Below are 42,777 nucleotides of genomic sequence, written 5' to 3'. Positions count from 1 at the left end.
GATAGAGTGGAAATCCAGCCAGATCAAGTTTTTGGATGATGGGTGCGACAGCCTCAACATCAATCTGTAGGTTGATGCCCCTTCCAAACGGCTTAATCAACGGCGCAGCAAGCCATTGTCCCGCGTCCGAATCAATCTGCTCAAGCATCACTTGAGCACCATTCAAATCAAGGTATGCAAATCCGTCTTCCGGGCGTTGATAAGCTATTTTAAACCCTAAGCAAGAAACCCAAAAAGCTAGGCTGCTATCCAGGTTGGTGACCATTAACTCCGGAACCAGTTTGTTACGCTCGAACATGAGATGACTTCCATTTCAAAATGCTAATTCGTGCAGGCGGCAGGTTCTGCACTTATGGCTTCGATGCCGCGACGTGATTGTGGCGAGCCCGATGATGCATGTTCGGGTTGGAATTATCGAGTCGCGTTGAGTGGCAGCTTTTGGCCGGTTAGCGACCGTCGCTCTGATTAGCCATCCTTGTCTTTCCACACGTGGATAACCTTCCAGGCGGTCAGTCGGCTTCTGATTTCGAGAAAGGGTTGGTTAGCTTGCCTCCTGGGGAGCGAGTGGCGACTGTAAAGACCACGGCCAAGGAAGTTGCTGATTCGCTTGGGTGGAAGAAAGATAGCCGTCTCAGTAGGATGAATTCGAGAGACGTTTTTTATTTACTCGGTTGATACCCAGCGTGGTAGATTCGAGCAGTTAAATGGTAGGAGCGGAGCGCATATGGGAGATGTTAAGTTTGATCTTAGTCCTGTAGATAACTAAAAAGACTCTTCTGGTGGTTATGAACTGAGGGTTAAGTAATGGCATGTGTGAAGCTGGTTGAGTATGCAGGTGAGCTGATTTCGCGCGGCTATATATTTAGACTGCCAGCAAGTTGGCCGTATGAAAGTGTTGTGGATTTCATGGTTGTTGACCTCCCGGATGAGAAATTTGGTCACTCTTTGGTCGTTGCGTCTGGAAATAAGTCAGGGTTGATGCTCATTCAGCTCCCTATCGAAAGCCGTGCTCCTGGTCACGGGATTTCGACAAGGTGGCTGATTGATAACTGGAGTAAATGGGTGTACCCGGAGTGTGATGTGAACGATGTTTTCTTATATGAGAGGTCGGCTGCTCCTAGTTGGGTAAGCACCGCTTGAAAGTAGTACTTGTATGTGTATGGACGGCTTTTGGTTTCGCTTTGCTACGGTGGAGGGCTTGGGGGGAGATGTCTTCGAATGGTGCTTTGAATCGCCCCGAGTTTCATAGCTGCTCTCGAGTCTCAGGGATACCAGCCCAGTCCCAGTAAGACTGTCCGCTTCTGGCCGATAGCTGTCACACAGGAGGAGCCACTATGCTTGTGAGAATCTATCGGGCCGGCATGGGTAAAGGGCACTGGACGCCATGCCGTCAATGATTTCCTCGCTGGCAAGGCGCCCGACTATCGCCGCCAAAGTAATTCCGGGGTGCATTGCGCAAACGTAGACGCCGACCACTTTGGGTAGATAACCGATAATGGGGATACCATCGGAAGGTATGGGTCTGAGTCCGACACAAGCGCTCTCCAGATCTATTGAATTGACCCCATGGAGTTCGTTCCGGATAATCTTGGCAGTTCGAAGTGCGACCGCTGACGGTTGATTCTCGATGGAGTCGTCCAGGTAATCTTCTGCCGCCAGCAACGCTCCGTCCGAGCATTGTCTTATTTCCATTTCGGGGCTGGAGATCAGAGTGCGCACGAGGTTGGGTTGTGACTTGTAGCGGATGAAAATGGCAGGCGAGGCCATTATTGGTAGGGACACCTCAAGCATGTCTGTCAGCTTCGTAATGCCTGTCCCGGCTGCTAATACGACTATATCGGCATCGATGCTGCCGCTTGTTGTTTCAACCCCGGACACCTTTGCACCATGCGTTACAAAACCGAGAACTCGCGTCTGAGTAAGAATCTTCGCCCCACATGCCTCGGCTCCCGCGATTAACGCATGCGTAGCTGCTACTGCGTCGAGCGCCCCTTCTTCCGCCATAAATAAAGCAGACTCAGGAGGATTCTTAAGATTTGGCTCAAGGTCGAGAATCTGCGATAGACAGACCAAGTTATCCGATGCCTGTTTACCCGAACCCGACAGCGCCGCATTCGGCATCACGCTGTATGACAAGGCGCCTGTCCATCGTATCTCCATACCAGGCAGCTGTGTTTCGAGTCGGCGGTACTCTTTGATGGCAGAAGCGCGCAGTTGCGCAATTGGGTCAGATTCGGGGTGCGTAGTATTGATCCAGGCGAATGAACTCCCAGTCACTCCAGACGCTATGCTTTCCGCCTCGACCAAGATGACATTCGCACCTTTACTAGCTAGGTGATACGCAAGTGACGCGCCTACGATTCCTGCACCAATGACAACGACTCGTTCGCGCTGACCATTTCCCATATCAACCTCCGTTTTGTCGACGTGCCGATGGTACGACAGCTGGATGCTTTTCGAATGTCCGCTTCTGGCCGAAAGCAGATGTTCCCAACCGACTGTTTTGAAAAGTGGGGGACCGTTTTATTTTCTGGAGTAAATCATTCCCCTTTGAAAGCAAATCGGCACGAGTTCTCGGCTCAATGTTCGGAGGGTTGACCCAGCTCCGCGCCAAGGGCTCGCTCGATAAGCGCCTTTTTGAACGCCATCGACGCATCCTGAATCGCTTCGGCGCTCATTGGGCCTTTAACGAACTGATCAATCAGCTCTTTCGGGATCGAAGGAAACTGAGGTTTGGCCTCCGAGGCCGGTTTCTTTTTGGTCGGCATACATGCTCCTTTTCAACATGTTACGCCCGAACACAAAATTTCTGACAGTCTCTCTTTCGTGGGATCCGAGACGCAATGAGGATTCCGATAAACACCAACGTTTAAAAAGACATCTCCAGACACTCTCTCAGGCTACACATCCTTGCGTAATTGCCTACAGCTACGCCAGAATCCGCCGGCTTGTGCGCCTTGGGGGCGGGTTCTATTGTGGTGCGGTCGCTGATGAATCAGCGATCGGGTTTAGCGACTCGACTTATAAATAGGTGCATCAGCGTTCCATGCTTTGTCGCAGATTCAATGTCTGCGACTTCGCTATGGTGGCTGTATGCGGGAGACCCTTGGGTCTGCCGGGTGCCTATAACCGGTTCGCTAACCTGCGTACAGCCGCCACCTTTCTGTTTAGCGACAGCTCTGGGCGGCTCCATTCTTATAGGAGCTTCACCATGATCAAACCAACACCCAACCCGCCCGAAACCGACTCGGTTTCCCCCTACGAATCCCTCGACTCAAAAAAACTCCACGAAGCCGCCGACCGTGCGCTCGACCATTACCTCTGTCCGCCCGGTTCCACGCCGCCTCCACGTAAAAACCGTGGGATGTACGCCGTGACGGCGGACAACAAAAATGAAGAACTGCTGCTCGATGCCAGTGAAACACTCGCTTCGGCGCAAACCATCGCCCAGAACGTCGCCAGCCTGTTGCCGGCGTCGCAGCGTCGGGCGTTGTTGGGGATTGCTCAGTTGATCATGCTCGGGGAGCTGGCGGTGAATCGGGCGTTGGATAATCTGCAAGTGCCGGGGTGATTCGGCTGTCGGGATCACCTGATGATTGATTGGGTGTCCATTCTGGCGCCTTCGCGGGCAAGCCCGCTCCCACGGGGTTTTATGCTGATTGCAGATGTTGTGTACGACGCTGAAAGCTGTGGGCGCGGGTCGGGTGCTGTCCTGCGCCGTTTTCGTGTGGTTATTGAGGCGCCTTATTTGAACATGTGCCGGGAAACCTCAATGAGGCTGACACCGTTCTGCGACTAAACATTAGGTGGCAGCTATACGCAGGTTAGTCGACCGGCATCCCAAGCTTTACCGGCGCTCTCGAAAGCGCCCTGCGCACAGCCGCCATTGAGTGCAGGCATGGAAATACCCGACTGAATAACAGCTTGCGAACTTGAGATAACACCGAGCGACTAAACCCGATCACTGACCCTTCAGTGACGCGAACCAAGTTACTGGCGACCCCAAGCCGCACAAGCCGGCGGATTCTGGCGTAGTTGTAGGCAAAGGCGCAGGCGCTGTAGCCTCATGGCTGATGCCAAAATGATGCTGCGTTTTACCGGGCCTGCTCGCGATGCGGCCTTCAAAATTCACTCAAGAACTGACCTTCACCTCACGCCCAAACCGCTCCCGATACACCGACGGCGGCACCCCGACCACGCCACGAAACGCCACCCGGAAACTCTCCACCGACCGATAACCACAGCGTTCGGCGATCTGTTCGGTGTGCTGATCGGTGCTTTCCAGCAACTCTCGCGCCCGGGCCAGGCGTTCATGCTGCAACCACGCTTTGGGCGTCTGACCGCTGGCCTCGCTGAAGCGCCGCAAAAAAGTGCGCTCACTCATCGCCGCTTCACTGGCCAGATCGCGCACCTCCAGCGGTTCATGCAAGCGCTCGCGCGCCCACTGCATCACCCGCGACAGGTCATTGCGCGGCGTCGCGCTCACCGGGGTTGGAATGAACTGCGCCTGCCCGCCGGTACGCTGCGGCGACATCACCAGGCGTCGCGCCACTGAGTTGGCGACTTGAGTGCCGCAGTCCCGCGCCACCAGGTGCAGGCAGGCGTCGATGCCGGCTGCGCTGCCTGCCGAGGTAATCAACTGGCCGGCGTCGACGTAGAGCACATCCGGATCGACCGCAATCGTCGGATAGCGTTGCGCCAATTCCGTGGTGTAGCGCCAATGGGTGGTGGCGCCGTGGCCGTCGAGCAGGCCGGTGGCTGCCAGGACAAATACCCCGGAACAAATCGACAACAAGCGAGCGCCACGCTCATGGGCTTGCCGTAACGCATCGATCAAGGCTGGAGGCACCGCCGCATTCCGGTCGCGCCAGCCGGGAATGATGATGGTGCGGGCCTCGGCCAGCAGTTCCAGACCGCCGTCGGCCAACACCTGAATCCCGCCCATGGCGCGCATCGGCCCTTGATCGACCGCAGCAATCGCATGCTCGTACCAAGGGAAATCGAACTCCGGCCGGGCCAGACCGAAGATCTCCACGGCGATGCCGAACTCGAAAGTGCAGAGGCCGTCGTAGGCCAGAATCGCGACCAGACCTGGTGATGTTGGCATTTGGCGGAAAATTCCCGATGAGTGTCTTGTCCGCCACTGTAGCGGCAGGCTGCGGCTCGATAAAGTCTGTTCATACCCGATCAGATGAAGGAGCAATACCCGATGCCCAGCCTTGTTCGCGAAATTCCTGCCGCTCCCTCGGCGATTGCCCTGATGCATTTCAGCAACCGTCTGACCTTCGAAACCGATTGTTCCGACGTATTCAGCAGCCAAGAGGCCGGTGAGGTCGACTTTGTGTTGGTCGATGTGCGTGGACCGCTGGCTTTCGAGCGTGGCCATGTGCCGGGCGCGATCAATATGCCGGGGCGCTTGCTGACGGCTGAAGGTTTGGCGAGTTACTCGAAAAACACGCTGTTCGTGGTCTATTGCGCGGGCCCACATTGCAACGGCGCCAACAAGGCAGCGGTGAAACTGGCGGCGCTGGGTTACCCGGTCAAGGAAATGATCGGCGGCGTGACCGGGTGGCTGGATGAGGGTTTTTCGCTCAGTGATTCGTCTGTTGCCGCAGTGTCACTCGGTTGCGAATGCTGACGCTTTTCAAGGTTTATTGAACGAAAGCAGCGCTTGTCCTACAGCCTTTGCACCACGACGGCGCACCTGTTGACCCCGGTCAGCCGGTGCGCCGATCTTCTGTAAGTATTTGTCGCTTAAAAACAATTTGCCCTGTGCGCGCCGCCATAGACTGCCGGCCACTTCGGTTTTTTGCCGTTAACTGGCCATGACCGAACGTTGAATCGAAGCTGCCAATAAAAGCCTCCGCACACAGGAGTTATAAATGAAGAAGCTAGTGATGTTTGGTGCCCTGGCACTGTCGATGTTGTCCCTGACCGCTGTGGCCGAAGACGCCAAGCCGATCCGCATCGGTATCGAAGCCGGTTACCCGCCATTCTCGATGAAAACCCCTGACGGCAAACTCGCCGGCTTCGACGTGGATATCGGCGATGCGCTGTGTGAGCAGATGAAAGTCAAATGTACCTGGGTCGAGCAGGAATTCGACGGCCTGATCCCGGCGCTGAAAGTGAAAAAAATCGACGCGATCCTGTCCTCGATGACCATCACTGACGATCGCAAGAAAAACGTCGATTTCACCATCAAGTACTACCACACGCCTGCACGTTTCGTGATGAAGGAAGGTTCGGGTGTCAAAGACCCGCTGACCGAACTCAAAGGCAAGAAAGTCGGCGTACTGCGTGCCAGTACCCACGACCGCTACGCCACCGAAGTGCTGGTCCCGGCCGGGATTGATCTGGTGCGCTACGGCTCGCAGCAGGAAGCCAACCTCGATATGGTCTCCGGTCGCCTCGACGCGATGCTGGCCGACTCGGTCAACCTGAGCGACGGTTTCCTGAAAACCGACGCCGGCAAAGGCTTTGAATTCGTCGGCCCGACCTATGAAGACGCCAAATACTTCGGCGGCGGCGCCGGTATTGCAGTGCGCAAGGGCGATACCGCGCTGGCTGAGCAATTCAACAAGGCCATCACCGAAATCCGCGCCAACGGCAAGTACAAGCAAGTGCAGGACAAGTACTTCGACTTTGACGTGTACGGCCATTAATACGCTGTAGAAAAAGTGGCCCCGTTAACGCGGTGGCCACTTTTTTACGCTCTGATCAACACGAGAACGTTGTGGGAGCGGGCTTGCTCGCCAATACGGTTTGACATTCAACCGTTTCGTGGGCTGATACACCGTATTGGCGAGCAAGCCCGCTCCCACAGGGGATCTCAGTGATCCGTTATTCAGGAGTTACCCATGCAACGCATCGACCATGTTCTGCCCTGGAGCCACCTGGGCAGCGAACGTTCCCTCAGCGTGTTTCGTTACGGCGCCGGCACCCGCAAGGTTTACATTCAGGCCAGCCTGCACGCCGATGAACTGCCAGGCATGCGCACCGCGTGGGAGCTCAAACAACGTCTGAATGAACTCGAAGCCCAAGGCCGTTTGCAAGGTGTGGTTGAGCTGGTGCCGGTGGCCAACCCGATCGGCCTGGATCAACACCTGCAAGGCGCGCACATGGGCCGTTTCGAACTGGGCAGCGGCAAGAATTTCAACCGTGCCTTCGTCGAACTCAGCGCCCCGGTGGCGGCGTTGATCGGTGATCAATTGGGCGCCGATGCTGACGCCAACATCGCGCTGATTCGCCAAGCCATGGGTCAGGTTTTCGATGACCTGCCGGCACCGGCCTCGCCACTGGAAGCGCTGCACCGTTTGTTGCTGCGCCATGCCTGTGATGCCGACATCACCCTCGACCTGCATTGCGATTTTGAAGCCTCGATTCACCTCTACGCGCTGCCGCAACACTGGCCGCAGTGGCAATCGCTGGCGGCGCGGTTGAAGGCTGGCGTGGCGTTGCTGTGTGAGGACTCTGGCGGCAGCTCGTTCGATGAGTCCTGCTCGACGCCGTGGCTGCGCCTGGCGCGGGCGTTCCCCGACGCGGCGATTCCACCGGCCAACCTCGCGACAACGCTGGAGCTGGGCAGCATGGGCGATACGCGTGTCGATCAGGCTCAGGCCAATTGCGAGGCGATTCTCGGGTTTCTCGCCGAGCAAGGGTTCATCAGCGGCGAATGGCCGGCAGCGCCGAAAGAGTGCTGTGAGGGGATGCCGTTCGAAGGCACCGAATATTTGTTCGCGCCGCACCATGGTGTGGTGAGTTTCCTGCGCAATGCGGGCGAGTGGGTAGAGAAGGGCGATGCGTTGTTTGAGGTGGTTGATCCCCTTCAGGATCGCGTGACCACGATCCACGCCGGCACCAGCGGGGTGTTGTTTGCGATTGATCGTGGGCGCTATACCGAGCCGGGTATCTGGCAGGCGAAAGTGGCGGGGCGGGTGCCGTTTCGCACGGGCAAACTGACGAACGACTGACAGATTTTTGCTGTGTTCAGAGGCTCCTTCGCGGGCAAGCCCGCTCCCACGGGTTTTGTGAACGGCACAGATTATTGTGTGTGGCTTGCCAGCGAAGGCGGCATCAGCAATCCCCGTCATTTGGATCCTCGTTTCAGGGTGTTAGGCTCACCCCAAACCCTGCACCCAGTGGAGGAAAACGTATGTTGAAGGTGTTTGCTCTGTTGACCCTGCTGGCGTCCAGCGCTGTTCAGGCTCAAACCACCCTGCAAAGCGATCTGCCGCTCAAGTACATCGAACAGGTTCACCCAGACGCCGATCCGCGTCCGCTGGTGATTTTCCTGCACGGCTACGGCAGTAACGAGGCCGATCTGATCGGCATGAAATTCCAGCTGCCGGCGCAGTACAACTACCTCTCCGTGCAGGCTCCGTTGGCGTTGGGTGAAGGGCGATTCCAGTGGTTTCGCAAAAAAGGCGAAGGCGCCTACAACGGCGAGACTGATGATCTGAAGGTCAGCGGTCAGAAGCTGAGGGATTTTGTCGCGCAAGCGGCGAAGAAATATCACACCACGCCGGACAAGGTGTACCTGATCGGTTTCAGTCAGGGCGCCATGATGACCTACGAGGTGGGGCTGCGCCCACCCGTGGCCGTGGGCGGCATCGCGGCGTTGAGCGGGCGTTTATTGCCGGTGTTGAAAGCCGAGCTCAGGCCTGAACAACAACCGCTGCCGCTGAGCATCTTCATCGGCCATGGCACCGCCGATGATCGCGTGCCGTATCGCGACGGCACTGCCGCCAACGAGCGGCTGCAGAAGCTCAAATACACACCGCAGTTTCACGCTTATCCCGGGGTCGGCCACAGCATCAGCGCGGCCGAACTGCGGGATCTGAATGGCTGGTTGCAGCAACTCAATCCTTGAGGATGGTTTTCACCAGCGCATCGTGACCTTGCTTGTCGCTGACCCGCGAGATCACCTGGACCAGTGCCATCTTCGTACCGGAACCGGCCATCAACGTGGTGTTGAGCGTCTGGCCGCCGCCCTGAGTGGCGGTGCTGTCGACCTGACGCAGGCCCAGCCCTGTGCCTTTGCGGGTCAGGCTTTTTTCGCTGAGTTTGTTGAAGTCCGGCAAGGCTTTGCGCTGGGCGTCGATGAAGTCAGAGACGCTACCGTCGAGGAACTCGCTGTCGTTGTCCTTGACGTTGTTGCCTTCGGGAATCTGGTTTTCGGCGGCGATGACCACGGTTTTAGTCGCCTGGTTGGTGTACATGGTGCCCTTGGCGCCGGTCGGGCTAGCGGGTAGCGGGTCGGCAACGAAGCCTTTGGGCAGCACGAAGGTGAACTTGCCACCCAGCATCGAGACCTTCTCGGTGGCGGCTTTTTCCTTGGGCTTGGCCGCTTGAGCGTTGATGGCGCCTAGACCGGCGACAGCCGCGACTAACAGGACGACGGCTTTTTTGCTCAGCAATGACATGGGAATCTCCGGTGAATGGTCGCGCGAGGCGGGCGATCATCCCACGGAGCATGCAGAGCATTCCAGCGCGATTCGTCTGACGGGTTATTGCGTCTGTTGCCTGGGGGCGGGGCGGGCCAATAGCAGCCTGGTGACGCCCAGCATCGCCACCGACACCGCCACTCCCAAGGCAAATCCACCAAGGCCCAGGGTCGGCAATGTCAGTGCCGAGACCAGACAAAACGCCGAGAACGAATACATTCCCGTCGCGGTCGCCCGTAGCAGTGCGGCGGTAAATTCAGGGCCGCGGGTTTGCTGGGAAAACACCGCCATCACACTGCCAAGCACCGGGAACACCGCAAGCAGGCCGCTCCAGCGTTCGCCGACAGTGCTTGCGAGCATGGTCACCACCAGCGTCAGCGCGGCGCCGGCGATCATCCGCCAGATCAATCTGTCCGACTTCGGAACCGGACTGCTGAGCGGCGGCTGCACGTTGGGAAACAGGTAGGGCGCCGCCAGTAGGGCAACCGCCGCCGCCAGCACCGAAAACGGCAGAGACGCGGGAATCCGTGACAGTACCAGTGCCAGCAAAGCCCAGACCGCCAGGGACATGCTCAACGCCCAAGCCCAGTTGGCCCGTTGCGCGACCTGCGCGTAGGTGATGCAGAACGCAATCATCGCGAACATCGCTGACAACGCGGCCACCGCTGATTGCGCTGCAAACGCTGGGCCCTGTTCGATGGCGAGGAAAAACAGGATCGGCCCAACGACCACCGGCAACCCCGACAGCCACCCGGCCACGCTTGGCCCCCAGTGTTTGCCCGCCAAAGATATCAGCAGCAGAAAACCGGGAATCAACAGCAACTTGAGGATCAGCACGCAGGTGTCTCCGTCGGGTGAGAGGCGGTCACGGTAGCATCGCTGTCAACGGATTGCCGCATATGTGAGGCTTTGTTGTATACAAAATGCCGAAGGCACACAGGCTATGCTTTGTCTATCAGGGTTTACCGGAGTCGATGACGTGATGAGCAGAACACAGAATGTCTGGCGTGGGTGCTGCGCCATCGGCTTGTGGGCCTTGCTGGTGGCGCCTGCCTGGGCCAACTGGCAGGACGAAGTGCCCGGCGCCAGAATCATCGGCACCGGCGATTTCAGTGTGTTCGGTTTCGACGTTTATAACGCGCGGCTGTGGAGCGCCGCCCAACCGCTGGTGGAGGGGCAGCCCTTTGCGCTGGAGTTGATCTACCTGCGCAGGATTTCTCGCGACGATCTGGTCGAGGCCAGTGTGGATGAAATCAAACGTCTGGCGGGTTCTTCGATCAGCCCGGCGCAACTGGCCGTCTGGCAGACGCAAATGCAGCAGGCGTTCGTCGACGTCCGTGCAGGCACCCGCATCACCGGGGTTTATTTGCCGGGGCAGGGGGCGCGGTTTTTTGTTGGCCAACAGTTGCAGCACGAAATCGACGACCCACAGTTCGCCCGCGCATTTTTTGATATCTGGTTGAGTCCACGTACACGCAGTCCCGAATTGCGTCAGCAACTACTGGGTGTGGCCGGATCCTGAGCTTTCATCACAGGGGGCGAAACGTCTAAGCTGCGTCTTTCGACTTGTTTCTGGATGTGTGCGTGAAATTCAGCTTGCCCAAAATCGCCACCGCGCCGTTTTGCCCGCCGGAAGTGGCTGGCAGCGTTGCGGTAGATCCCAATGCTTCGTTTTTCAAGCGCGTGCTGCGCTTCGCCGGCCCTGGCTTGCTGGTGTCGATCGGCTATATGGATCCGGGCAACTGGGCGACGGCGATCGAGGCGGGTTCGCGGTTTGGCTACAGCCTGCTGTTTGTCGTGCTGCTGGCGAGTCTGGCTGGCATGGTCGTGCAATGCCTGTGTTCGCGCCTGGGCATCGCCACCGGCCGCGATCTGGCGCAATTGTCCCGCGAGCGCTACAGCACCCCGACTGCGCGGCTGCAATGGGTGTTGGCAGAGATCTCGATTATTGCCACCGACCTTGCCGAAGTCCTTGGTTGCGCGCTGGCGTTTCACTTGTTGCTTGGTTGTTCGCTGACGTTCGGTATCGCGCTGACAGCCTTCGATACGTTGCTGGTGTTGGCCCTGCAGAATCGCGGGTTCCGCCGCCTCGAAGCGATCATGCTGGTGTTGGTCGCCACCATTGGCGTGTGTTTTTTCGTTGAATTGTTGCTGATCAAGCCGTACTGGCCGGACGTGGCTCAGGGCTTCAAACCGTCACTGGCCGCCATCAGCGATGCCGCGCCGTTGTACCTGGCGATCGGCATTCTGGGCGCCACCGTCATGCCGCATAACCTTTATTTGCACACCTCCATCGTGCAGACGCGGATGATCGGTAAGGATCTGGCGAGCAAACAGGACGCGGTGAAACTCGCGCGCATCGACACCATCGGTTCGCTGGCGCTGGCGTTACTGGTCAACGCGGCAATTCTGATCCTCGCGGCGGCCGCTTTTCACCAGTCCGGTCATACCGACGTGGTAGAGATTCAGGATGCCTATCACCTGCTGGACCCACTGGTGGGCGGCGCGCTGGCCAGCGTGCTGTTCGGTGTGGCGTTGCTCGCGTCCGGGCAGAGCTCGACCTTTACCGGCACCATCGCCGGCCAGGTGATCATGGAGGGTTACCTGAATCTGCGGATTCCCTGCTGGCAACGGCGGCTGATTACCCGAGGACTGGCGTTGATTCCGGCGTTCATCGGTGTTTGGCTCATGGGTGACGGCGCAGTGGGCAAATTGCTGGTGCTCAGCCAGGTGGTGTTGAGCCTGCAACTGCCGTTTGCCTTGTATCCGCTGATTCGCATGACCAACGACAAGCAACTGATGGGGCCATTCGTGAACCGCTGGCCGACTCGCGTGCTGGCGTGGGGCTTGTTTGTGCTGATCAGCGGGGCCAATAGCTGGTTGATTTTGCAATTGGCGGTCTGAGCGACTGACTAATCTATTCGCACACCTTCGTCGGCTGGGTGTGGCTGGACCCGGCCCTGGGTATTGTCGGCGCCATTGTCATCGCCAAATGGGCCTACAACCTGATGCGTGACAGCGCTGCCGTATTGCTCGACGCCACCGATGAGCCCGGTGCATGAGCTATCGCACCTGACCATCGAATTGCACCGCGCCTAACGCTGTACCTCGCTGAACAGTGGAATGCGCCCGTTAAGAGAAGGGCGGTAGTGCCAGCTCAGGCGATCAAGATCGATGCCGAGATCGACGATTGCCTTGACCGTTGCGCTGGCAATCGTCATCGCCAGCGCTTGCCCCGGACACTGATGGCGACCGCTGCCAAAACTGAAACTGCGGCGGTTGGGGCGATCCAGTGCAAACCGGTCGGGGTTTTCATTGAGTGCAGGATCACGGTTGGCCGAGGCCAGTAGCAGCACAATCACCTGGCCCGCCTCCAGGCGAACCCCGTCGATGTCGCAGGAGGTTGCGACAAATCGCCGGGTGTTCTGCACCGCAGGGTCGAAGCGCTGCACTTCAGCCAGTAGCGCCTCAATGGAGGCTGTGCGTAGCGCTGGGGCTCGCCGCAAAGCCACCAGCGCATTGCCGATCAATCCTGCGCACGCTTCAAACGTCTGTGAGCAGAGACCGATCAGGTTGGCGATCAGGGTTTGCTCGCTCCCCTCGAATCGCTGCGTGATGCCGGCCAGCAAAGTCGTTTGCTCCCGCGGGCCGGCGAGCAACTCGGTGAAATATCCGTGCAACTGCTGCGCCGCTGCGTGGGCGGCCGCCAGTTGCACGTCATTGCTCAACGGTGACAGGCACGCGACAAAATCCCCGGTCAACTCACTGATTGCCCGAGCCTGTGCGGGGGCGAACCCGAGCAACACCGCGACCACACAGACCGGCCCCCTGAACATGGCTTTATGCACGCCATCGGCGTTCGCGCAGATCAGGCGTGCGCTCACCAACGCCTGAACTTCATCGCTGTCGACCAGCGTCAATGCCGGCTCGATGGCCGAACGTGGACAGCGCTGGGTTTCGTCTTCGTTCATTCGCATCAACTGACCGAAGACTTTACCGGCCATGCCCTCGGCGATCGCTTTGGGCACCGGCTCCTGCACCGGACGCACCCGGCAGTCGGGATGAGCCAGAACCGCACAAACCGCACGGGCCGTGCTGGCGACCCACAATTTCAGTTCGGGGTGAAACATCAGCCCTCCCTCGGCGCGCAGTGTTTCGTAATACGGGTAGGGGTCGGCATGCGTCGCCGCGACGATCGGGTCCATGTTCGTAGCCTTGTCGGAGAGGAAAGTGTTGCTACTATCTCCAGTCTGTAACGGCGATGATTCGTCGGGGAGCGAAATATGCACGCAGAACATCAAGACATCGGCGTCTCGCAAGTGGCCGCCGCCATCGCGGAACCGACCCGGACGAAAATCCTCTGCGCGCTGATGGACGGTCACGCCCGCACCAGCACGGAGCTGGCGGCTATCGGCGAAGTCAGTGCGTCCACCGCCAGCGCGCACCTGAGCAAACTGAAGGATCTGGCGTTGGTGCGTCTGCATGTGCAGGGCCGCCATCGTTATTACAGCCTCGCCGACAAACGCGTCGCCCAGGCGCTGGAAGCCCTGATGGTGATCGGCCAGAGCGCCGCGCCGACCTTCAAGCCGCACACGCCGGATCGCCTGCAATTTGCCCGCACCTGTTACGACCACATGGCCGGAACGTTGGCGGTGTTGCTGCATGACCGTTTGATCGATGCCGGGTGGCTGGTGGAAACCGACGAGCAGACGTATCGCTTGAGTGACAGTGGCGCGGCGTTATTTGCAGGGTTGGGTATTGAAGTGCAGGACTTGAATGCACTGCGCCGCAAGTTTGCCTGCCCGTGCCTGGATTGGAGCATGCGCCGGCCACACCTAGGGGGGGCGCTGGGCGCTGCACTGCTGCAAACCGCGTTGGAGCGCAAATGGGTGACGCAGGATCTGGACAGTCGGGCATTGGCGCTGACAGCGGCGGGGCACAGAGCGCTCAGCGCGCGGTTCGGTATCCAATTGGCGGCGCAAGCAAGGCTTAAAACATCGCCGTCCGTGGCAACGCCTGCCGATCATGGCGTTCCCCTGTAGCGGCGAGCGTTTGATCTGCTTTGCACCTTGTGCCAATCCAATAGACTCGATACTGTATATGCAACCAGTAAAGAGCCTTCGCCATGCAAATCATCGACAAGCTCAGCATCCTCGCCGACGCCGCCAAGTACGACGCATCCTGCGCGAGCAGCGGTGCGCCCAAGCGCAGTTCCGAGGGCAAGAGCGGAGTAGGCTCGACCGATGGCATGGGCATTTGCCACAGCTACACGCCGGACGGGCGCTGCGTGTCGCTACTGAAGATTCTGCTGACCAATTTCTGTCTTTACGACTGCCAATACTGCGTCAACCGCCGTTCCAGCGACGTGCCGCGTGCCCGTTTCACGCCGGAAGAAGTCGTGGCGTTGACCCTGGATTTCTATCGGCGCAACTGTGTCAGCGGGCTGTTTCTCAGCTCCGGGATCATCCGCTCCGCGGACTACACCATGGAGCAACTGGTGCGGGTTGCGAAGCTTCTGCGCGAAGAGCACGAGTTTCGCGGTTATATCCACCTCAAGACCATTCCCGAAGCTGACCCGGCACTGATCGAGGAGGCCGGGCGTTACGCCGATCGCTTGAGCGTCAACATCGAGTTGCCCACCGATGCCAGCCTGCAAACCCTGGCGCCAGAGAAACAGATTGTCTCGATCAAACAGGCTATGCGGACCATCTACACCGGCGAACAGACCGTGCGCAACGAACCACGCGCGCCTAAATTCGCGCCGGCCGGGCAAAGCACCCAGATGATCGTCGGCGCTGACGACACCGACGACAGCACCATTCTCCACAGTGCGCAGGCGTTGTACGGCAACTTCCGGCTGCGCCGGGTTTACTATTCGGCGTTCAGTCCGATCCCCGACAGCCCGAAAAGCGTACCGCTGGCTGCGCCCCCCTTGATGCGTGAGCATCGGTTGTATCAGGCCGATTTTCTCTTGCGCAGCTATGGCTACAGCGCCGGTGAGCTGCTCAAGGGGCCGGGGAATCTGGCGCTGGATATCGATCCGAAACTGGCGTGGGCGTTGCAGAATCGCGAGGTGTTTCCGCTGGACCTCAATCGTGCTGAACCGGCCCTGATCGCCCGTATTCCCGGTATTGGCCTGCGCACCACCGAACGCCTGGTGGAGCTGCGCCGACAGCGGCGGATTCGCTACGAGGACGTGGCGCGCATGCGGTGCGTACTGGCCAAAGCCAGGCCGTTCATCATCACCAGCGATTACCATCCGCAGCAAGCCGAGGTCACCAGTCATATGCTGTATCAGCAATTGCGCGACCGGCCGATGCCGCAACAGATGGGGTTGTGGGGATGATCGATCTGGATTGCGATGACCTGTTCGACACTTGGCGGCAACAGGCTCGCTGGTTACTGAGCCATGAAATCGATCCGAGCCTGGTGAGCTGGGCCTCGGAAGGGGTGGGCGATCTGTTTGCCGGCGACCAGTCCGTGCCCAAAGGCCAAGGGCCGTTTCAGGCGCGCATCCCGCGTACCTTGCTCGACACCCTGGAGCGTGCAGCCAGTTATCGGGGCGACCAGCGCTGGAGCCTGCTGTATGAAGTGTTGTGGCGCGTCAGTCACGGCGACCGCACGGCGATGATGGCCGGCGACAAGCTGGGCAGTGAATTGCAGCGGCGGATCAAGCAAGTTCAGCGCGAAGCGCATCACCTCCATGCATTCGTGCGCTTCATCGAGCGACCGAAAGATCTGCCAGGGCCGCAATACGTGGCGTGGCATGAACCGGCCCACGACATCCTGCACTGTGCCAGTGAGCATTTCGTCGCACGCATGGGCCGCCACCGCTGGTTGATCGCCACACCCCGTGACGGGGTGTATTACGACGGCGAACAATTGATCCATCAGCGCCGGTGCCCCGTGGAGTGGCAGCAATTGGCGCAGAACGTCGATGATCCGCATGGCGATCTCTGGTTGACCTATTACAGCCACATCTTCAACCCGGCGCGGTTGAATCCAAAAGTCATGCAAGGGCATTTGCCGGTGCGCTTCTGGAAAAACCTGCCGGAGGGGGAGTTGATTCCCGGGCTGATTACTCAGGCGCGCATGGGCAAACAACAGGATGGGCAAGCGAGCGGGATTGCCGGTCGGTCGGGTAAACGTATTGCGCATAAATAAACGATCAAATAAAAAGCCCCCAACGGATCACTCCGTGGGGGCTTTCTTGCATCTGCGGCCGTCAGATCAAACCTTGACGATCCAGCCCGCTGGCGCTTCGATGTCGCCGGTTTGCACGCCGGTCAGTTCTTTGTAGAGCTTCTGGGTCACAGGGCCGACTTCGGTTTCGCTGTGGAATACGTGCAGATGGTCGTTGTAGCTGATGCCACCGATCGGGGTGATCACGGCAGCAGTGCCGCAAGCGCCGGCTTCCTTGAAGTCGGAGAGCTTGTCGATCAGCACATCACCTTCAACCACTTCCAGGCCCAGGCGCGATTTGGCCAGTTCGATCAGCGACAGACGAGTGATGCCCGGCAGTACCGATGGCGACTTCGGGGTCACGAATTTGTTGTCGTGGGTGATCCCGAAGAAGTTGGCCGAACCGACTTCCTCGATCTTGGTGTGGGTCATCGGATCCAGATAGATAGCGTCGGCGAAGTGGGCTTGCTTCGCTTTGGAGCCTGGCATCAGGCTGGCCGCATAGTTACCGCCGACCTTGGCTGCACCGGTGCCTTGTGGGGCGGCGCGGTCGTAGCTGGAAATCTGGAAGTTGTGCGGGGTCAGGCCGCCTTTGAAGTAGGCGCCAACCGGGATGCAGAAGATCGAGAAGATGAACTCGGGAGCAGTACGCACGCCGATGTTGTCACCCACGCCGATCACGAACGGACGCAGGTACAGCGCGCCGCCGGTGCCGTACGGCGGGATGAAACGCTCGTTGGCGCGAACCACTGCCTTACAGGCTTCGATGAACTGCTCGGTTTCCACCATTGGCATCAGCAGACGCGCGCAACTGCGTTGCATTCGCAGGGCATTCTGGTCCGGGCGGAACAGGTTGATCGAACCGTCCTTGCAACGATAGGCCTTCATGCCTTCGAAGCACTGCTGGCCATAGTGAAGGGCCGTCGAGCCTTCGCTGATGTGCAGCACGTTATCTTCGGTCAGGGTGCCTTTGTCCCACTCGCCATCGCGAAAGTACGACAGATAGCGTTTGTCGGTCTTGATGTAGTCAAAACCCAGCTTGTCCCAATTGATGCTTTCGTTACCCATGACACCCTCTATCACTGAACAACCGTCGAAACGGTTCAAGGCTTCTGACGTTTTTTGGATGGGCACAACAATACTTCATTCTTGAGCGGTTTCGCAGCCCGGACTATCGGATGACAGACAGATAAATCGTGTTGGCCTCAAGAATTCGCCAGCAAGCCCACACACATTTGAAATGCATTCCCCCTGTGGGAACGGGCTTGCTTGCGAAGAGGCCATCACTGCCACCCTCCTTTACAGATGCAACGCATGTCCAAGAGCTCGCAACGCTGCTTCCTGCACCGCTTCACCCAGTGTCGGATGCGCGTGAATGGTGCCGCCAATGTCTTCCAGTCGTGCGCCCATTTCCAGGCTCTGCGCAAACGCAGTCGACAACTCGGAAACACCGACTCCCACCGCCTGCCAGCCGACAATCACATGATTGTCCCGACGAGCGACCACCCGCACAAAGCCGCTTTTGGACTCCAGAGTCATCGCCCGGCCATTGGCGGCGAACGGGAAGCTGGCCACGATGCAGTCCAGCCCGGCCGTCCTGGCCTCGTCCGGCGTCTGGCCGACCACCACCAGTTCCGGGTCGGTGAAGCAAACGGCTGCGATGGCGGTGGGGTTGAATTCGCGGTGTTTGCCGCTGATCAGTTCGGCGACCATTTCGCCTTGCGCCATGGCGCGGTGAGCCAGCATCGGCTCGCCGCTCAGGTCACCGATGGCGTAGACGTTGCGCATGCTGGTCTGGCAGCGGCTGTCGATCTTGATCGCCGAGCCGTTCATCTGCAGATTCAGCGCTTCGAGGTTCCAGCCCTGAGTGTTGGGTTTGCGACCGACGGCGACCAGCACTTGATCGGTTTCCAGATTCAGGGTGTCGCCGTTCGGATCACGCACCTGCAAAGTGCCGTCGAAACCCAGAACACTGTGCTTGAGATACAGTTTTACGCCCAGTTGCTTCAGCGCTTCGTGCACCGGTTGCGTCAGTTCGGCGTCGTAGGCCGGCAGGATGCGATCCTGCGCTTCGACCACACTGACCTCGGCACCGAGCTTGCGATAAGCAATACCCAACTCCAGACCGATGTAACCGCCACCGACCACCACCAAACGCTTGGGCACTGACTTTGGCGCCAGAGCTTCGGTGGAGGAAATGATCGGACCGCCAATGGGCAGGATCGGCAAGTTAACGCTGGTGGAACCGGTGGCCAGTACCAAGTGTTCGCACTGAATGCGAGTGCCAGCCACTTCGACGGTTTTGCCGTCGATGACGTTGGCCCAGCCTTGGATCACTTGAACCTTGTTCTTTTTCAGCAGGGCGGCGACGCCAGTGGTCAGGCGATCAACAATGCCATCTTTCCACTCGACGCTCTTGTTAATGTCCAGAGTCGGTGCCGGAACGCTGATGCCCAGCGCCGAGTGCTGATGGTGATGCTGAGTCTGATGAAACTGCTCAGCCACATGGATCAGTGCCTTGGACGGAATGCAGCCGATGTTCAGGCAGGTGCCGCCCAGCGATTGGCCCTCCACCAGAATCGTCGCTATACCCAGTTGCCCGGCGCGAATCGCCGTCACATAACCGCCGGGGCCGCCGCCGATGATCAGCAGCGTGGTGTTCAAAGTTTGCATGCGCGCCTTACTCCACAAACAAAGTGGCGGGTTGTTCGAGCAAGCCACGAATGGCCTGGATAAAGAGCGCCGCGTCCATGCCATCGACCACACGGTGATCGAAGGAGCTGGAGAGGTTCATCATCTTGCGGATCACCACCTGGCCTTTGACGACCATTGGCCGCTCGACGATTTTGTTGACGCCGACGATTGCCACTTCCGGCAGGTTCAGCACCGGCGTGCTGACGATGCCACCCAGCGCACCGAGGCTGGTCAGGGTGATGGTCGAACCTGACAGTTCGTCGCGGCTGGCCTTGCCATGGCGTGCAGCGTTGGCCAGGCGCGAAATTTCAGCGGCGCTGTCCCACAGGCTGCGCGCCTCGGCGTGACGCACCACCGGGACCATCAGGCCGACATCGCTTTGCGTGGCGACGCCGACATGCACTGCGCTGAGGCGGGTGATGACCTGGGCTTCGTCATCGTAACGGGCGTTCATCTGCGGGAAGTCGCGCAGGGCAACCACGAGCGCGCGCACCAGAAATGGCAGCAAGGTCAATTTGCCACGGCTGGCGCCATGCTTTGCATTCAAATGCGCGCGCAGTTCTTCGATCGCGGTGACGTCGATTTCTTCGACATAGCTGAAGTGCGCGGCATGCTGAGTGGCGTCCTGCATGCGCTGGGCGATCTTGCGGCGCATGCCGATCACTTGAATCTGCTCTTCGTCGTGACGCTGGGCGTAGGCCGCCGATGCAGGCGCCGAGGCGTTGGATTGACCTTGCGCCAGATAGGCTTCGAGGTCGTCGTGCAAGACGCGGCCGGCCGGGCCAGTGCCGCGTACCAGGCGCAACTGAATACCCAGATCCAGTGCATGTTTACGCACGGCCGGCGAGGCCAGCGGACGTTCATCGGCCTCGCGGGCAACCACCGGGCCTTGGCAGGCAGGGGCCGGGCGCGCTATGGCGGCGGATTTGTTTTCAACGGGAGTTTCGGTTTTCGCAGGTACGGCAACCGCTGCCTCTTTGACGGGTGCAGGGGCTGCGGACTCTTTCAAGTTACCCGCGCCTTCCACTTCAATGCTGATCAGTACACTGCCGACCGCCATCACTTCGCCCGGCTGACCGCCCAGCGCAATGACCTTGCCGTGTACCGGCGACGGGATATCGACCATCGCCTTGTCGGTCATCACATCGGCCAGCACCTGATCTTCAACGACCAGATCGCCCACCTTGACGTGCCATTGCGACAGCTCTACTTCTGCGATGCCTTCGCCGATGTCCGGCATCTTGATAACGTGCGTGCCCATTCAGACCTCCATGACCCGTTTCAGCGCCGCGCCCACTCGGGACGGCCCAGGGAAATACGCCCACTCTTGCGCGTGCGGGTAGGGGGTGTCCCAACCGGTGACGCGTTCGATTGGCGCTTCCAGGTGATGGAAGCAATGCTCTTGCACCAACGACACCAGTTCGGCGCCGAAACCGCAGGTGCGTGTGGCTTCGTGGACCACGACGCAGCGCCCGGTTTTCTTAACCGACTTGACGATGGTGTCCAGGTCCAGCGGCCACAGGCTGCGCAGGTCGATGACTTCGGCGTCGACACCGCTCTCTTCAGCGGCGACTTGCGACACATAAACGGTGGTGCCGTAGGTCAACACGGTCACGTCCTTGCCTGGACGGGTGATCGCGGCGACGTCCAGCGGCACGGTGTAATAGCCGTCCGGAACCTGGGCTTGCGGGTGTTTTGACCACGGCGTTACCGGACGGTCGTGGTGACCGTCGAACGGGCCGTTGTACAGGCGCTTTGGCTCAAGAAAGATCACCGGGTCATCGTTTTCGATGGAGGCGATCAGCAGGCCCTTGGCGTCATACGGGTTGGATGGCATGACGGTGCGCAGGCCGCAGACTTGAGTGAACATCGCCTCGATGCTCTGGCTGTGGGTCTGGCCGCCGTAAATACCGCCACCGCAAGGCATGCGCAGGGTCATGGGTGCGGTGAACTCGCCAGCCGAGCGGTAACGCAGGCGCGCCGCTTCGGAAATGATCTGGTCGGAAGCCGGGTAGACATAGTCGGCAAACTGGATCTCGGCCACCGGGCGCAGGCCGTAAGCGCCCATGCCGACGGCGACGCCGACGATGCCGCTTTCGGAGATCGGCGCGTCGAATACTCGCGAGGTGCCGTACTTGGTTTGCAGGCCTTCGGTGCAACGGAACACGCCACCGAAATAACCGACGTCCTGACCGAACACGACGACATTGTCATCACGCTCAAGCATCACATCCATGGCCGAGCGCAGGGCCTGGATCATGGTCATGGTGGTCGTGGTCATGGCGGTTTCCAACTGAATATTGTTGTTGTGATCGTTCATGTCAGATCCCCAACTGCTGACGCTGGCGCTTCAAGTGCTCCGGCATCTCTTTGTAGACGTCTTCGAACATGGTTGCGGCGCTCGGGATCTGGCCGCCGGCGAGGGTGCCGTACTGTTCGGCCTGTTTCTGTGCGGCAATCACTTCAGCTTCGAGTTCGGCACTGACGGCGGCATGTTCTTCGTCCGACCAGTGGCCGACCTTGATCAAGTGCTGTTTCAGGCGGGCAATCGGGTCGCCCAGCGGGAAATGGCTCCAGTCGTCGGCAGGGCGGTATTTCGACGGATCGTCGGAGGTCGAGTGCGGGCCGGCGCGGTAGGTGACCCACTCGATCATGGTCGGGCCAAGGTTACGGCGGGCACGTTCGGCAGCCCAGGCGGAAGCGGCGTAGACCGCGTAGAAGTCGTTGCCGTCAACCCGCAGTGAGGCGATGCCGCAACCGACGCCGCGTCCGGCGAAGGTGGTGGCTTCACCGCCGGCGATGGCCTGGAAGGTCGAGATCGCCCACTGGTTATTGACCACGTTGAGGATTACCGGCGCGCGGTAAACGTGAGCGAAGGTGAGGGCGGTGTGGAAATCCGATTCGGCGGTGGCGCCGTCGCCGATCCACGCCGAGGCGATTTTGGTGTCGCCCTTGATTGCCGAAGCCATGCCCCAGCCCACGGCCTGAATGAACTGGGTCGCGAGGTTGCCGGAGATGGTGAAGAACCCGGCGTCTTTCACCGAGTACATGATCGGCAACTGACGGCCCTTGAGCGGATCGCGCTCGTTGGACAGCAGTTGGCAGATCAAGTCGACCAGCGGTACCTCGCGGGCCATCAGGATGCTTTGCTGGCGGTAGGTCGGGAAGCACATGTCGTCGATGTTCAGCGCCAGGGCCTGAGCGCTGCCGATGGCTTCTTCGCCCAGGCTCTGCATGTAGAAGGACATCTTTTTCTGACGCTGGGCGACGACCATCCGGTTGTCGTAGATCCGCGTCTTGAGCATGGCGCGCATGCCCTTGCGGAGAATCTCCACCGGCACGTTTTCAGCCCAGGGGCCCAGAGCGTTGCCTTGATCGTCGAGCACGCGAATCAGGCCACGGGCCAGGTCGGCGGTGTCGGCGGGTTCTACGTTGATGGGAGGTTTGCGCACCGTACCGGCATCGGTCAGATGCAGGTAGGAAAAGTCGGTTTTGCAGCCTGGGCGGCCCGAAGGTTCAGGGACGTGCAGACGCAGCGGTTCATACGCTTGGGTCATGGCTTCTACGCTCGATCTTGTGAATTTCTTGTAGTGAGCTGGCAGTCATTCTTCGGTAAAAGAAATCTTGTCCTACAACAATCATAGGCCCGGCCAAGAAGAATATTTATCTCTGTTTCATTGCGCCTCAGATCATTTGCAGATAAAAATTCTGCATAAACATAAAAAACAGGTGGTTTTGTCTCATGCGCAAACTGGACCGTACCGACATCGGCATTCTCAACAGCCTTCAGGAGAATGCGCGCATCACCAACGCCGACCTCGCTCGCTCGGTGAATTTGTCGCCCACCCCGTGCTTCAACCGGGTCAAAGCAATGGAAGAGTTGGGGCTGATTCGTGAGCAGGTCACTTTGCTGGACGCCGATCTGCTGGGCCTGCACGTCAATGTGTTCATTCATGTCAGCCTGGAAAAGCAGGTCGAGGAAGCATTGCAGCATTTTGAAGAGGCGATTTCCGATCGCCCCGAAGTGATGGAGTGCTATCTGATGGCCGGCGACCCGGATTACCTGATCAGGGTCCTGGTGCCGACCATTCAGTCGCTGGAGCGGTTCATGATGGACTTTCTGACCAAGGTGCCGGGCGTGGCGAACATCCGGTCGAGCTTTGCGCTGAAGCAGGTGCGCTACAAAACCGCGTTGCCATTGCCGGCGAACGGTTTGACCTTGGGCAATTGAGCGTCATGTACCGTCAGATGTCCTCGTAGCGGTAATCGAGCTCTTCGGTGAACAGCGTCTGCTGCACGGTGTAGGTTTGCATCCAGGGCGCAGGCTCGTTGGCAGGGTGAAACACCAGTATTGATCCACTCATTTCATCCGATGGAAAGGAAGGAATGTTGGGGTGTTGGTGCTTCCAGCGCTCCCAGAGCAGGTCGAGGTAGCAGTGGTGCAGGAAAAAGATCGGGTCGTTGGGCGAGGAGGCTTCGGCCATGCTGCCACCGATCCAGGCGTGCACCGGATTGTGAAGCTCGCGTTCAGCGGAGTTTTCCCAGCCTGCTTGATCGGTGGCTTGCCAATAGGGCGTTCTGTTCAAGGCTGAAATAACCGCTTCGGCAGAGGGCAAGGTCTCTTGTGCTCCGAGGTTGCGGCGGACGCCCGGATTGCCGGTGCCTTCGTCCCAAACGGCGACGTTGAATTGAGAATGCTCGCTGGAAAATGGGCCGCTTGTTACGCGCTGATCTTGTGTGTTGTCACCGTTCCCGCCCATGAAGCTTGAGGTGAAGGGATTGTCTGGCCCTGTGATTTGCCAGTTCCAATAAGGCAGTGTTATGCCTGGGTTGTTGGCGGCAACCTGCAAGGCCAGTTCAAACTGGCGGATCAGAACTCGGTGCCAAGGGAAGAACAAGGGGCTGCGATGGGGGTTGGGCGTCAGGGGGTTGCCTCGCCCCATCGAGTTTTTGTGGATTTGTACAAAGTCATCGTAGCGACTTTGTTGTCCGGGCCGCAGGACGCTGTCGACATTGTTTTTTAGTAACAGAACCGCATCGATGAAGGCGTTTTTTTGCGCCTTTGTCATGTCGCGGTGGTTTTGACGAATATCCATGTTGTAAAGACTCCATTGAATGTATACCCAATGAAGTCTGGCCGTCGGCGGGATTTTTTCCAGTTCATCTCTATCGCCAGAGAGTGTAGGAAAGTCTTTTATTTCAGATAGTTAAGAGAGTATTCTCTACAAGAGATTCAGTGGGATCTTGAGGTAGACCGCGCCATTGTCCTCTGGCGCCGGAAAATTCCCCGCACGCACATTCACCTGGATCGCCGGCAGCAGTAGCGTCGGCATGCCCAACCCGGCATCGCGTTTTGTGCGCATGTCTACAAACGCCGCTTCATCAATGCCGTCATGCACATGGATGTTGCTTTTGCGCTGTTCGCCGACGGTGGTCTGGCAGCGTGCCGGGCGACTTTCAGGCGGGTAATCGTGGCAAACGTAAAGCTTCACACTCGCCGGGAAGGCCAAAAGTTTGTGGATCGAGTTGAACAACTGATGAGCATTGCCGCCGGGGAAGTCGCAGCGCGCAGTGCCGACGTCAGGCATGAACAACGTGTCGCCGACCAGAATCTGTTCGCCGTCGATCAGGTAAGCCATATCCGCCGGGGTGTGACCGGGGACATGCAGGGCGGTGGCCTTGAGGTTGCCGATCATGAACGACTCGTTCGCGGCGAACAGGTGATCGAACTGTGAGCCATCAACGCAGAACTCAGGCTCCAGATTGAACAGCGCCTTGAACACGTTCTGCACTTTGCTGATCGATTCGCCAATGGCGATCTTCCCGCCCAGCTCGCGACGCAGATACGGTGCGGCGGACAGGTGATCGGCATGGGCGTGGGTTTCCAGCAGCCATTGCACCTGCAGGTTGTGTGCGCGGACGAAGGCGATGATTTTGTCGGCCTGAGCGGTACAGGTGCGCCCGGCGGCGCCGTCGTAATCGAGCACCGGGTCGACGATCGCGCATTGCCCGCCATCCGCCTCGTACACCACGTAGGTGTAGGTGCAGGAGGTGGGGTCGAGGAAAGCTTCAATCAGCGCGGGCATGGGCATGAACCTGTGCAGAGAACGAGAAAAGTCAGGTGGCGAAAAGTCGCTTGCAACACTTTATGTAAAAACATAATGTTCGCAGCTTAAGTGACGTTGAGGGCTTCCTGCAAATGCAATCCAGTTTGAGCGAATGTGAAGTTGCGCAATTGCGCGCCTCGGCCTCCAAGGCCTGCGCCTTGCTCAAGGCCCTGGCCAACGAGGACCGCTTGTTGATCCTGTGCCAACTGACTCAGGGCGAGCGCAACGTCGGCGAACTGGAAAAAATGACCGGCGTGCGTCAGCCGACCCTGTCCCAGCAACTCGGCATTCTGCGTGATGAAGGTTTGGTCGCGACGCGCCGCGAAGGCAAATACATTTTTTACGGCCTGGCCAGCCCGGAAGTCATCCAGGTGATGAAAACCCTCTCCGGTTTGTATTGCGGGGCGGTAGTCAAAAGCTGGGGCCACTCATAAATGTCAGCCAGCAAACAAACCCGATTCGGGAGCGGACTTGCGTCAAGGCGACACCCTTCTTGCGTGCAGTAAAAGGAACAAGCAATGAACGATCAACACGGGGGCCCATCCATCAGTGCAGATATCGTGGTCATCGGCGGCGGTACGGCCGGCATCGCTTTCGTTGCCAGTCTGCTCAAGCGCGATCGGCACTTGAAAGTCACTGTGATCGAACCGAGCGCCCAGCACTACTACCAACCGGCGTGGACGCTGGTCGGCGCTGGCGCCTACGACGTGAAAGACACCGTAAGACCGATGACCAAGGTGCTACCGCGTCAAGTCACCTGGGTGCAGGCAGCGGTGACCAACGTCGATCCGGACACTCGCCAACTCACCCTCAACGATCAACGTATCGTCAATTATCAAAACCTTGTCGTCTGCCCCGGCCTGCGTCTGGCCTGGGAAAAAATCGAAGGCTTGCAGCAAAGCCTTGGTCAGCACGGCGTGACCTCCAACTACAGCTATCAGCACGCGCAATACACCTGGGACCAGGTGCAGAAATTGCGCGGTGGCAAAGCGCTGTTCACACAACCGGCGATGCCGATCAAATGCGCCGGTGCGCCGCAAAAGGCGCTGTACCTGTCCTGCGATCACTGGCGTAAAACCGGCGTGCTGAACAACGTCAATGTCGAGTTCAATCTTGCCGGCGCCGCATTGTTCGGCGTGGCGACGTTCGTGCCGCCGCTGATGAAGTACATCGACAAGTACAACGCCCGACTGGCCTTCAACGCCAATCTGGTCAAGGTCGACGGCCCGGCGAAAACGGCATGGTTCGAGATCAAGGACGCTGACGGCAACGTCACCCGCGAGGCAAAAACCTTCGATTTGCTGCACGTCGTACCGCCGCAGGTCTCCCCGGATTTCATCGCACAAAGTGCGTTGGCCGACGCTGCCGGCTGGTGTGAAGTCAATCAGCACAGCCTGCAGCACCCGCGTTATCCCGAGGTGTTCGCACTGGGTGATATCTGCGGCACAACCAATGCGAAAACCGCGGCGGCGGTGCGCAAGCAAGTCGTGGTGGTGGCGCAAAATCTGTTGGCCCAACGCAAGCAACAGCCGCTGCCGCTGAAATACGACGGTTATGGCTCATGCCCACTGACGGTGGAGAAGGGCAAGGTGATCCTCGCCGAGTTCGGTTATGCCGGGAAGTTGCTGCCGACCTTTCCCCTTGACCCGACGGTGCCGCGTCGTTCGGCGTGGTTACTCAAGGCAACGTTGCTGCCGTGGTTCTACTGGCACGGCATGCTCAAGGGGCGCGAGTGGCTGACTTCCCTGTCCAAAGTTGACTGAGGACTCCTTATGTTGCTGGCAAGTCTGTTTGGTGTGCTGATGGGGTTGGTTCTTGGGCTGACGGGGGCGGGCGGCGGGATTCTCGCGGTGCCGGCGCTGGTGCTCGGGCTCGGCTGGACGATGACCCAGGCAGCGCCGGTGGCGTTGTTTGCGGTCGGCAGTGCGGCGGCGGTCGGCGCCATCGACGGCTTGCGCCATGGCCTGGTGCGTTATCGTGCGGCGCTGCTGATTGCGGCGCTGGGTGCGGTGTTTTCGCCGCTGGGGATCTACTTCGCGCATCAATTGTCGGAAAAGATCCTGATGATTCTGTTCAGCCTGCTGATGGTCATGGTGGCCTGGCGCATGCTGCGCCGTGAGCGTCAGCAGCAGGGCCCCAGCGATCATGGCCACGCCAGTTGGGGCCAGAAGAATTGCATGCTCAATGAACAAACCGGCCGATTGGACTGGACGGCCAAATGCACCGCCACGCTTGCGGCGCTGGGCGCGATTACCGGTGTGGTGTCCGGATTGCTCGGTGTGGGCGGCGGCTTCCTGATCGTGCCGGCATTCAAGCAACTGACCGACGTGCAGATGCGCGCGATTGTCGCAACGTCGTTGATGGTGATCAGTCTGATTTCCGCCATCGGTGTGATCGGCGCGTTTCACGCCGGCGTTCGCATCGACAGTCAGGGCGTCGCGTTTATCGTCGCCAGCATTGTTGGCATGATCATCGGCCGCAAGCTCAGCGCGCGGGTGCCGGCGCGGGCGTTGCAGGTGGGGTTTGCCAGTGTGTGTGTGGTGGTGGCGGTTTATATGTTGCTGCGGGCTTGAGTTGAACCTTGTGGCGAGGGGCGCAAGCTCCCTCACCACAGCGACGGTTTACAGCACCAGATGCGGCAACCACAGCGAAATCGCCGGAACATACGTCACCAGCAACAACACCAGAAACAGCACCGCATAAAACGGCATAAGCGCTTTCACGGTGCTCTCGATACTCACCTTGCCCACCGCCGAACCGACAAACAGCACCGCGCCCACCGGCGGCGTTATCAGCCCGATCCCCAGATTGACCAGCATGATCATGCCGAACTGCACCGGGTCAACGCCAATGCCCAGAATCACCGGCATCAGGATCGGCGTCAGGATCAGGATCAGCGGCGCCATGTCCATCACCGTGCCCAGCAACAACAGCATGGCGTTTATGCACATCAGGATCACGTAGCGGTTGTCCGACAGCGTCAGGAACATCGTGGTGATCTTTGCCGGGATCTGCATCAGGGTCATGATGTAACCGAAGCTGGCGGCAAAGCCGATCAGGATCATCACGATCGAAATGGTCCGCACGGTGCGGTGCATCAGTTTCGGCAGTTCGCTCCATTTGTAGTCGCGATAGATGAACATCGTCACGAAGAATGACCACAGCACGGCGATGGCCGCCGACTCGGTGGCGGTAAAAATCCCCGAGAGAATCCCGCCCAGGATGATCACCATCGCCATCATGCCCCACATCGCCTCGCCGCAGATTTTCAAGGCCTCGCGCAGCGGTATGACTTCACCTTTGGGGTAGTTGCGTTTTTTCGCGAAGATCAAGCACAGCGCCATCAGGCACGCGCTCATCATCAGGCCGGGCACGACACCGGCCATGAACAGCGAGCCGATAGACACGGTGCCGCCAGCCGCCAGGGAATAAAGCACCGAGTTATGGCTGGGCGGCGTCAGCAACGCCTGCACCGAACCACTGACGGTGACCGCCGTGGAGAACTCGCGCGGATAGCCTTTGCGCTCCATTTCCGGGATAAGCACCGAACCGACCGAAGCGGTATCGGCCACCGAGGAGCCGGAGATCGCGCCAAAAAACGTCGAGGCCATGATGTTGACCAGCGACAGGCCGCCGCGCACGAATCCCACCAGCACCCCGGCGAACGCCACCAGCCGCCGTGACATGCCACCTTCGGCCATGATCGCGCCAGCGAGGACGAAGAACGGGATCGCCAGCAGCGAAAACTTGTTCACCCCACCAGCCACCTGAATCATCAGGGCCTGGAACGGGATATCGATCCACCACGCGCCGATCAATGCCGACAGCCCGAGGGCGTAGGCCACTGGCATGCCGATTAGGATCAAGACAATAAAACTGCCCAACAGAATCAACGCGTCCATCAGGCAGCCCCTTCGTTTTCTTCAACCAGATCGAACCGCACCACGCGGCGGTTGCTCTGGTCACCCAGAAACAATTTTTCCAGCACGAAAATCATGGTCAGCGCGCCACCGATCGGGATGGGCATGTAGGTGATGCCCACGCGCAAAGTGGGCAGGGCGCTCATGAACTGGTTCCAGGTCGACAGGCACAGTTTGGTGCCCCAAATGGTCATGAACAGGCAAATGGTGGCCATCAGCAATTGCGACACGATGCCCATGCCTTTGCGCAGTGGCGCAGGCATGCGGTCGGTCAGCATGGCCACGGCCATGTGTGCGCCAGCGCGATAACTGGCGGCGGCACCGATGAAGGTAAAGACCATCATCAGCAGGATTGAAGTCGGCTCCGGCCAGCTCGAACCGGTACCGAGAACGTAACGGGCAAACACCCCCCAAGGGATGATCAGGGAAATCGTCAGCACCGACAGACCGGCGACCCATATGCAGGCCATGTAGATCCGGTCGTTGATGCCCAGCAGCAGATTCTTCATCGGGTTCCACCGTAACCGGGCAGGCGCGGACATCCATCGAGGTCTGCGCTGCCGGGCCTTTCGTTGAGGGCAGGGAGGGTTACTGAACGGCTTCGATACGCTTGATCAGATCGGCGTAAGGCGCGCCGTATTTCTCGCGGATCGAAGCGGTGGCCTCGTAGAAGGGTTTCTTGTCGACGGTAATGAACTCGACACCGGCAGCCTTGAGTTTTTCTTCACTGCTCACCGTCTTGGCGTCCCACAACGTGCGCTCCTGGGCTTGCGCGGCCTTGGCCGCTTTTTTCACCAGGGCCTGTTGATCCGGGGTGAGTTTGTTCCAGGTGGTTTTCGACATCACGATCGGCTCGGGCAGGATCAAGTGCCCGGTCAGGCTGTAGAACTTGGCGTTCTGATAGTGGTTGTGTTCAAGCATGGTCGGCGGGTTGTTTTCTGCGCCGTCGATTACCCCGGTTTGCAAGGCACTGAAGATTTCCCCGGTGTCCATCGCAATGCCATTGCCGCCCATGGCGTTGATGGTTTCGATGAACATGGGGTTGCCCTGCACACGAATCTTCATGCCCTTGAGGTCTTCCAGTTTGCGCACGGGTTTTTTGGTGTAGAGGTTACGGGTGCCGCCGTCCATCCAGGCCAGGGCGACCAGGTTGAATTCGGAATTGGTGATTTTGTCGAGAATCTCGTCGCCGATTTCACCGTCGATGATCTTGCGCATGTGCGCCTGGTCGCGGAACACGAACGGCATGTTGAACACGTTCACGTCCGGCACCACCGGGCCGACGATGCCGAGGCTGACGCGGGCCATCTGGATCGCACCGACTTGCGCCTGTTCGACCACTTCTTTTTCCGAGCCGAGCACGCCACCGGCGAACATCTTGAAGGTCAGTTTGCCGCCGCTCTCGGCGACCAGGGTTTTGCCCAGTTGCTCTTCGGCGACCACGGTCGGGTATCCGGCCGGGTGGACATCGGCGAACTTGATTTCCAGTGCCTGAACGGCGCTGCTGAGGGTGAACGCAAGGGGAAGTGCGGCGACGAGCAAGGTGCGTTTGAAGTCCATGAGGGTGTCTCCAGTCTTGTTATTTTTGTGGTCAAGGCGAAGCGGTGCAGCAGAGGCGCGTTACAGCAAATTGTCGAAAACCGGTTCCGGCAAGCCTTTGACGCCGGCGTTCAAAGCGAACAAGCCCCCGGCCAGAGACTGCGGGTCGTGATCGTCGCCGGGGCGGATCGAGGCGACAAACAAGGTGTCCATCCGGCTACCGCCGAAGGCGCACATGGTCGGTTTTTTCACCGGCACGGGCAGTGAGTAATCGAGTCGCCCGTCGGGGGTGAAACGATGAACGAGTCCGGCGTCGTTGCCGCAGATCCAGTAGCAACCGTCGGCGTCAACGGCGGCGCCATCAGGGCGACCGCTGTAGTGATTCATGTCGACAAACACACGACGATTCGACGGCGTGCCGCTGGCGGTGTCGTAGTCAAATGCCCAGATCAGTTGCACGTTGGGGTGTGAGTCGGACAGGTACATCGTCTTGCCGTCCGGGCTGAAGCCCAGGCCGTTGGGCACGATAAAGCCATCGAGTTGCGCTTCGATCAGCCCGCACTGGCCGGCGCCGTAGCGATATAGCCGGCCTTCGGGGGCGTTCAAACCCATGTTCAGCACCATGCTGCCCGCCCAAAAACGGCCCTGACGGTCGCAGCGACCATCGTTGAGGCGCATGTCTCCACGGCTGTGTTCGACTTGGGCGAGTAATTCGCTGTCGAGGCTGCCATCGCTATGCGGGTGCAAGTGAAAGAAACCGCTCTCCATGCCCGCCACCCAGCCGCCACGGCTGTGACGGGCGATGCAGGCGAGCATTTCGGGGGCTTTCCACGCGTGGACATGCCCGGTGTCAGCGCTCCAGCGTTGCAGCCCGCCATTGGGAATATCCACCCAGTAAAGAGCGTTTTCCTGCGCGACCCAGACCGGGCTTTCGCCGACCGCGTTGCGGGCGTCGACGATCAATTGGGCTTGCATACTCATTCTTTTTTGTCCCTGGCAGAGTCATCAGTCACCGAACGGGCCGGCCGCGACGAAAGCGCCACCCTGATAGATCCGCGCCGGGTCATCGGCCGCCGGCATCGGCTGCGCTTCGACCTTGTCGCGGAACACTTCGGAGCTGTCCCGGGCTTCGAAACCCAAGTGGCTGGCCAAGTGGTTGTCCCACCAGACGTCCTTGTTATCGGACATGCCGTACACCACGGTGTGGCCGACGTTCGGGGCATACAGCGAGTGTTCGAGCAGTTGGGTGAGGTCGTCGAAGCTCAACCAGGTGTGCATCATTCGACGGTTCTGTGGCTCGGGGAACGAAGATCCGATGCGGATGCTGACCGTTTCGATGCCGTAGCGATCGAAATAGAAACTGGCCATGTCTTCGCCGTAGGACTTGGACAATCCGTAATAGCCGTCGGGGCGGCGCGCGGAAGCGGCGTCGAGGCGCTCGTCCTGCTGATAGAAACCGATGACGTGGTTGGAACTGGCGAAGATCACGCGTTTCACGCCATGGCGACGTGCCGCTTCATAGATGTGGTAGACGCCGCAGATGTTGGCGCCGAGGATCTCTTCGAACGAGCGCTCGACGGAAACACCGCCGAAATGCAGGATCGCGTCCACGCCTTCGACCAGTTGATGAACCGCCTGTTTGTCGGCCAGATCGCAGAGCACGACTTCTTCGTGATCATCAGCGGCCGGGGGTAGATCGGCGATGTCCGACAGCCGCAGGACATGGGCGTACGGGCGCAGGCGTTCACGCAAAACTTTGCCCAGACCACCCGCGGCGCCGGTCAGCAGCAGACGGTTGAAGGGGGCACGGGAATCAGAATCAGACGTCATGGCAATCCCTGAACACATTGTTATTAGGTTTGTTGTAGGTTGTCGTATGACTGCGCTAAAGTATCGGTAGGGTTTCCCGGTCTTGTCAACGCGACTTTTGGTGTAAATGACGCAAGGGCCAAATCAAAAAACTGCCTCGTCATGCCAACCCCTGTGTGAGCGAGCAAGCTTGCTCCCACAGGGGGGATGCGGCTTCAGGGGTTTACAGCAACGAAATCGGATAGTTGATAAAAATCCGGTTCTCATCGAACTCGTTGTTGCTGAAGTCCCGGCGAATCGTCGCGTTGCGCCATTTCACGTTGAGATTTTTCAGCGGCCCGCTCTGTACGGTGTAGGCCAGTTCGGACTCGCGACCCCATTCCTTGCCGTCGGTAATGGTCCCGGTGTGCACGTTATCGCCGCTGATGTAGCGGTTCATCAGGGTCAGACCGGGGATGCCGAGGGCGGCGAAGTTGTAGTCGTGGCGAAGCTGCCAGGAGCGTTCCTTGGCGTTGTCGTAGCTGGCGTTGTAACTGTCGTTGGCCAGGGTGCCGCCGCTGGTACCGTTGACCCGCATCCAGCCGTTATCGCCACTGAGCTTTTGCAGGCCGACATAGAAAGTGTTGCCACCGTATTTGGCCGAGAGCAGGGCGAATGCGGTTTTGTTGTCCAGATCGCCCGCCAGTGCGCTGCCATTCTCCTTGCCGTTGAAGAAGCCGAGATTGGCGCCCAGGGTCCAGTCGCCCATGGGCTGGCTGTGACTGAGGTTGAAGTACTGCTGCTGATAAATGTCGCTGAGTTCGGCGTACCACACGCCGACCAGCGTGCGCTTGTCATTGAAGGTGTATTCGCCACCGCCGAAGTTGAAACGGTCTGAGGTGAACGCACCTTTGCCGTTCATCGACATGTCTTCCATGCTCGCATCGTTACGCGGGCTATTGGCGCGGAACTGGCCGCCGTAGAGGCTCAGGCCATTGATTTCGGTGGAGGTGATCTGGCCCCCGCGGAAGGTCTGCGGCAGGGAACGGCCATCGTCGGAGCGCAGGATCGGCAGCACCGGCATCCACTCGCCGACCTTCAGTTCGGTCTTCGATACCTTGGCTTTGAGCGCTACACCCAGGCGACCGAAATTGTCCGCCGGACGTCCATCATCGTGGATCGGCAACAATTGCGTACCGCCGGTGCCTTTGCCGCCATCGAGCTTCTGCGAATACAGCCCCAGCACGTCCAGGCCGAAACCGACGGTGCCTTGAGTGAAGCCGGATTTGGCGTCGAGGATGAAACTTTGCGTCCACTCCTCAGCCTTGCCCTGTGCGTTGTTGGGGTTGGTGAAGTTGCGGTTGAAGTAGGCGTTGCGCAGGTTCAGCGTGGCTTTGGCATCATCGACGAAGCCTTCGGCGCTGGCGCTTAGCGGAGCCAACAAGACGAGGCTGCTGCAGCCAATCAGGCTCAGGGGAGAGCGGATGAAAGTCGTGCGGGAATGACGAACGGATTTGCGGACGAAAGTGCTCACTATGACGCTCCCTTGTTTCTTGTTTTTATTTATGTTGTGCGTTGTCGTACAACATAGGGGGCGATATTTGCGGAGCTTCAGGGGAATGTCAACAGGAAGTTATACGATGACCATCAAAGCGCAAGCAGCCCTGATCATGGCGTGGGCAGGGCTGTTTCGGCGCAATCAATGGTTGTAGAGCGCTTCGCTGTTATCTATCAGCGGATTTTTCTCGGTCAGCACGATCTGCGCAATTTGATCCTTGCGCATGAAGCTGACTTTCGGATGAGACTGCGCGTAACGGATGAACCGCTCCATGGCTTCGACCATCGCGGGAGTGCCGCCAATCCGGTCGTGCAAACTCACCGACATCATCCGTCGCTTGTTGGCGCCCAGTTCATGCCCGCGCTGGGCTATTGCCTTGGCCAGTTCCGGGTGCTTGAGCGCCGCTTCGCCGACCACATGGGAGGTGACTTTGATTGCGGTGCGATCCCACAGGTCGAGCATGCGCCACAGGCCTTCCTTGTAGCCATAATCAAACCAGGTCTGCGCCGGAAGGTCGGGGTAGCCCTTGGGCAGCGGGCTACCTGAGAACGGGCTTTCGGCGCCCTCGGGCTGGCCGCCGGTTTCGAATTGCATCGACACCGAGATCACCAGTTGCGAACCGTCCGGCCACGGGCGTTCCTGAGCAAAGGTGAGGGGGGGATTAGCAGGGCGGCTGCCAGAAGGCTTTTCAGCAAGCCGTGTGAGCGTTGTGGGTGGGGCGTGCTCATAACGGGCACCTTGCAGATTGAGAAGGGTTGCAAGGATGGCAGTCGCCCGACGCGGGAAAAATCCGCTGTCGGCGAGAGGACCTTTAAACAAATTCTACGAATCCGGCTTCACATGATTTCTGCGTAAGCGTCAGCCTGCTCCTTCACGGGACATGGGTTTGCCGGACGATTTACGGCACATTCAAGCCAAATCAGCACAAGGCCTTTCAATGGATTGATGCGCCCTGGGATGTCGGTGGTGGTGAGTATTGATACGGCGGCGGGCGACACGCAGCCTCATTGATCAACACAACGCCTACAAAGGCTTTGCGGTGGTGTTCAGGCCGCAATCATCGGCGGCAGGGTGCCGAGTAGCGAGACGGCGGCAACTGCCCCGATCCCCAGCAACCATTCGATCATCACACTGCGTCTGAGCGCGCCGATCCGCTGTTCGCAATCCTCGCTTCGCGAGCGATTGAACAACGCCAACCCCAGCATTCCCAGCACCAGCAATGCCTTGATCAACAGAATCAGGGCGAACCCGCTGAACAATGGTGTTGGCCACCACTGGCCGGTCAGCACGCGAACGTTGATCAACCCGGTGATCAACAGGCCTGCAACCAGCGCATAGCCGACACCACTGAAGCGCCGCAGGATCTGGCCCATGGGTTCGCTTGGCGCGCGCAGCAGCATCACCAGCAACAACAGCCCGCCGAGCCACGCTGCCACACAAATCAAATGCAGGGCCTGATTGAGGATCAGCAGTTGTCCGCTCAGACCCTCCAGCATCGCGCCGTGACCGACCGGCGCCAGTGTCACCGCCAGCAGCGCGCTCAGCCCCAGCCGCAAGGGTGTGCTTGAACGCCAGGGTGTAAACAGCAACGCCAGCAGTGCTGCGTTGAGCAGCAAATGCCAGCGCCAGACTTGACCAAAAAATGTTTTGCCAAACACCAGCGCAAGCGTGTCCGGATCGAATGCCGCCGCCGTTGAACCGGCCATACTCGCGGTGATCAGCAACGCCCAGGCCACCCCGCTGAGCAGCGCAACGGTCGCCAGCCAACGGGCCAGTCGCGCGGTACGAAGGTCTAGCACCCGCGCTTCGCCCTTGAGCAGCAACGGTCTGAACAACCAGACCCCGAACAACATCAACACCACGCTCAAATGCAGGAACCGGCACAGCACCAGCGCTTCACTCATGAATTACTGACCAACCTTGAACTGATAGGCGCCTTCGCTCTTGTGCGTGTCGACCGACACCGCGTGCCATTCGACTTTGTACTCACCGCCAGTCAGCGGTGCAGCAGGGGTGACGATCAGGGTTTTCTTGTCTTTGTCCTGGGTGGTCAGCGCTTTGACCGCGACCGGCACGCCATCCTTGGTCAGCGTGACTTTGGTGAAACTGGCTTCCACACCCTCGGAGAACGTCAGGCGCAGATCCGCAGGTGCGGCGACGGTGCTGTCGGCAGCCGGGGTCTGGCTTTTCAGGTGGGCGTGGGCCCATACCGAAGAGGCGGCGAACAGCGAGGCGAGCAGGGCCGTGGTGGTCAGAACGTTCTTGAACAGCATCGCAGGTACCTCTGGGGCAGGATCGAATAAGGGGGCAGTTTAGCCATGCGACTGCGTCTATACGAAGTTTTGTTTTCAGCGGTCGCCCCAGTGGCAGAGCGGGTGCTAGTCTTGGGCAAGGTTGTTGTCAGGGAGCCCACATGGGCAATCACAAGATCGAGATTCGTCGCAGTAACGTCGAAAAAATTCTCCTGGCGGCGGAAAAGGTTTTCGCCGAAAAAGGTTTCGGTGGCACCGCCATGGCCGACATCGCCGCCGAAGTGCAACTGCCGCGCTCCAACCTGCATTACTACTTCTCAACCAAGAGTGAGTTGTACAGCGCCGTGCTGTTCGACCTGCTGGAAGTGTGGAAGCAGGATGCGTTGTGCTTCGAGATGTTCGACGATCCGCGTGTGGTGCTCAGCAGCTATATCCGCGCCAAGATGAACCACTCGCGCAGCCGGCCGTACGGTTCAAAAGTCTGGGCCAACGAAATCATCCACGGCGCGCCGACGCTGGGCGAAGCGCTGGACGCCAGCCTGTACGACTGGGCGAAGATGAAGGAAGCGAAGATTCGGCAGTGGGTCGATGACAAGCGGATTTTGCCGGTGGAACCGTCGAGCCTGCTGTACATGATCTGGGCTTCGACCCAGCACTACGCCGACTTCGACCATCAGGTGAATATCTTGAATGATCACCAGCCACTGTCGGACATGCAGTTCGAGCGGGCGGTGCAGACGGTGACCAGTGTGATCTTGCGCGGGATCGGGTTGGAGCCTTGAGACGTGGGGCGCGGCGGCCAGCCTCTTCGTAAGCAACCCCGCTCCCACAGGAAAATACATTCCAACTGTGGGAGCGGGCTTGCTCGCGAAGGCGTCAGGTCAGACGCCTCAAGCCTCAAGCCGAAACGTGATACGGATTTCTCGGATCATGATTCCAGTCCAGAAACGGCTTGCCCGTCTCCATCGGTACCATCTCGATGCAATCAGCCACCGGACAGGTGATCTGACACAGATTGCAGCCCACACACTCGTCATCGATCACTTCGTATTTATGCGTCCCGTCGGCCTGCTTCAGGCTGCTGATCGCCTGATGTGAGGTGTCCTCGCAAGCAATGTGGCAACGCCCACAACCAATGCACGCCTCCTGATCAATTTTCGCGATGACCTGATAGTTGATATCCAGGTACTTCCAGTCGGTGGTATTGCCCACCGCACGCCCGGAAAACTCGGCGATGTTGGCGTAACCCTGACTGTCCATCCACCGCGACAAGCCGTCTTTCATCTCCTCGACAATCCGGAAGCCATGCAACATGGCCGCCGTACACACCTGTACCGCGCCGCTGCCCAGCGCCATGAATTCCGCCGCATCGCGCCAACTTCCGATGCCGCCAATCCCGCAGATCGGCAGGCCTTGGGTCTGCGGATCGCGGGCGATTTCCGCGACCATGTTCAGCGCAATCGGCTTGACCGCCGAGCCGCAGTAACCACCGTGGGTGCTTTTGCTGCCGACGGTGGGCAGGGCGACCATGTGTTCCAGATCGACGCTGGTGATCGAATTGATGGTGTTGATCAGCGACACCGCATCGGCACCACCGCGATGGGCGGCGCGGGCGGCGACGCGGATGTCGGTGATGTTCGGGGTCAGTTTGACGATCACCGGCAGCGAGCTATACGTCTTGCACCAGCGGGTGACCTGCTCGACATATTCCGGCACCTGACCGACTGCCGCACCCATGCCACGCTCGGGCATGCCGTGAGGGCAGCCGAAATTCAGTTCGATGCCATCGGCGCCTGTGGCTTCCACCAGCGGCAGGATGTGTTTCCACGACTCCTCCACGCACGGCACCATCAACGACACGATCAGTGCGCGATCCGGCCAGTCCTTTTTCACCTGAGTGATTTCGCGCAGGTTGATTTCCAGCGAGCGGTCGGTGATCAGTTCGATGTTGTTGATGCCCAGCACTTCGCGGTTGTTGCCGTAATGGGCTGAGTACCGTGACGACACGTTGACCGCCGCCGGGTCTTCTCCCAGGGTCTTCCAGACCACGCCGCCCCAGCCCGCCTCGAAGGCACGCACCACGTTGTAGGCCTTGTCGGTCGGCGGCGCGGAGGCCAGCCAGAAGGGGTTGGGGGCTTTGATGCCGGCGAAGACAATCGAGAGATCGGCCATTTACGCAGCCTCCACATTGAGCATCAGTTGAGCGTTGATGGCCTCGGCGGCCCGTTTGCCGTGCTGCACGGCTTGCACGGTCAGATCCTGGTCGAGGCTGGTGCAGTCGCCACCGGCATACACGCCGGGAATGCTGGTGCGCAGATTGGCGTCGACCTGGATTCGTTCGCCCTGACGCTTGAGTTCGCGAGCCAGCGGGTCGGTGAGGGCGCTGCTGTCGAAGGCCTGGCCGATGGCTTTGAAGATCGCATCGGCGGCCAGTTCGAAGGTTTCGCCCGTGGTTTGCAGGCGACCGTCGACCAGATCGGTGCGGGCAAAACGCATACCGCACACGCGGCCCTGATCGTCGAGCAAGACTTCTTCCGGCTGTGCCCAGGTCAGCAGGCGTACCTGATTGGCTTTGGCGATGTCCTGTTCGTGACCGGTCGCGCCCATGTCCGCCGCGCCACGGCGATACACCAGATTGACGTCTCGGGCACCGAGGCGGGCCATTTGCACGGCCATGTCGATGGCGGTGTTGCCAGCGCCGAGGACGATGCAGCGCTGCGCCAATGGCAGTTGCGTGAGGTCATCGGCCTGGCGCAGTTCGCGGATGTAATCGGTGGCGGCGAGCAGCCCTGGCGCCTCTTCGTGGGCCAGACCGAGTTGTTTGCTGGCATTGAGGCCCAGGGCAAGGAACACCGCATCGAACTGTTGGTGCAGTTCGCTCAGAGCCAGGTTGTCGCCGAGTTTCTGCCCGTGACGGATTTCGATGCCGCCGATCTGCAGGAGGAAATCCAGCTCCTTTTGCGCGTAATCGTCGACCAGTTTGTACTTGGCGATCCCGTACTCATTGAGGCCGCCGGCCTTCTCCCGCGCTTCGAAAATCACCACGTCATGGCCGTGCATCGCGCTGCGGTGCGCGCAGGACAACCCGGCCGGGCCGGCACCGACCACGGCAATCCGTTTGCCGGTGGTGGCAGCGCGCTGGAACGGGTGTTCGCTGAAGTGTGCGTTGTCCACGGCGTAGCGCTGCAACAGGCCGATCAGCACCGGCGCGCATTCCTGGGCGTTGTTGCGAACGCAGGCTTGCTGGCAAAGGATCTCGGTCGGACAAACCCGCGCACAACTGCCGCCGAGGATGTTCGCCGAGAGGATTTTCTGCGCCGCGCCGGGCACGTTGTCCTGATGGATATTGCGGATGAACGACGGGATGTCGATCTCGCTCGGGCACGCATTGACGCAGGGCGCGTCGTAGCAATACAGGCAGCGCGACGCTTCCAGATGCGCCTGCCGGGCATTGAGCGGCGGCGCCAGATCGGTGAAGTGGCCGGCGAGGGCGGCTGCGCTTTCGTGCGGATGCGGTAGATGGTTCAGGGTCTCGATCACGGTTTTTTGCCTCACGGTTATTGAGGTGCTCTGCCTCTGATGGGCAGTGGTTTTTGTAGTGTCCGGGCGGGCCCCTTCGCGAGCAGGCCGCTCCCACATTTGGAATGCGTTCCCCTGTGGGACCAGGCTTGCTTGCGAAGGCCGAAGGCCTGGTTCTCAGCGTTTCACCGCAGTGGGCTTGTGCATCTGTGCCCGTTTACTCAGCAAATCAAACACCGCCGGATACGCCGGTCGTTCGATATACCGTCCGGCACCACGCTCGGCGCGCAGGTCGCCATCGGCCCAGACCACTTTGCCCTGGCTGACGGTATGGCTCGGCACACCGCGCACGGTCTTGCCTTCGAAGATGTTGAAGTCCACCTGCTGATGGTGGGTTTTGGCGGAGATGGTGCGGGTGCCCTGCGGATCCCACAGCACCAGGTCGGCATCGGCACCGACGCGAATCGCGCCTTTGCGCGGGTAGAGATTGAAGATTTTTGCGGTGTTGGTGGAGGTGAGGGCGACGAAGTCCTGCATCGACAAGCGCCCGCTGTTCACGCCTTCATCCCAAAGCACGGCCATGCGGTCTTCGATGCCGGCGGTGCCATTGGGAATCTTGCTGAAGTCGTCGCGCCCGGCGGCTTTTTGCTCGGCACAAAAGCAGCAGTGATCGGTGGCGGTGGTGTGCAGGTTGCCGTTTTGCAAGCCGTGCCACAGCGCCTCTTGGTGACCCCGCGGACGGAACGGCGGACTCATCACGTAACCGGCGGCGGTTTGCCAGTCCGGGTGTTGGTAGACGCTGTCATCCAGAAGTAAATGCCCGGCGAGCACTTCGCCGTACACCGGTTGACCCTTGCTGCGGGCGTAGGTGATTTCGTCGAGGGCTTCTTTGGTCGAAACGTGGACCAGATACAGCGGCGTGCCAAGGGTTTCGGCGATACGAATGGCGCGACTTGCTGCTTCACCTTCGACCTGCGAAGGACGCGACAGAGGATGCGCTTCCGGCCCGGTAATGCCCTGCGCCATCAACTTGCGTTGCAGGTGATAAACCAGTTCGCCGTTTTCCGCGTGGACGGTCGGCACCGCCCCCAGTTCCAGGCAACGTTCGAAACTCGCCACCAAGGTATCGTCGGCGGCCATGATCGCGTTTTTGTAAGCCATGAAATGCTTGAAGCTGTTGACCCCGTGATGGCTGACCAGTTCGGCCATTTCCTCACGCACCTGCTCGCTCCACCAGGTGATTGCAACGTGAAAGCCGTAGTCCGAGGCGGATTTTTCCGCCCAGCCGCGCCATTGATCAAACGCCTCCATCAGCGACTGCTGCGGGTTGGGAATCACGAAGTCGATGATTGACGTGGTGCCACCGGCCAGACCGGCCGCCGTGCCACTGAAGAAGTCTTCACTGGCCACGGTGCCCATGAAGGGCAGTTGCATATGGGTGTGCGGATCGATGCCGCCGGGCATCAGGTATTGGCCGCTGCCGTCGAGCACTTCGGCACCGGCGGGAACATCAAGGTTTTCACCCATGGCTTTGATCACGCCATCAGCGCAATAGACGTCGGCACGGTAACTTTCATCGTGGGTAACAACGGTGGCGCCACGGATCAACAGAGACATTCCGAGTTCCTCGCAGGCATGACCGACTTGTGTCGGTTCTAGATGTTTTATTGAGGTACAGCGTTGATCGGTGTATTCCTGTCATCGCTGTCAGGAATAGAAACTAGTCGCAGTTTTGCAATAGTTCAAGATAATTTTTTATAAGCTTATTGTTGGAATAAGACATTGATAAATAAGGATAAAAAACAAAAATCACCAAAATGGTGAGGCCTCTCACCATTTTGACGCACTTGACAGGATGGAAATATGGTCAAGATTTCTTATGTGAAATCAGCCGCTTGAAGTTGAGCTGCGGTTGATCGCTCATGAATAAAAAAATGCAGTGCACCAGATTGAGTCCTGACCATTCGGACAACTTGCCAAGTGTTTAGCCTGAGCGCTCAGACAAGTTTTACCGGATACCTCGGGTGAATAATTAAAACTGATGAATATCAGAAAGTTGCACCACGTTTGAAGCTCGGCGCGAGGGGCAGGCGGAGTACCCGGCACGTTTATTGATGCCGCCGCTGACACCATGGCCGGTGCATGAAAGTTGTCAGTTCCTCCGGCCATCGTCCGGCTTGTGCGTTCATACGTCAGCCGCCTGATGAGCAAAAAATAATCAGAAGAACAGTGGAGCGGCCATGCAACAGAACAGATCGCAAGTGACCGAGCGCGACGGCTTGTTTGAACTCGAAGCCGGCAGCGACGTCCTCGACAGTCCCCGTTACAACCACGACATGGCACCGACCAAGGTGCACGAACGAACCTGGAACAAATGGCATATCACCGCGTTGTGGGTCGGCATGTCGATCTGCGTGCCGACCTACACCCTGGGCGGCGTGCTCACCGCGTATTTCGGCCTGTCGGTGGGCGAAGCGTTGGTGGCGATTCTGTTTGCCAACCTCATTGTGCTCATCCCCCTGACCCTTAATGCCTTCCCCGGTACCAAGTACGGCATACCGTTTCCGGTGTTGCTGCGCTCATCCTTCGGCATCCTTGGGTCCAACGTGCCGTGTCTGATTCGCGCCTTGGTGGCCTGTGGCTGGTTCGGTATTCAGACAATGTTTGGCGGGTTGGCCATTCACCTGTTTCTCGGTTCGGTGTTCGACGGTTGGAAATCGCTCGGTGGAACCGGGGAGGTGATCGGCTTCATGATCTTCTGGGCGTTGAACCTGT

General features: G+C 59.2%; 41 protein-coding genes and 3 pseudogenes (1 of these 44 only partly in view). 18 read left to right on the top strand and 26 right to left on the bottom strand.

Annotated features, from left to right (window positions below; genetic code table 11):
- The coding region (locus ACIOWA_RS08825) for a VOC family protein (RefSeq protein ID WP_401159316.1) at positions 1-298 on the bottom strand (298 nt) is incomplete at its 3' end.
- A gap of 506 nt (positions 299-804) precedes the next feature.
- Here ACIOWA_RS08825 and imm45 point away from each other — a divergent pair.
- Complete coding sequence (imm45, locus tag ACIOWA_RS08820) at positions 805-1,140, top strand: Imm45 family immunity protein (RefSeq protein ID WP_081744377.1); 336 nt, start codon at positions 805-807, stop codon at positions 1,138-1,140.
- A 192-nt stretch (positions 1,141-1,332) separates the two neighbouring features.
- Here imm45 and ACIOWA_RS08815 read toward each other — a convergent pair whose 3' ends face one another.
- On the bottom strand, positions 1,333-2,406 hold the full coding sequence (locus tag ACIOWA_RS08815) for an NAD(P)/FAD-dependent oxidoreductase (protein WP_401159314.1): 1,074 nt from the start codon (positions 2,404-2,406) through the stop codon (positions 1,333-1,335).
- Between the two features lie 191 nt (positions 2,407-2,597).
- Positions 2,598-2,768 (bottom strand): annotated as a pseudogene (locus ACIOWA_RS08810) (IS256 family transposase); the annotation flags it as partial.
- 443 nt (positions 2,769-3,211) lie between these two features.
- Between ACIOWA_RS08810 and ACIOWA_RS08805 the strand changes: the two are divergent.
- Positions 3,212-3,571 carry a DUF6124 family protein gene (locus tag ACIOWA_RS08805; protein WP_339538667.1) on the top strand — a complete coding sequence of 120 codons (360 nt, stop codon included), beginning with the start codon at positions 3,212-3,214 and terminating at the stop codon, positions 3,569-3,571.
- Between the two features lie 561 nt (positions 3,572-4,132).
- Here the strand turns inward: ACIOWA_RS08805 and ftrA are convergent.
- On the bottom strand, positions 4,133-5,107 hold the full coding sequence (gene ftrA / locus ACIOWA_RS08800) for a transcriptional regulator FtrA (RefSeq protein ID WP_401159312.1): 975 nt from the start codon (positions 5,105-5,107) through the stop codon (positions 4,133-4,135).
- A 102-nt stretch (positions 5,108-5,209) separates the two neighbouring features.
- On the opposite strand from ftrA, the gene ACIOWA_RS08795 reads away from it, so the two are divergent.
- The 4 genes from ACIOWA_RS08795 (at position 5,210) to ACIOWA_RS08780 (ending at position 8,869) form a co-directional block, all read left to right on the top strand.
- Entirely contained in the window at positions 5,210-5,638 is a 429-nt protein-coding gene (locus ACIOWA_RS08795) for a rhodanese-like domain-containing protein (protein ID WP_339434224.1), read from the top strand.
- A 244-nt stretch (positions 5,639-5,882) separates the two neighbouring features.
- Complete coding sequence (locus ACIOWA_RS08790; RefSeq protein WP_221733627.1) at positions 5,883-6,662, top strand: ABC transporter substrate-binding protein; 780 nt, start codon at positions 5,883-5,885, stop codon at positions 6,660-6,662.
- Positions 6,663-6,857: 195 nt separating this feature from the next.
- Positions 6,858-7,970 carry a succinylglutamate desuccinylase/aspartoacylase family protein gene (locus ACIOWA_RS08785; protein WP_339434222.1) on the top strand — a complete coding sequence of 371 codons (1,113 nt, stop codon included), beginning with the start codon at positions 6,858-6,860 and terminating at the stop codon, positions 7,968-7,970.
- Between the two features lie 182 nt (positions 7,971-8,152).
- Positions 8,153-8,869 (top strand): prolyl oligopeptidase family serine peptidase, encoded by a 717-nt coding sequence (locus ACIOWA_RS08780; RefSeq protein WP_339434221.1) that lies wholly within the window; start codon positions 8,153-8,155, stop codon positions 8,867-8,869.
- Here the strand turns inward: ACIOWA_RS08780 and ACIOWA_RS08775 are convergent.
- Positions 8,859-9,422 (bottom strand): hypothetical protein, encoded by a 564-nt coding sequence (locus tag ACIOWA_RS08775; RefSeq protein ID WP_221733624.1) that lies wholly within the window; start codon positions 9,420-9,422, stop codon positions 8,859-8,861. The genes ACIOWA_RS08780 and ACIOWA_RS08775 overlap by 11 nt on opposite strands.
- Before the next feature lie 84 nt (positions 9,423-9,506).
- The gene (locus ACIOWA_RS08770) at positions 9,507-10,280 is read right to left on the bottom strand and encodes a hypothetical protein (protein WP_401159309.1); all 774 of its coding nucleotides are present in this window, start codon (positions 10,278-10,280) and stop codon (positions 9,507-9,509) included.
- Positions 10,281-10,425: 145 nt separating this feature from the next.
- Here ACIOWA_RS08770 and ACIOWA_RS08765 point away from each other — a divergent pair, with 145 nt between their 5' ends.
- The 3 genes and pseudogenes from ACIOWA_RS08765 to ACIOWA_RS08755 all read left to right on the top strand — a co-directional run.
- On the top strand, positions 10,426-10,965 hold the full coding sequence (locus ACIOWA_RS08765; protein ID WP_339434219.1) for a chalcone isomerase family protein: 540 nt from the start codon (positions 10,426-10,428) through the stop codon (positions 10,963-10,965).
- A 113-nt stretch (positions 10,966-11,078) separates the two neighbouring features.
- A complete protein-coding gene (locus ACIOWA_RS08760) occupies positions 11,079-12,347 on the top strand; it encodes an Nramp family divalent metal transporter (RefSeq protein WP_339466382.1) in 1,269 nt (422 codons plus the stop codon).
- A 26-nt stretch (positions 12,348-12,373) separates the two neighbouring features.
- Positions 12,374-12,493 (top strand): annotated as a pseudogene (locus ACIOWA_RS08755) (cation transporter); the annotation flags it as partial.
- A 45-nt stretch (positions 12,494-12,538) separates the two neighbouring features.
- Here ACIOWA_RS08755 and ACIOWA_RS08750 read toward each other — a convergent pair.
- Positions 12,539-13,648: a cytochrome P450 gene (locus ACIOWA_RS08750; protein WP_339434217.1), complete on the bottom strand. Its 1,110-nt coding sequence runs from the start codon at positions 13,646-13,648 to the stop codon at positions 12,539-12,541.
- Positions 13,649-13,726: 78 nt separating this feature from the next.
- Here ACIOWA_RS08750 and ACIOWA_RS08745 point away from each other — a divergent pair, with 78 nt between their 5' ends.
- The 3 genes from ACIOWA_RS08745 to ACIOWA_RS08735 all read left to right on the top strand — a co-directional run bounded on the left by ACIOWA_RS08745 (position 13,727) and on the right by ACIOWA_RS08735 (position 16,607).
- Positions 13,727-14,485, top strand: coding sequence for an ArsR/SmtB family transcription factor (locus ACIOWA_RS08745; protein ID WP_401159306.1), 759 nt, complete (start codon positions 13,727-13,729; stop codon positions 14,483-14,485).
- Between the two features lie 83 nt (positions 14,486-14,568).
- Entirely contained in the window at positions 14,569-15,789 is a 1,221-nt protein-coding gene (locus ACIOWA_RS08740) for a putative DNA modification/repair radical SAM protein (RefSeq protein ID WP_339434215.1), read from the top strand.
- On the top strand, positions 15,786-16,607 hold the full coding sequence (locus tag ACIOWA_RS08735) for a TIGR03915 family putative DNA repair protein (protein WP_401159304.1): 822 nt from the start codon (positions 15,786-15,788) through the stop codon (positions 16,605-16,607). The genes ACIOWA_RS08740 and ACIOWA_RS08735 overlap by 4 nt, the downstream gene beginning before the upstream one ends.
- 66 nt (positions 16,608-16,673) lie before the next feature.
- Here ACIOWA_RS08735 and ACIOWA_RS08730 read toward each other — a convergent pair whose 3' ends face one another.
- The 5 genes from ACIOWA_RS08730 to ACIOWA_RS08710 all read right to left on the bottom strand — a co-directional run bounded on the left by ACIOWA_RS08730 (position 16,674) and on the right by ACIOWA_RS08710 (position 22,876).
- The gene (locus tag ACIOWA_RS08730; protein WP_401159302.1) at positions 16,674-17,693 is read right to left on the bottom strand and encodes a branched-chain amino acid aminotransferase; all 1,020 of its coding nucleotides are present in this window, start codon (positions 17,691-17,693) and stop codon (positions 16,674-16,676) included.
- Between the two features lie 231 nt (positions 17,694-17,924).
- Positions 17,925-19,298 (bottom strand): dihydrolipoyl dehydrogenase, encoded by a 1,374-nt coding sequence (gene lpdA / locus ACIOWA_RS08725; RefSeq protein WP_339434182.1) that lies wholly within the window; start codon positions 19,296-19,298, stop codon positions 17,925-17,927.
- 7 nt (positions 19,299-19,305) lie between these two features.
- Positions 19,306-20,580, bottom strand: coding sequence for a dihydrolipoamide acetyltransferase family protein (locus ACIOWA_RS08720; RefSeq protein ID WP_401159300.1), 1,275 nt, complete (start codon positions 20,578-20,580; stop codon positions 19,306-19,308).
- On the bottom strand, positions 20,581-21,639 hold the full coding sequence (locus ACIOWA_RS08715) for an alpha-ketoacid dehydrogenase subunit beta (RefSeq protein ID WP_064390582.1): 1,059 nt from the start codon (positions 21,637-21,639) through the stop codon (positions 20,581-20,583).
- A gap of 1 nt (position 21,640) precedes the next feature.
- Positions 21,641-22,876, bottom strand: coding sequence for a 3-methyl-2-oxobutanoate dehydrogenase (2-methylpropanoyl-transferring) subunit alpha (locus ACIOWA_RS08710; protein ID WP_339434180.1), 1,236 nt, complete (start codon positions 22,874-22,876; stop codon positions 21,641-21,643).
- 185 nt (positions 22,877-23,061) lie between these two features.
- On the opposite strand from ACIOWA_RS08710, the gene bkdR reads away from it, so the two are divergent.
- Complete coding sequence (gene bkdR, locus ACIOWA_RS08705; protein ID WP_007915088.1) at positions 23,062-23,550, top strand: Bkd operon transcriptional regulator BkdR; 489 nt, start codon at positions 23,062-23,064, stop codon at positions 23,548-23,550.
- Positions 23,551-23,563: 13 nt separating this feature from the next.
- Here the strand turns inward: bkdR and ACIOWA_RS08700 are convergent, their stop codons facing one another.
- Complete coding sequence (locus tag ACIOWA_RS08700) at positions 23,564-24,415, bottom strand: tyrosinase family protein (protein WP_339434179.1); 852 nt, start codon at positions 24,413-24,415, stop codon at positions 23,564-23,566.
- 126 nt (positions 24,416-24,541) lie between these two features.
- Entirely contained in the window at positions 24,542-25,405 is an 864-nt protein-coding gene (locus ACIOWA_RS08695; protein WP_339494249.1) for an MBL fold metallo-hydrolase, read from the bottom strand.
- A gap of 113 nt (positions 25,406-25,518) precedes the next feature.
- Between ACIOWA_RS08695 and ACIOWA_RS08690 the strand changes: the two genes are divergently transcribed.
- From ACIOWA_RS08690 to ACIOWA_RS08680, 3 genes are all read left to right on the top strand, one after another.
- Positions 25,519-25,860, top strand: a complete 342-nt coding sequence (locus ACIOWA_RS08690) for a helix-turn-helix transcriptional regulator (RefSeq protein WP_221733609.1) — start codon at positions 25,519-25,521, stop codon at positions 25,858-25,860.
- Between the two features lie 84 nt (positions 25,861-25,944).
- Positions 25,945-27,189 carry an FAD/NAD(P)-binding oxidoreductase gene (locus ACIOWA_RS08685; RefSeq protein ID WP_339494247.1) on the top strand — a complete coding sequence of 415 codons (1,245 nt, stop codon included), beginning with the start codon at positions 25,945-25,947 and terminating at the stop codon, positions 27,187-27,189.
- Positions 27,190-27,198: 9 nt separating this feature from the next.
- The gene (locus ACIOWA_RS08680; protein ID WP_339434176.1) at positions 27,199-27,999 is read left to right on the top strand and encodes a sulfite exporter TauE/SafE family protein; all 801 of its coding nucleotides are present in this window, start codon (positions 27,199-27,201) and stop codon (positions 27,997-27,999) included.
- 48 nt (positions 28,000-28,047) lie between these two features.
- Here the strand turns inward: ACIOWA_RS08680 and ACIOWA_RS08675 are convergent, their stop codons facing one another.
- The 9 genes and pseudogenes from ACIOWA_RS08675 to copC all read right to left on the bottom strand — a co-directional run bounded on the left by ACIOWA_RS08675 (position 28,048) and on the right by copC (position 36,504).
- The gene (locus ACIOWA_RS08675) at positions 28,048-29,328 is read right to left on the bottom strand and encodes a TRAP transporter large permease (RefSeq protein ID WP_221733606.1); all 1,281 of its coding nucleotides are present in this window, start codon (positions 29,326-29,328) and stop codon (positions 28,048-28,050) included.
- A complete protein-coding gene (locus ACIOWA_RS08670) occupies positions 29,328-29,855 on the bottom strand; it encodes a TRAP transporter small permease (protein WP_339434175.1) in 528 nt (175 codons plus the stop codon). Before ACIOWA_RS08670 ends, ACIOWA_RS08675 begins: the two co-directional genes overlap by 1 nt.
- Before the next feature lie 79 nt (positions 29,856-29,934).
- Positions 29,935-30,906 carry a TRAP transporter substrate-binding protein gene (locus ACIOWA_RS08665; RefSeq protein WP_401159296.1) on the bottom strand — a complete coding sequence of 324 codons (972 nt, stop codon included), beginning with the start codon at positions 30,904-30,906 and terminating at the stop codon, positions 29,935-29,937.
- A gap of 60 nt (positions 30,907-30,966) precedes the next feature.
- Complete coding sequence (locus ACIOWA_RS08660; protein ID WP_401159318.1) at positions 30,967-31,860, bottom strand: SMP-30/gluconolactonase/LRE family protein; 894 nt, start codon at positions 31,858-31,860, stop codon at positions 30,967-30,969.
- A gap of 30 nt (positions 31,861-31,890) precedes the next feature.
- On the bottom strand, positions 31,891-32,715 hold the full coding sequence (locus tag ACIOWA_RS08655) for an NAD(P)-dependent oxidoreductase (RefSeq protein WP_339434173.1): 825 nt from the start codon (positions 32,713-32,715) through the stop codon (positions 31,891-31,893).
- A gap of 202 nt (positions 32,716-32,917) precedes the next feature.
- Positions 32,918-34,207 carry an OprD family porin gene (locus ACIOWA_RS08650; protein WP_401159294.1) on the bottom strand — a complete coding sequence of 430 codons (1,290 nt, stop codon included), beginning with the start codon at positions 34,205-34,207 and terminating at the stop codon, positions 32,918-32,920.
- A gap of 165 nt (positions 34,208-34,372) precedes the next feature.
- Positions 34,373-34,959: pseudogene (locus ACIOWA_RS08645) on the bottom strand (polysaccharide deacetylase family protein).
- A 318-nt stretch (positions 34,960-35,277) separates the two neighbouring features.
- The gene (copD, locus tag ACIOWA_RS08640) at positions 35,278-36,135 is read right to left on the bottom strand and encodes a copper homeostasis membrane protein CopD (RefSeq protein WP_339434172.1); all 858 of its coding nucleotides are present in this window, start codon (positions 36,133-36,135) and stop codon (positions 35,278-35,280) included.
- Between the two features lie 3 nt (positions 36,136-36,138).
- A complete protein-coding gene (gene copC / locus ACIOWA_RS08635) occupies positions 36,139-36,504 on the bottom strand; it encodes a copper homeostasis periplasmic binding protein CopC (RefSeq protein ID WP_339434171.1) in 366 nt (121 codons plus the stop codon).
- A gap of 140 nt (positions 36,505-36,644) precedes the next feature.
- Between copC and ACIOWA_RS08630 the strand changes: the two genes are divergently transcribed.
- Positions 36,645-37,265, top strand: coding sequence for a TetR/AcrR family transcriptional regulator (locus ACIOWA_RS08630; RefSeq protein WP_339434170.1), 621 nt, complete (start codon positions 36,645-36,647; stop codon positions 37,263-37,265).
- A 115-nt stretch (positions 37,266-37,380) separates the two neighbouring features.
- Here the strand turns inward: ACIOWA_RS08630 and preA are convergent, their stop codons facing one another.
- The 3 genes from preA to hydA all read right to left on the bottom strand — a co-directional run bounded on the left by preA (position 37,381) and on the right by hydA (position 41,619).
- Complete coding sequence (gene preA / locus ACIOWA_RS08625; protein WP_339432749.1) at positions 37,381-38,655, bottom strand: NAD-dependent dihydropyrimidine dehydrogenase subunit PreA; 1,275 nt, start codon at positions 38,653-38,655, stop codon at positions 37,381-37,383.
- Positions 38,656-40,023 (bottom strand): NAD(P)-dependent oxidoreductase, encoded by a 1,368-nt coding sequence (locus ACIOWA_RS08620; RefSeq protein ID WP_401159291.1) that lies wholly within the window; start codon positions 40,021-40,023, stop codon positions 38,656-38,658.
- Between the two features lie 156 nt (positions 40,024-40,179).
- Positions 40,180-41,619 (bottom strand): dihydropyrimidinase, encoded by a 1,440-nt coding sequence (gene hydA, locus ACIOWA_RS08615; RefSeq protein ID WP_339432747.1) that lies wholly within the window; start codon positions 41,617-41,619, stop codon positions 40,180-40,182.
- Between the two features lie 623 nt (positions 41,620-42,242).
- On the opposite strand from hydA, the gene ACIOWA_RS08610 reads away from it, so the two are divergent.
- Positions 42,243-42,777 carry the beginning of an NCS1 family nucleobase:cation symporter-1 gene (locus ACIOWA_RS08610; protein WP_339507867.1) on the top strand. 950 nt of this gene lie beyond the right edge of the window, so the window shows 535 of its 1,485 coding nt (coding positions 1-535); it begins with the start codon at positions 42,243-42,245; its stop codon lies off the right edge, out of view.

The sequence above is a fragment of the Pseudomonas sp. NPDC087614 genome (genome assembly GCF_044743485.1).
GTDB classification, from domain to species: domain Bacteria; phylum Pseudomonadota; class Gammaproteobacteria; order Pseudomonadales; family Pseudomonadaceae; genus Aquipseudomonas; species Aquipseudomonas baetica_A.
Note: the sequence above shows the minus strand (reverse complement) of the source record. Positions and strands in the feature narration are given on the sequence as shown.

What these genes read in the sequence shown, in the direction of transcription:
- imm45 (WP_081744377.1), top strand. Translation starts at nt 805, where the DNA reads ATGGCATGTGTGAAGCTGGTTGAGTATGCAGGTGAGCTGATTTCGCGC.
- ACIOWA_RS08815 (WP_401159314.1), bottom strand. Translation starts at nt 2,406, where the DNA reads ATGGGAAATGGTCAGCGCGAACGAGTCGTTGTCATTGGTGCAGGAATC.
- ACIOWA_RS08805 (WP_339538667.1), top strand. Translation starts at nt 3,212, where the DNA reads ATGATCAAACCAACACCCAACCCGCCCGAAACCGACTCGGTTTCCCCC.
- ftrA (WP_401159312.1), bottom strand. Translation starts at nt 5,107, where the DNA reads ATGCCAACATCACCAGGTCTGGTCGCGATTCTGGCCTACGACGGCCTC.
- ACIOWA_RS08795 (WP_339434224.1), top strand. Translation starts at nt 5,210, where the DNA reads ATGCCCAGCCTTGTTCGCGAAATTCCTGCCGCTCCCTCGGCGATTGCC.
- ACIOWA_RS08790 (WP_221733627.1), top strand. Translation starts at nt 5,883, where the DNA reads ATGAAGAAGCTAGTGATGTTTGGTGCCCTGGCACTGTCGATGTTGTCC.
- ACIOWA_RS08785 (WP_339434222.1), top strand. Translation starts at nt 6,858, where the DNA reads ATGCAACGCATCGACCATGTTCTGCCCTGGAGCCACCTGGGCAGCGAA.
- ACIOWA_RS08780 (WP_339434221.1), top strand. Translation starts at nt 8,153, where the DNA reads ATGTTGAAGGTGTTTGCTCTGTTGACCCTGCTGGCGTCCAGCGCTGTT.
- ACIOWA_RS08775 (WP_221733624.1), bottom strand. Translation starts at nt 9,422, where the DNA reads ATGTCATTGCTGAGCAAAAAAGCCGTCGTCCTGTTAGTCGCGGCTGTC.
- ACIOWA_RS08765 (WP_339434219.1), top strand. Translation starts at nt 10,426, where the DNA reads ATGAGCAGAACACAGAATGTCTGGCGTGGGTGCTGCGCCATCGGCTTG.
- ACIOWA_RS08750 (WP_339434217.1), bottom strand. Translation starts at nt 13,648, where the DNA reads ATGGACCCGATCGTCGCGGCGACGCATGCCGACCCCTACCCGTATTAC.
- ACIOWA_RS08745 (WP_401159306.1), top strand. Translation starts at nt 13,727, where the DNA reads ATGCACGCAGAACATCAAGACATCGGCGTCTCGCAAGTGGCCGCCGCC.
- ACIOWA_RS08740 (WP_339434215.1), top strand. Translation starts at nt 14,569, where the DNA reads ATGCAAATCATCGACAAGCTCAGCATCCTCGCCGACGCCGCCAAGTAC.
- ACIOWA_RS08735 (WP_401159304.1), top strand. Translation starts at nt 15,786, where the DNA reads ATGATCGATCTGGATTGCGATGACCTGTTCGACACTTGGCGGCAACAG.
- ACIOWA_RS08730 (WP_401159302.1), bottom strand. Translation starts at nt 17,693, where the DNA reads ATGGGTAACGAAAGCATCAATTGGGACAAGCTGGGTTTTGACTACATC.
- lpdA (WP_339434182.1), bottom strand. Translation starts at nt 19,298, where the DNA reads ATGCAAACTTTGAACACCACGCTGCTGATCATCGGCGGCGGCCCCGGC.
- ACIOWA_RS08720 (WP_401159300.1), bottom strand. Translation starts at nt 20,580, where the DNA reads ATGGGCACGCACGTTATCAAGATGCCGGACATCGGCGAAGGCATCGCA.
- ACIOWA_RS08715 (WP_064390582.1), bottom strand. Translation starts at nt 21,639, where the DNA reads ATGAACGATCACAACAACAATATTCAGTTGGAAACCGCCATGACCACG.
- ACIOWA_RS08710 (WP_339434180.1), bottom strand. Translation starts at nt 22,876, where the DNA reads ATGACCCAAGCGTATGAACCGCTGCGTCTGCACGTCCCTGAACCTTCG.
- bkdR (WP_007915088.1), top strand. Translation starts at nt 23,062, where the DNA reads ATGCGCAAACTGGACCGTACCGACATCGGCATTCTCAACAGCCTTCAG.
- ACIOWA_RS08700 (WP_339434179.1), bottom strand. Translation starts at nt 24,415, where the DNA reads ATGGATATTCGTCAAAACCACCGCGACATGACAAAGGCGCAAAAAAAC.
- ACIOWA_RS08695 (WP_339494249.1), bottom strand. Translation starts at nt 25,405, where the DNA reads ATGCCCGCGCTGATTGAAGCTTTCCTCGACCCCACCTCCTGCACCTAC.
- ACIOWA_RS08690 (WP_221733609.1), top strand. Translation starts at nt 25,519, where the DNA reads ATGCAATCCAGTTTGAGCGAATGTGAAGTTGCGCAATTGCGCGCCTCG.
- ACIOWA_RS08685 (WP_339494247.1), top strand. Translation starts at nt 25,945, where the DNA reads ATGAACGATCAACACGGGGGCCCATCCATCAGTGCAGATATCGTGGTC.
- ACIOWA_RS08680 (WP_339434176.1), top strand. Translation starts at nt 27,199, where the DNA reads ATGTTGCTGGCAAGTCTGTTTGGTGTGCTGATGGGGTTGGTTCTTGGG.
- ACIOWA_RS08675 (WP_221733606.1), bottom strand. Translation starts at nt 29,328, where the DNA reads ATGGACGCGTTGATTCTGTTGGGCAGTTTTATTGTCTTGATCCTAATC.
- ACIOWA_RS08670 (WP_339434175.1), bottom strand. Translation starts at nt 29,855, where the DNA reads ATGAAGAATCTGCTGCTGGGCATCAACGACCGGATCTACATGGCCTGC.
- ACIOWA_RS08665 (WP_401159296.1), bottom strand. Translation starts at nt 30,906, where the DNA reads ATGGACTTCAAACGCACCTTGCTCGTCGCCGCACTTCCCCTTGCGTTC.
- ACIOWA_RS08660 (WP_401159318.1), bottom strand. Translation starts at nt 31,860, where the DNA reads ATGCAAGCCCAATTGATCGTCGACGCCCGCAACGCGGTCGGCGAAAGC.
- ACIOWA_RS08655 (WP_339434173.1), bottom strand. Translation starts at nt 32,715, where the DNA reads ATGACGTCTGATTCTGATTCCCGTGCCCCCTTCAACCGTCTGCTGCTG.
- copD (WP_339434172.1), bottom strand. Translation starts at nt 36,135, where the DNA reads ATGAGTGAAGCGCTGGTGCTGTGCCGGTTCCTGCATTTGAGCGTGGTG.
- copC (WP_339434171.1), bottom strand. Translation starts at nt 36,504, where the DNA reads ATGCTGTTCAAGAACGTTCTGACCACCACGGCCCTGCTCGCCTCGCTG.
- ACIOWA_RS08630 (WP_339434170.1), top strand. Translation starts at nt 36,645, where the DNA reads ATGGGCAATCACAAGATCGAGATTCGTCGCAGTAACGTCGAAAAAATT.
- preA (WP_339432749.1), bottom strand. Translation starts at nt 38,655, where the DNA reads ATGGCCGATCTCTCGATTGTCTTCGCCGGCATCAAAGCCCCCAACCCC.
- hydA (WP_339432747.1), bottom strand. Translation starts at nt 41,619, where the DNA reads ATGTCTCTGTTGATCCGTGGCGCCACCGTTGTTACCCACGATGAAAGT.